49 protein-coding genes, 2 tRNA genes, 1 pseudogene and 1 riboswitch (1 of these 53 only partly in view) are annotated in these 53497 nt (G+C 68.2%); of the genes and pseudogenes, 27 read left to right on the forward strand and 25 right to left on the reverse strand.

What is annotated here, in order from left to right; genetic code table 11:
* The 5 genes from WG898_RS11390 to WG898_RS11410 all read left to right on the forward strand — a co-directional run.
* Positions 1–627: the 3' portion of a helix-turn-helix domain-containing protein gene (locus tag WG898_RS11390; protein ID WP_339602909.1), read on the forward strand. Its footprint begins 336 nt before the window's first position; the window shows 627 of its 963 coding nt (coding positions 337–963); its start codon lies off the left edge, out of view; the stop codon is at positions 625–627.
* Between the two features lie 26 nt (positions 628–653).
* Positions 654–2333, forward strand: a complete 1680-nt coding sequence (locus WG898_RS11395; RefSeq protein WP_339602910.1) for an AMP-binding protein — start codon at positions 654–656, stop codon at positions 2331–2333.
* Between the two features lie 7 nt (positions 2334–2340).
* On the forward strand, positions 2341–3522 hold the full coding sequence (locus WG898_RS11400; protein ID WP_339602911.1) for a helix-turn-helix domain-containing protein: 1182 nt from the start codon (positions 2341–2343) through the stop codon (positions 3520–3522).
* A 324-nt stretch (positions 3523–3846) separates the two neighbouring features.
* Complete coding sequence (locus tag WG898_RS11405) at positions 3847–4152, forward strand: hypothetical protein (protein WP_339602912.1); 306 nt, start codon at positions 3847–3849, stop codon at positions 4150–4152.
* Between the two features lie 289 nt (positions 4153–4441).
* Complete coding sequence (locus tag WG898_RS11410; protein WP_339602913.1) at positions 4442–5950, forward strand: aldehyde dehydrogenase family protein; 1509 nt, start codon at positions 4442–4444, stop codon at positions 5948–5950.
* A gap of 6 nt (positions 5951–5956) precedes the next feature.
* Here the strand turns inward: WG898_RS11410 and WG898_RS11415 are convergent, their stop codons facing one another.
* The 7 genes and pseudogenes from WG898_RS11415 to arsA all read right to left on the reverse strand — a co-directional run bounded on the left by WG898_RS11415 (position 5957) and on the right by arsA (position 15415).
* On the reverse strand, positions 5957–6325 hold the full coding sequence (locus WG898_RS11415; protein WP_339602914.1) for a response regulator: 369 nt from the start codon (positions 6323–6325) through the stop codon (positions 5957–5959).
* Positions 6300–8819: a CHASE3 domain-containing protein gene (locus tag WG898_RS11420; protein ID WP_339602915.1), complete on the reverse strand. Its 2520-nt coding sequence runs from the start codon at positions 8817–8819 to the stop codon at positions 6300–6302. The genes WG898_RS11415 and WG898_RS11420 overlap by 26 nt, the downstream gene beginning before the upstream one ends.
* Before the next feature lie 13 nt (positions 8820–8832).
* Complete coding sequence (locus WG898_RS11425; protein WP_339602916.1) at positions 8833–11160, reverse strand: EAL domain-containing protein; 2328 nt, start codon at positions 11158–11160, stop codon at positions 8833–8835.
* Positions 11147–11575 carry a response regulator gene (locus tag WG898_RS11430; RefSeq protein WP_339602917.1) on the reverse strand — a complete coding sequence of 143 codons (429 nt, stop codon included), beginning with the start codon at positions 11573–11575 and terminating at the stop codon, positions 11147–11149. Before WG898_RS11430 ends, WG898_RS11425 begins: the two co-directional genes overlap by 14 nt.
* Positions 11576–11651: 76 nt before the next feature.
* Positions 11652–13001 (reverse strand): glutamine synthetase family protein, encoded by a 1350-nt coding sequence (locus WG898_RS11435; RefSeq protein WP_339602918.1) that lies wholly within the window; start codon positions 12999–13001, stop codon positions 11652–11654.
* A 57-nt stretch (positions 13002–13058) separates the two neighbouring features.
* A pseudogene (locus WG898_RS11440) lies at positions 13059–13583 on the reverse strand (cytochrome b/b6 domain-containing protein); the annotation flags it as partial.
* Between the two features lie 53 nt (positions 13584–13636).
* Positions 13637–15415: an arsenical pump-driving ATPase gene (arsA, locus tag WG898_RS11445; RefSeq protein WP_339602919.1), complete on the reverse strand. Its 1779-nt coding sequence runs from the start codon at positions 15413–15415 to the stop codon at positions 13637–13639.
* Between the two features lie 77 nt (positions 15416–15492).
* On the opposite strand from arsA, the gene WG898_RS11450 reads away from it, so the two are divergent.
* The 6 genes from WG898_RS11450 (at position 15493) to WG898_RS11475 (ending at position 20145) form a co-directional block, all read left to right on the forward strand.
* Positions 15493–15819, forward strand: coding sequence for an ArsR/SmtB family transcription factor (locus WG898_RS11450; RefSeq protein WP_339602920.1), 327 nt, complete (start codon positions 15493–15495; stop codon positions 15817–15819).
* Positions 15820–15839: 20 nt separating this feature from the next.
* Positions 15840–16352 (forward strand): arsenate reductase ArsC, encoded by a 513-nt coding sequence (locus WG898_RS11455; protein ID WP_339602921.1) that lies wholly within the window; start codon positions 15840–15842, stop codon positions 16350–16352.
* A gap of 2 nt (positions 16353–16354) precedes the next feature.
* The gene (locus WG898_RS11460) at positions 16355–17017 is read left to right on the forward strand and encodes an aquaporin (RefSeq protein WP_339602922.1); all 663 of its coding nucleotides are present in this window, start codon (positions 16355–16357) and stop codon (positions 17015–17017) included.
* Positions 17018–17130: 113 nt separating this feature from the next.
* Positions 17131–17616 carry a MarR family winged helix-turn-helix transcriptional regulator gene (locus WG898_RS11465; RefSeq protein WP_339602923.1) on the forward strand — a complete coding sequence of 162 codons (486 nt, stop codon included), beginning with the start codon at positions 17131–17133 and terminating at the stop codon, positions 17614–17616.
* Positions 17607–18959 (forward strand): NAD(P)-binding domain-containing protein, encoded by a 1353-nt coding sequence (locus tag WG898_RS11470; protein ID WP_339602924.1) that lies wholly within the window; start codon positions 17607–17609, stop codon positions 18957–18959. Before WG898_RS11465 ends, WG898_RS11470 begins: the two co-directional genes overlap by 10 nt.
* On the forward strand, positions 18952–20145 hold the full coding sequence (locus WG898_RS11475) for an MFS transporter (protein WP_339602925.1): 1194 nt from the start codon (positions 18952–18954) through the stop codon (positions 20143–20145). The genes WG898_RS11470 and WG898_RS11475 overlap by 8 nt, the downstream gene beginning before the upstream one ends.
* Here the strand turns inward: WG898_RS11475 and WG898_RS11480 are convergent.
* The 3 genes from WG898_RS11480 to WG898_RS11490 are packed head-to-tail and all read right to left on the reverse strand — an operon-like array spanning position 20111 to position 24461.
* A complete protein-coding gene (locus WG898_RS11480; protein WP_339602926.1) occupies positions 20111–20596 on the reverse strand; it encodes an OsmC family protein in 486 nt (161 codons plus the stop codon). The genes WG898_RS11475 and WG898_RS11480 overlap by 35 nt on opposite strands.
* Positions 20596–21747 (reverse strand): aminotransferase class V-fold PLP-dependent enzyme, encoded by a 1152-nt coding sequence (locus WG898_RS11485; protein ID WP_339602927.1) that lies wholly within the window; start codon positions 21745–21747, stop codon positions 20596–20598. Before WG898_RS11485 ends, WG898_RS11480 begins: the two co-directional genes overlap by 1 nt.
* A gap of 59 nt (positions 21748–21806) precedes the next feature.
* On the reverse strand, positions 21807–24461 hold the full coding sequence (locus WG898_RS11490) for an EAL domain-containing protein (protein WP_339602928.1): 2655 nt from the start codon (positions 24459–24461) through the stop codon (positions 21807–21809).
* A gap of 235 nt (positions 24462–24696) precedes the next feature.
* Here WG898_RS11490 and WG898_RS11495 point away from each other — a divergent pair, with 235 nt between their 5' ends.
* Positions 24697–25905 carry a hypothetical protein gene (locus tag WG898_RS11495; RefSeq protein ID WP_339602929.1) on the forward strand — a complete coding sequence of 403 codons (1209 nt, stop codon included), beginning with the start codon at positions 24697–24699 and terminating at the stop codon, positions 25903–25905.
* 26 nt (positions 25906–25931) lie between these two features.
* On the opposite strand, the gene epsC is transcribed toward WG898_RS11495, so the two are convergent.
* The 3 genes from epsC to WG898_RS11510 all read right to left on the reverse strand — a co-directional run bounded on the left by epsC (position 25932) and on the right by WG898_RS11510 (position 28142).
* On the reverse strand, positions 25932–26882 hold the full coding sequence (epsC, locus tag WG898_RS11500; protein ID WP_339602930.1) for a serine O-acetyltransferase EpsC: 951 nt from the start codon (positions 26880–26882) through the stop codon (positions 25932–25934).
* A 53-nt stretch (positions 26883–26935) separates the two neighbouring features.
* On the reverse strand, positions 26936–27532 hold the full coding sequence (locus tag WG898_RS11505; protein ID WP_339602931.1) for a PEP-CTERM sorting domain-containing protein: 597 nt from the start codon (positions 27530–27532) through the stop codon (positions 26936–26938).
* Positions 27533–27701: 169 nt separating this feature from the next.
* Entirely contained in the window at positions 27702–28142 is a 441-nt protein-coding gene (locus WG898_RS11510; RefSeq protein ID WP_339602932.1) for an Lrp/AsnC family transcriptional regulator, read from the reverse strand.
* 160 nt (positions 28143–28302) lie between these two features.
* Between WG898_RS11510 and WG898_RS11515 the strand changes: the two genes are divergently transcribed.
* The 12 genes from WG898_RS11515 (at position 28303) to WG898_RS11570 (ending at position 39631) form a co-directional block, all read left to right on the forward strand.
* A complete protein-coding gene (locus tag WG898_RS11515; protein WP_339602933.1) occupies positions 28303–29511 on the forward strand; it encodes a KamA family radical SAM protein in 1209 nt (402 codons plus the stop codon).
* 27 nt (positions 29512–29538) lie between these two features.
* On the forward strand, positions 29539–30576 hold the full coding sequence (gene kdd / locus WG898_RS11520; protein WP_339602934.1) for an L-erythro-3,5-diaminohexanoate dehydrogenase: 1038 nt from the start codon (positions 29539–29541) through the stop codon (positions 30574–30576).
* A 13-nt stretch (positions 30577–30589) separates the two neighbouring features.
* Positions 30590–31678 (forward strand): lysine 5,6-aminomutase reactivase subunit KamB, encoded by a 1089-nt coding sequence (gene kamB / locus WG898_RS11525; protein WP_339602935.1) that lies wholly within the window; start codon positions 30590–30592, stop codon positions 31676–31678.
* Positions 31659–33206: a lysine 5,6-aminomutase subunit alpha gene (gene kamD / locus WG898_RS11530; RefSeq protein ID WP_339602936.1), complete on the forward strand. Its 1548-nt coding sequence runs from the start codon at positions 31659–31661 to the stop codon at positions 33204–33206. Before kamB ends, kamD begins: the two co-directional genes overlap by 20 nt.
* A 1-nt stretch (position 33207) precedes the next feature.
* Positions 33208–33972: a lysine 5,6-aminomutase subunit beta gene (gene kamE / locus WG898_RS11535; protein ID WP_339602937.1), complete on the forward strand. Its 765-nt coding sequence runs from the start codon at positions 33208–33210 to the stop codon at positions 33970–33972.
* Positions 33969–34385: a 3-aminobutyryl-CoA ammonia lyase gene (gene kal, locus WG898_RS11540; RefSeq protein ID WP_339602938.1), complete on the forward strand. Its 417-nt coding sequence runs from the start codon at positions 33969–33971 to the stop codon at positions 34383–34385. Before kamE ends, kal begins: the two co-directional genes overlap by 4 nt.
* A 5-nt stretch (positions 34386–34390) precedes the next feature.
* A complete protein-coding gene (gene kce / locus WG898_RS11545) occupies positions 34391–35209 on the forward strand; it encodes a 3-keto-5-aminohexanoate cleavage enzyme (protein ID WP_339602939.1) in 819 nt (272 codons plus the stop codon).
* A 238-nt stretch (positions 35210–35447) separates the two neighbouring features.
* A complete protein-coding gene (locus tag WG898_RS11550) occupies positions 35448–35573 on the forward strand; it encodes a hypothetical protein (protein ID WP_339602940.1) in 126 nt (41 codons plus the stop codon).
* A gap of 276 nt (positions 35574–35849) precedes the next feature.
* Entirely contained in the window at positions 35850–36623 is a 774-nt protein-coding gene (locus WG898_RS11555; protein WP_339602941.1) for an ABC transporter substrate-binding protein, read from the forward strand.
* A gap of 14 nt (positions 36624–36637) precedes the next feature.
* Positions 36638–37396 (forward strand): amino acid ABC transporter permease, encoded by a 759-nt coding sequence (locus WG898_RS11560; RefSeq protein ID WP_339602942.1) that lies wholly within the window; start codon positions 36638–36640, stop codon positions 37394–37396.
* A gap of 10 nt (positions 37397–37406) precedes the next feature.
* A complete protein-coding gene (locus WG898_RS11565) occupies positions 37407–38168 on the forward strand; it encodes an amino acid ABC transporter ATP-binding protein (protein WP_339602943.1) in 762 nt (253 codons plus the stop codon).
* Positions 38169–38221: 53 nt separating this feature from the next.
* Positions 38222–39631 (forward strand): DcaP family trimeric outer membrane transporter, encoded by a 1410-nt coding sequence (locus WG898_RS11570; RefSeq protein WP_339602944.1) that lies wholly within the window; start codon positions 38222–38224, stop codon positions 39629–39631.
* A gap of 88 nt (positions 39632–39719) precedes the next feature.
* On the opposite strand, the gene WG898_RS11575 is transcribed toward WG898_RS11570, so the two are convergent.
* The 5 genes from WG898_RS11575 to modA are packed head-to-tail and all read right to left on the reverse strand — an operon-like array spanning position 39720 to position 43491.
* Positions 39720–40532: a M14 family metallopeptidase gene (locus WG898_RS11575; RefSeq protein WP_339602945.1), complete on the reverse strand. Its 813-nt coding sequence runs from the start codon at positions 40530–40532 to the stop codon at positions 39720–39722.
* Between the two features lie 38 nt (positions 40533–40570).
* Positions 40571–41410 carry a TOBE domain-containing protein gene (locus WG898_RS11580; RefSeq protein WP_339602946.1) on the reverse strand — a complete coding sequence of 280 codons (840 nt, stop codon included), beginning with the start codon at positions 41408–41410 and terminating at the stop codon, positions 40571–40573.
* Positions 41385–42071: an ATP-binding cassette domain-containing protein gene (locus WG898_RS11585; protein WP_339602947.1), complete on the reverse strand. Its 687-nt coding sequence runs from the start codon at positions 42069–42071 to the stop codon at positions 41385–41387. The genes WG898_RS11580 and WG898_RS11585 overlap by 26 nt, the downstream gene beginning before the upstream one ends.
* Positions 42068–42739, reverse strand: a complete 672-nt coding sequence (gene modB / locus WG898_RS11590) for a molybdate ABC transporter permease subunit (protein WP_339602948.1) — start codon at positions 42737–42739, stop codon at positions 42068–42070. Before modB ends, WG898_RS11585 begins: the two co-directional genes overlap by 4 nt.
* Positions 42736–43491, reverse strand: a complete 756-nt coding sequence (gene modA, locus WG898_RS11595; RefSeq protein WP_339602949.1) for a molybdate ABC transporter substrate-binding protein — start codon at positions 43489–43491, stop codon at positions 42736–42738. Before modA ends, modB begins: the two co-directional genes overlap by 4 nt.
* A gap of 94 nt (positions 43492–43585) precedes the next feature.
* Here modA and WG898_RS11600 point away from each other — a divergent pair, with 94 nt between their 5' ends.
* From WG898_RS11600 to WG898_RS11610, 3 genes are all read left to right on the forward strand, one after another.
* Positions 43586–45238, forward strand: a complete 1653-nt coding sequence (locus WG898_RS11600; protein WP_339602950.1) for a diguanylate cyclase domain-containing protein — start codon at positions 43586–43588, stop codon at positions 45236–45238.
* 94 nt (positions 45239–45332) lie between these two features.
* Positions 45333–46379: an extracellular solute-binding protein gene (locus WG898_RS11605; protein WP_339602951.1), complete on the forward strand. Its 1047-nt coding sequence runs from the start codon at positions 45333–45335 to the stop codon at positions 46377–46379.
* The gene (locus WG898_RS11610) at positions 46376–48088 is read left to right on the forward strand and encodes a diguanylate cyclase domain-containing protein (protein WP_339602952.1); all 1713 of its coding nucleotides are present in this window, start codon (positions 46376–46378) and stop codon (positions 48086–48088) included. The genes WG898_RS11605 and WG898_RS11610 overlap by 4 nt, the downstream gene beginning before the upstream one ends.
* Before the next feature lie 11 nt (positions 48089–48099).
* Here the strand turns inward: WG898_RS11610 and WG898_RS11615 are convergent, their stop codons facing one another.
* The 7 genes from WG898_RS11615 to cobA form a co-directional block, all read right to left on the reverse strand.
* Positions 48100–48444, reverse strand: coding sequence for a zinc ribbon domain-containing protein YjdM (locus tag WG898_RS11615; protein WP_339602953.1), 345 nt, complete (start codon positions 48442–48444; stop codon positions 48100–48102).
* 61 nt (positions 48445–48505) lie between these two features.
* Positions 48506–48581, reverse strand: a tRNA-Asn gene (locus WG898_RS11620).
* A gap of 64 nt (positions 48582–48645) precedes the next feature.
* A tRNA-Asn gene (locus WG898_RS11625) sits at positions 48646–48721 on the reverse strand.
* A gap of 36 nt (positions 48722–48757) precedes the next feature.
* A complete protein-coding gene (locus WG898_RS11630) occupies positions 48758–50896 on the reverse strand; it encodes a TonB-dependent siderophore receptor (protein ID WP_339602954.1) in 2139 nt (712 codons plus the stop codon).
* Between the two features lie 62 nt (positions 50897–50958).
* Positions 50959–51061, reverse strand: a riboswitch (TPP riboswitch).
* 74 nt (positions 51062–51135) lie between these two features.
* A complete protein-coding gene (locus WG898_RS11635; RefSeq protein ID WP_339602955.1) occupies positions 51136–52242 on the reverse strand; it encodes an NAD(P)/FAD-dependent oxidoreductase in 1107 nt (368 codons plus the stop codon).
* A 43-nt stretch (positions 52243–52285) separates the two neighbouring features.
* Entirely contained in the window at positions 52286–52609 is a 324-nt protein-coding gene (fdxA, locus tag WG898_RS11640) for a ferredoxin FdxA (protein WP_339602956.1), read from the reverse strand.
* A gap of 70 nt (positions 52610–52679) precedes the next feature.
* Positions 52680–53444 carry a uroporphyrinogen-III C-methyltransferase gene (gene cobA, locus WG898_RS11645; RefSeq protein ID WP_339602964.1) on the reverse strand — a complete coding sequence of 255 codons (765 nt, stop codon included), beginning with the start codon at positions 53442–53444 and terminating at the stop codon, positions 52680–52682.
* Positions 53445–53497 lie beyond the last annotated feature (53 nt).

Raw genomic sequence — 53497 nt, forward strand, 5'->3', positions numbered from 1 at the left:
GGCCTGTGCGTGCACCGCGATCTGCTGGCACGCTGCCTGCCCCAGGCCAAGCAGGGTTGGCTGGAGCAGGCCGAGCGCGAGCGCAATCTGGCCCTGCCGCCCGACGCAGCCGCGGCGATACGCCAACAGCTGCAGACCATCAACGCGCAGGCGACGCAGCAGCATCGGCACGACGCCCAGGCGCGCAGCGACTGGGTCTCGCAGGCGCTCAGCGACACCGTGGCGCTGGCCATGCAGGGCGATGGCCAAGATCCGGCCACCGCGCTGCCGCGCCGCGCCGACACGCGCATGCGCGTGGTCAGGCGCGCGCTGGACTTCATGCGCGCCAATCTGCACAACGACATCGGCATCCCCGAGATTTGCATCGCCGCCTGCACCAGCCGGCGCAGCCTGCAGTACTGTTTTGAGGAATTCCTGCGCACCACCCCGCAAGCCTATCTGCGCGCCTTGCGGCTCAACGAGGCCAGGCGCACGCTCAAGCTCACGGCCGACCAGCCCATCACGGCCGTCGCCACCACCCTGGGCTTCAGCAGCGCCAGCCATTTCACGCGGCATTACCGGCTGATGTTCGACGAGCTGCCCTCGGACACGCTCAGGCTCAACGGCCCCATGCCCGGTTGTCTCTAGGACCCACTCTCTTCTTATCTATGCAGATGCTTTCATCCCGCCCCATCGAGGGCCTGTCACGGGTGCGCGGCGCCAGCGACGTAGCGCTGAGCGAGGACACCGTGTTCCAGCTGCTGGCAGATGCCGCCGCGCGCTGGCCCGAGCGCGAGGCCGTGGTGTTTGTGGAGCAGGGCCTGCGCTGGAGCTGGGCGCAGCTGCTGGAGCAGGTGCAGCATGCCGCCGCCGGCCTGTGGCGCCTGGGCGTGCGCAAGGGCGACCGCGTCGGCATCTGGTCGCCCAACCGCGCCGAGTGGCTCATCACCCAGTTCGCCACCGCGCGCCTCGGCGCCATCCTGGTCAGCATCAACCCGGCCTACCGGCTGTCGGAGCTGGAGTACGCGCTCAACAAGGTGGGCGTGAGCGTGCTGGTCAGCGCCGCCGCCTTCAAGAGCAGCAACTATCTGGGCATGCTGCAGAACCTGGGCGTGGGCTCGCAACAGGGCCAGCCGCGCCTGCCGCATCTGCGCCTGGTGGTGCGCCTGGGCGAGGAACCCACCGCGGCCATGCTCAACTGGGCCACCGTGATCGAGTTGGGCGCGCAGCAGATTGCCGCGCTGCCGGCCGCCAGCACGCTACGCTGCCACGAGCCCATCAATATCCAGTTCACCAGCGGCACCACCGGCGCGCCCAAGGGCGCGACGCTGACGCATCACAACATCGTCAACAACGCCCGCGCCGTGGCCGCCTGCATGCAGCTCGACGAGCGCGACAGCCTGTGCATCCCGGTGCCGCTGTACCACTGCTTCGGCATGGTGCTGTCGGTGCTGGCCTGCGTGAGCCGGGGCGCCAGGATGGTGTTTCCGGGCGAGGGCTTCGAGCCGCGCGCCACCCTGGCCGCGGTGCAGGCCGAGCGCTGCACCGCCCTGCATGGCGTGCCCACCATGTTCATCGCCGCGCTCAACCACCCCGATTTCGGCCAATTCGATCTGCGCTCGCTGCGCACCGGCATCATGGCCGGCGCACCCTGCCCGATCGAGGTGATGCGCAAGGTGCAGACCGATATGAATATGCAGCAGGTCACCATCGCCTATGGCATGACCGAGACCAGCCCGGTGTCCTTCCAGAGCGCGGTGGACGACCCGCTGGACAAGCGCGTTGCCACGGTGGGCCGCGTGCTGCCGCATCTGGAGGTCAAGATCGTGGACTTCGAGGGCCGCATCGTGCCGCTGGGCGCCACCGGCGAGCTGTGCACGCGCGGCTACTCGGTGATGCAGGGCTATTGGGGCGACGAGGAGCGCACCCGCGAGGCGGTGCGCGAGGGCTGGATGCACACCGGCGACCTCGCCACGCTGGACGAGCAGGGCTATTGCAATATCGTCGGCCGGCTCAAGGACATGGTGATACGCGGCGGCGAGAACATCTATCCGCGCGAGATCGAGGAGTTTTTGTTCCGCCACCCCAAGATCGCCGCCGTGCAGGTGTTCGGCGTGCCCGACGAGCGCTACGGCGAGGAGTTATGCGCCTGGATCATCACCCGCCCCGGCATGGCCTGCACCGAGGACGAGGTGCGCGAGTTCTGCCGCGAGCAGATCGCCCATTACAAGCAGCCGCGCTATATCCGCTTCGTGGACGAGCTGCCGGTGACGGTGACCGGCAAGGTGCAGAAGTTCGTGATGCGCGACGCCATGATGCAGGAGCTGGGGCTGAGCCTGGTCGAGAGCGCCTAGCCACCTTATGACGCTGCCGGCGCAACCCTTCTTCGCCACGCCCGCACAGCGCCTGGCCTGGGCGCGGCAGCGCTTCTTCGAGCGCGGCGAGGCGCCCAGCGGCCTGCTCGGCGAGGCGCTGATCCAATCCTGGCAGCGCTGCGTGCGCGCCGGGCGCGAGGGCAGCGAGCGGGTGGCGCTGGAGCCCGTCAGCGCGTTGCGGCTGGACAGCGCGCTGCGCCGCAGCCGCCAGCTCTGCGAGGCCGCGGCCGAGTCCTTCCAGCGTCTGGAGCTGGCCCTGGGCGGCAGCGGCTGCCGCCTCTTGCTGGCCGATGCCGAGGGCATGATCGTGCGCCTCAGCCAGGCCCCCGCCAGCGCCGCCAGGGATGAGGGCGTGCTGCCGCAATTGGCGCGGCTGGGCGTGAACGTTTCGGAGTCGCTGCTGGGCACCAACGCCCCCGGCGTGGTGCTGCGCACCGGCCAGGCCTGCAGCGTCAGCGGGCCCGAGCATTTCTTCGAGCAGGTGGCCGCCATCCACTGCGCCGCCGCACCGATACGCGACACCCAGGGCCGCCTGGCCGGGGTGCTGGACCTGTCCATCGAGGCGCCAAGCGGCTTTGGCTTCGACGCCCAGCCGCTGGTGGGCCTGTATGCCTCGGCCATCGAGAACCGGTTGCTGCGCGCCCAGTCCGAGCAACACCTGGTGGTGGAGCTGCAGGCCAGCCCGGAGCTGCTGGGCACGCCGCTGGCCGGCCTGCTGGGCATTGCGCCCGATGATGGACGACTGGCCTGGATGAACGCCACGGCGGCGCGCCTGCTGGGGGCGCGCGATGATGATGATGGTGAGGGCCGGCATGCCGAGGCGCTGCTGGGCCTGGGGCTGAGCGCCTTGCTGGCCCACAGCCGGCACGCCGAGCTGGCGCTGCTGCACCTGCCCAATGGCCTGACGGTGTGGGCACGCGTGCAGCTGCAGGCGCGCGACGGGCTGCGGGGTGGCGTGGTCGCTGCCGCTGCGCCACAACCGGCTGCGCCGGTGGCCGCTGCGCCGCTGGCCGCCGAGGCGACGAGCGCGCCCAGCCTGGTCGATGCGAGCCGCGAACTGATTGCCACGACGCTGCAGGCCTGCGGCGGCAACGTCAGCGCCGCGGCGCGGCGCCTGGGCGTGTCGCGCGGGCGGGTGTACCGGCAGCTGCGCGAAGGCGCGCGCTGAGCGGCTGAGCGGCTGAGCGGCGAGGCGTTCATCCAAGAGCTTGGGTCAGGCCCGAGCCCGACACTGGATTGACGGATAAGCGGTACGCCGAGGCCACTGCGGGCATCCCCGCAGCTTCCGGGTCGAGCAGCCGCCCATTCATAATGGCCAGCATGCACGCCCCGTATTCGATCCAATCCCCAAGCACCGCCGGCATCGGGCTGGGCGGTTCAATTCAACCCGGTTTATCCACCGCCGGCCGCGCTGGGCTGCGTGCCGAACGCCGTGTGGCGGCGGATGAACGCTGACGGTTAGGCTCCTCGAATACCCCAGAGGGAGACAGAAGTGGCATTCGACATGTTCGCCAATGGCAATCACGAACGCATCGACCATCACGAAGAGTTCCTGTTCGCCCTCGCTGGCGAGAACGAGGCAAGATATCCCGAACTTCTCGCTGTTTGGGAGAGGTTTTACGACGATCCTCACATATCCGCACGACAGGCTGGAGTCTTGGTGCACGAACTCATTGAGCTGCTGACGCAAAACGGCGGTATAGCAAACAAGCCTCTTGCCCAAGTCGCTGCGAGGCTTTTGTCATTCTTCAGTTTGGCGTACAAGTCCAACATAGAGGTGACGTGCAGCAGTGACTGAGGCGCCCAACGAAGCTGTCCAAAAACCCCAATTCCACAGCCGCACCCACCGCTCAGTAGGCATGACTGCCTGCGAATTCGGATTGCCGGGTTCATCGGCGTCGTCGGATTTGTGAGTCGGCCTTTCGGCCTCTGATGGCGATTGCCGGCGACCAGCCATGGCCCCCCACCGGCTGTTCCACGACGGAACAGTTCCACCCCTGGGAAACTCCCAGGCCCCCGCGCTGCGGGGCATTTCCTTAGCCTTGAGTCCGCTTCCTCCCCCCCACTCAACGCCAAAGGATCGCCCCATGAATCTCTCCGACATCAAGCACCTGCTGTCCGCGCCCACCAGCGCCTTTCTGGCCCGCCATGCGCATCGCATGTTCATCAATGGCGAATGGGTCGGCGCGGCCAGTGGCAAGACCTTTGCCAGCGTGAATCCGGCCAGCGAGGAGGTGATCGCCCAGATCGCCAGCGCCGGCCCCGAGGATGTGGACCGTGCGGTGCGCGCCGCCCGCGCCGCCTTTGACGAGGGCCCCTGGGGCAGGATGCGGCCGGTGCAGCGCCAGCGCCTGCTGCTCAAGCTGGCCGATCTGGTGGAGGCCCATGCCCAGACCCTGGCCGAGATCGAGTCCATAGACAACGGCAAATCGGCCGGCATCGCGCAGGCGGTGGACATGGCCCTGGTGGTGGACTTCTTTCGCTATATGGCGGGCTGGGCCACCAAGATCGAGGGCAGCACCTCCGAGCATTCGATTCCCTATGCGCTGCAGGCCGAGTTCGTGACCTACACGCGCCGCGAGGCGGTGGGCGTGGTGGCCGCCATCGTGCCCTGGAACTTCCCGCTGCTGGTGGCGGCCTGGAAGCTGGGCCCGGCGCTGGCCGCCGGCTGCACCGTGGTGCTCAAGCCCGCCGAGCAGACGCCGCTGACGGCGCTCTACCTGGCCGAGCTGATCGCCGAGGCGGGCTTTCCGCCCGGCGTGGTCAACGTCATCACCGGCGACGGCCCCGGCGCCGGCGCGCCGCTGGTAGCACATCCGCTCGTCAACAAGGTCAGCTTCACCGGCTCCACCGAGGTGGGCAAGCTGATCGGCCATGCCTCGGTCGACAATATGACGCGCTTCACGCTGGAGTTAGGCGGCAAGTCGCCGGTGATCGTGCTGGACGATTGCGACCCCGCGGTGGCCGCCGCCGGTGCCGCCAATGCGATCTTCTTCAACCATGGCCAGGTCTGCTGCGCCGGCTCGCGCCTGTTCGTGCAGAAGAAGATGTTCGACCGCGTGGTGGCCGACATCGCCCAGATCGCCAGCGCCATGCCCATGGGCCATGGCCTGGATCCCGCCGCGCAAATGGGCCCCCTGGTCTCGCGCGAGCAGATGGAGCGGGTCTGCAACTACATCGATGTGGGGCGGGCCCAGGGCGCCAGCGTGGTGGCGGGCGGCGGCCGCCAGGGCGAGCGCGGCTTCTTTGTGCGGCCCACCGTGCTGGCCGATGTGGAGCGCACGCACCGCGTGGCGCAGGAAGAGATCTTCGGCCCGGTGCTGGTGGCCATGCCTTATGACGATATCGACCAGGTGGCCGCCTGGGCCAATGATTCGCCCTATGGCCTGGGCGCCAGCATCTGGTCCAACAACCTGTCCAAGGTGCACCGCCTGATTCCCAAGATCAAGGCCGGCACGGTCTGGGTCAACTGCCATAGCGCGCTGGACCCGGCCATGCCCTTCGGCGGCTACAAGCAATCGGGCATAGGCCGCGACATGGGCCGCGCCTCGCTGGACGCCTACCTGGAAACCAAGTCGGTGTTCATGGCGGTTTAAGGCCTGTCAAGGCTTCGCCAAGGCGCGCGCGATGCTTTCCAGCAGCTGCTTGTAGCGCAGCGGCTTCTCGAGATAGCCGTCGAAGCCTTCGGCGAGCAGGCGCTCGCGGTCGCCCTTCATGGCCAGTGCGGTGAGCGCAAACACCTTGAGCCCGGCCGTGGCGGGCTGGGCGCGCAGGCGCTTGAGCGTCTCGATGCCATCCATGCCGGGCATTTGCACGTCCAGCAGTATCAGCTCGGGCGGCTGCGCCAGCGCGAGTTCCAGGGCCTGCAGGCCGCTGCTGGCGGCCCAGGCCTGGTGCCCGCCCAGCGCCAGTACCTCGGTGGCCAGGCGCAGGTTGCGGGCATCGTCATCGACGACCAGGATCGTCGCCATGGCCATCATCCTCATGCAAGCCCGAACTTGAGCCGGAACCGTCCGGCGCGGGCGGGGCGGGGGGCTCAAGGTAGGGCAGCCACACCACGAAACGGCTGCCCTCGCCCGGGCGGCTCGCCACGCCCACGGTGCCGCCGTGCAATTGCGCCAGGCGGTATACCAGCGACAGCCCCAGCCCTGTGCCTGCGTGGCGGCGCGCCAGCGAGCTGTCGACCTGGCTGAAGGGCATGAACAGGCGCGGCAGTTCGGTGGCGGTCATGCCCGCGCCATTGTCCTCCACCGTGATGGCGACGAAGGCCTCGCTGTCGCCCGGCGGCAGCGGCATCAGCCGCGTCGGGCCGCCGGCCGGCAGGGCAAGTTCGGCGCGCGTGCAGCGCTGCGCCCGCAGGCTGACGGCGCCGCCATCCGGGGTGAACTTGATGGCGTTGGAGAGCAGGTTGTAGACGATCTGCTTGAGCTTGCGTTCGTCCGCGAGCAGGTCGCCGAGGTCGTCGGCAAGCTCGGTGCGCAGCTGGATGCGCCGCTCCAGCGCGCGCCCACGCAAGAGCTGGGTGCTGGCATGCAGCAAGGCGGCCAGATCGAGGCGGGCGGGCTCCAGCAGCAGCGTGCCGGCCTCGACCTTGGCCAGGTCCAGGATGTCGTTGATCAGGGCCAGCAGATGGCTGCCGGCGTCGAAGATGTCCACCGCGAAGTCGTGTTGCCTGGGTGTCAGCGCGCCGGCCGCGCCGTCCTTGAGCATCTCCGAAAAGCCGATCACGGCGTTCAGCGGCGTGCGCAGCTCATGCGACATGCTGGCGAGGAAATCCGATTTGGCGCGGCTGGCCTGCTCCAGCTGGCGGGTGCGTTCGGCCACGCGCCGCTCCAGCGTGGCGTTGAGCTCGATGATCTCGCGTTCCGCGCGCTTGCTGGCGCTGATGTCGCGCACCGTGACGATGGCCAAGAGCGCGCGCCCGTCAGCGTCGCGCGCCAGCGTGCCGCCATAGCTGAAAATTCTTTGCCAGCCCGCCTGCAGCTGGCGCACATTCAGCACCCAGTCGCGCAGCGTCTCGCCACGCATGATGCGGGCCAGCGGCCATTGCGGCACCGTCAATAGCGCGCCATCGAGTTCGCGCAGCTCGAAGCTGGTGGCGAACTCCGGCATGCGGCGCAGATAGTCCGCCCGGTCGCTGAAGCCATGCATGGCCATGGCGGCGCGATTGAAGTACAGCACCTCGCCGTCCAGGCTGGAGACCACCACGCCCTCCTCGATGTTCTCCAGCACGGTCAGCAAGCGCGCCTCGCTGTCGCTCAGCTGCGCGGTGCGTTCCTGCACGCGCTGCTCCAGCAGCAGGTTCTGTTCGCGTGCCTGGTGCTCGGCCTGACGTTCCAATGTGGCGTCCCGAAACACCAGCACCACGCCGCTCAGGGCTCCGCCGGCGCCGACGATCGGCGCCGCGCTGTCGGCGATCGGATACTCCCGGCCATCGCGCGCCAGCAGCAGGGTATGGTTGGCCAGCCCTTGCTGCAGGCCGCTGGCGAGCACCTGTGCCACCGGCAGCACCGCGGCCGCGCGCGTGTATTCGTTGACGATGCGGAACACCTCGTCTACCGGCCTGCCCAGCGCCTCGTCCAAGGGCCAGCCGGTGAGGCGTTCGGCCACCGCATTCATGCGCGTGACGCGGCCAGCGGTGTCGGTGGCGAGCACCGCGTCGCCGATCGAGTGCAGGGTGATGGCAAGGCTTTGCTCGCTGTCGCGCAGGGCCGCTTCGGCGCGTCGGCGGCGCTCGAAGTCGCGGCGCAGCACCAGGGCCGCAAGCGCGACGCCGGCGATGGCCAGCAGGGTGCTCGCCGCCAGGGTGGTGTTGAGCCGGTCGACGCTGGCCTGCTCCTGGGCCGCACGCACGGCCAGCTGCTGCGCTTCCTCGGCGTCCATGCGTGCAATCGCGCTGCGCAGCCCATCCATCATCTGCTTGCCCAGGCCGCTGGCAACCAACTTGATGCCGGCCGCGCTGCCCAGCTGGCGGCGCGCGTCCACCACCCGGCGCGCATGCGCGATGCGCTCGCGCGCCAGCTCGTGGAGCTGTGCCAGGCGTGCGCCTTGCTGCGGGCTGCCGGCAAGCAGCTCGGCCAGGGCCGCCACATGCTGGTCGAAGTTGGCGGCACCGCGCTCATAGGGTTCGAGGTACTCGGTCGCCCCGGTGAGGGCATAGCCGCGACTGCCGGTCTCCACATCCTGCAGCTCGGACAGCAGCAGCTGCAGCCGCCGGCGCACCTCCTGGGTTTGCTCGACCCTGGTGTTGCTGGCCTGCGCGTCACGCCCGCTCAGATAGGCCAGCGCGCTAACCACCAGCAAGGCGCACAGGCCCACGGCCAGAACCGCGTAGACCAGGCACTCCACTGTGGCCCCCTGCAAGCGCTGGCGCGCCGTTTGCAGTCGCAGTTGCGACCCGACCGCGAGCGCCAGCGCGCCCAAGGTCAGCAAGGCGAGCGTGGTGGCGATGGGGGCCGAGAGCATGCGGCCTCAGGCCTCAGGCGGCAAAGGCATCCGGGTGCTGAGCCCGCGCCTGCTCCATGCAGGCCTGCAGGCGCCGGTTCTCCACCAGCGTCTCATAACGCTTCAAGGCCTCGCGCACATTGTCCGCGAGTTGCTTGTCGTCCCAGGGCTTGGTGAGTACCTTGTAGACGGTGCCGCGGTTGATGGCCTCGATCACCGATTCGAGCTCGGTATAGCCGGTCAGCAGGATGCGGATGCTGTCGGGATGCAGCTCGCGCACCGCCTCCAGAAAGACCGAACCGCTCACGCCGGGCATGCGCTGGTCGCTGATGATCACGCCCACCGCCGTGGTGGCCAGCAACTCGAAGCCGCCGGCCGCGCTGGTGGCGCTCAGCACCGCGATGCCCTCGCGCCGCAGCAGGCGCTTGAGCGCGCCGATCACGCCCAGGTCGTCATCCACCACCAGCACCGTGGCGCTGGACGCGGCGTCGGCGTCGGAGAGGGGCAGGCGGCGCTCCTCGCGCAGCCATTGGCCCAGCTGCTCGGCCGGCAGCGGGCCGGTGAACAGATAGCCCTGCATTTCCTCGCAGGCGTATTTGCGCAGGTAGCCGAACTGGCTTGCGTCCTCCACACCTTCGGCGATGGTGGCCAGGCCCAGGTTGTGGGCCATCGCCAGGATGGTGCGCGCCAGCACCGCCGCGCTGCCCTGGGTGGCCACGTCGCGCACAAAGCTGCGGTCTATCTTGAGGCGGTCGATCGGGAAGCGTCGCAGATAGCTGAGCGAGGAATAGCCGGTACCGAAGTCGTCCAGCGACAGCGTCACGCCCAGGGCTTTCAGCTCATGCATGATGGCGATGGTGCGTTCGGCGTCCTCCAGGATCAGGCTCTCGGTCAGCTCCAGCTCCAGCCATTCGGCGGCCATGCCGCTGTCGGCGAGCGCGCGCTCCACCGCCTCCACCAGGCCGCTGGAGCGGAACTGCTGGGCCGACAGGTTGACCGCCATGCGCAGCGGCTCCAGCCCCTGGGCGACCCAGCGCTGCTGCTGCATGCAGGCTTCGCGCAGGGCCCAGGCACCCACGCGCGGCATCAGGCCGCAGCTCTCCAGCAGCGGGATGAAGCTGGCCGGCGCCACCGTGCCCTTGACGGGGTGCTGCCAGCGCAGCAGGGCCTCGGCACCGACGATGGCGCCCGAGCGCATATTCAGCTGCGGCTGGTAGTGCAGCATGAACTCGCTGCGCTCGAGCGCGCGGTGCAGGTCGCCCTCCAAGGCCAGTTGCGCGGCGGTGTCGCGTTCCAGCTCGGGCCGGTAAAAGCGGATCTCGGCGTTGGCCGAGGCATCGGTGGCGGCCGCGCGGGCACGCGACAGCAAGCGATCCAGCTGCTTGCCGTCCGAGGGATAGACCGCGACCCCGACGACCGCGTTCAGATAGGCTTCGCCGCCGCTCACCGGCAGCGGCGCCAGCAGCTTGGCGAGCAGCCCGGCGGCGAATGGCTGGATCGCGGCCGGGTCGGCCGAGCTGCCGATGGCGACGGCGAATTCGTCCTGCGAGAGTTGCGCCACCATGCCACGGCCGGCGCAGTAGTCTTCCAGGCGCTGGGCCAGCACGCGCAACATCAGGTCAACGGCCGCCTGCCCATGCACGCGCCCAAACAGGTCCAGGCGCTGCAGGTGGATGTCCAGCAATGCCAGGCTGCCCTGCTCGGCGCAGCTGGCGGAGGCGGCGAGTTGTGGCAGGCGCTGCGCCAGCAGGGCACGGCCGGGCAGGCCGGTTTGCGGGTCGTAATAGGCCAGATAGCGCACCCTGGCCTCGGCCGCCAGGCGCTGCTGCTGCTGCAGCAGATGCTCCAGCGCAAACGAGATGTCGCCGGCCACCTCGTCCAGCAACTCGATGATGTCGGCATCAAAGCAGCCCACCCTGGAGCCATACAACTCCAGCAGACCGATCACCTGCTCGCCTTCGCGCAGCGGGATGCTGGTCATCGCGCGCAAGCCCTGCGCCAGCGCCTGCGCCACCCCGGGGCTGGCCGGCTGGCTGGCGGCGAGCTCATGGCAGACCAGGGGCTGGCCATCGCGCAGCGCGCGCCAGCCCAGCGACTGGCCGGTTTCCCGGCTTGCCTGGCAGATGTGTTCGGCGATGCCCCAGCGGTCGCCACAGCTGGCCATGGGTCGCAGGCGGCCGGTGTCGCGCTCCAGCAAGCCTATCCAGGCCAGCTCGAACAGTCCCGACTCCACCGCCAGCCTGCAGACCTGGTCGTACAGGCGGTCGGGGCTCTCGGCGCGCACCAGCGCGCGGTTGATGCCGCTGAGCAGACGGTACATATCGCCGGCAAGCACGCCCGGCGCGCTGTCATTGGGACGCATGACGCTCCCCCTGCGCGGGATCCAGGCCCGGCAGCGTACTTGCCAGCAGGCGCAGCAGGCACTGGCTCAGCAGCCAGCGATCCACGGGTTTGCCCAGGAAGTCCGCCGCGCCGGCCGCCAGGGCGCGATGGCGCGCCGCCGCATCGTCCAGCGCACTCACCACCACCACCGGCACGCCGGACAGCAGGGCGTCAGCCTTGAGCCGGTGCAGCAGCTCAAAGCCGTCCATGTCGGGCATGATCAGGTCGAGCAGGATCAGGCTGGGCGGCTCCGCCACGGCGCTGCACAAGGCATGCGCGGCGCTGGCGGCATGCCTGGCCTCATAACCTTCGGCCTCGATATAAGCGTCCAGCAAGCGCCGGTTGCGCGGCTCATCATCAATGACCAATACCAATGGCCTGGCAGCTGGTCCCATGCGCCCCCCTTTTTTTTGGCTGAACATGGCTAGCTCGTCAACAGCATACCGCGGCAATGCCGATTGAGCTATCGCGTCAGGCTTGCGGCAACAGATAGCGCAGCTCCCAGGCGCTGATCTCGTTCAGCCAGCTCTCGTGCTCCAGGCTCTTCACCGCCAGAAAGGCCTGCACAAAGGGCGCGCCCAGCAGGCGCGGCGCGGCACTGCTGGCCGCCAGCTGGGCGTGCGCGGCAAGAAAGCTGCGCGCTAGCGTATGGGCCTGTTCGTAGGCATTGCCCGCTATAGGCGCGCTGGGCCTGAGGCGCTCCTGCATGCCCGCCAGACCGGCGGCGAGCGTGGCGGCGATGGCCAGATAGGGGTTGGCGTCGGCACCGGCGATGCGGTTCTCGACCCGCCTGGCCGCGGCGCCGCTGACCGGCACGCGCAGGCCGGTGCTGCGGTTGTCGTGGCCCCACAGCAGATTGATGGGAGCCTGGCTGCCCGCCACATAGCGGCGGTAGGAGTTGATGAAGGGCGCAAACACCAGCATCAGATCGGGCAGATAGGCCTGCAGGCCGGCGATGAACTGCGCGAAGGCCGGGCTGGCGCTGCCGTCGGCCTGGCTGAAGATATTGCGGCCCTGGGCATCGACGACGCTCTGGTGCAGATGCATGGAGCTGCCGGCCTGGCCGGCGATGGGCTTGGCCATGAAGACGGCGTTCAACCCATGCTTGAGCGCGATCTCCTTGGCCGCGTACTTGAAGAGAAAGGCCTGGTCGGCGGCCGCCAGCGCATCGCCATGCTGCAGATTGATCTCGTACTGCGACAGGCCCATCTCGTGGATCCAGGTGTCTGCGCCTATGCCCAGGGTGGCCAGCGCGGCATGGAATTCATCCCAGAAGGGCGCCAGCGCGTTGCGCATATTCAGGCTGAAGGCCGATTGCCCGACCTCGGCGCGCCCGCCACGCCCTACCGGCGCGGCCAGCGGCAGGGCCGGGTCGGTGTTGGCGGCGCAGAGGTAAAACTCGATCTCGGGCGCCACCACCGGGTGCAGCCCCAGCGCGCCGTAGCGCGCCAGCACGGCCTGCAGCACCGAGCGCGGCGCAAAGGCGCAGAGCTCGCCGCTGCTCTCCACGCAATCGTGGATCGCCAGATAGCGCGGCTGGCTGGCCCAGGGCACGGGCCTGAGCGTGGCCGGGTCGGGGCGCAGGCGCACGTCCGGGTCGGAATCCGGAAAGATCGGGTCCGAGGAATAGGCCCCGGTGATGCACTGCATGGGGATGGCCTGGGCGATGCGCAGCTCGGCGCCGCCCGCATAGCCGGCCGCCGGCATGAGCTTGCCGCGCGGATAGCCCGAGACGTCGGGAAAGATGCACTCCACCTCGCGCACGCCCTCGCGCTGGAACTGCTCGGCAAGCTGGCTGGGGCTGGTGGGGTGCTGGATCATGGGGGCGGCTTTCCTTCTTGCGGCTGATTGCGCCGCCCCATTGTCTCAGTCGTCTGCGGGCGCGGCCCGCTTGCGGCCGGTGATCATGGCGGCCACCAGGTTCTCGCGGTGCAGCCAGCTGGAGACGATCACCGCGGCGACATGCAGCCCCACCAGGGCCAGCATCAGATGGGCGATGGCCTCATGCGCCTCTTCCAGCCATGCGCCTCCCAGATCGTTGTAGCTGGCCCAGCCGCTGGCGCTGAGCAGGGCGCCCAGGCCCAAGAGGGCCAGCACCGCCAGCGCGCCGGCCGGGTTGTGGCCCGCATGGTGTTCGGGCCGGCCCTGCAGCAGCGAGCGCAGATAGCGCGCCACGGCGGCCGGGCCGCGCACAAAGCTGGCGAAGCGCGCATGCTTGCTGCCGACCAGACCCCATAGCAGGCGAAAAGCCACCAGGCCCGCCAGGGTGTAGCCCAGGCTCACATGCACCAGGCGCCAGCGCTCGCTCTCGGCCGTGAGGTAGGCGCCGGCAAAGCTCAGCACCATCAGCCAGTGGAACAGCCGGGTGGGGAGATCCCAGATCAGGGGGCGTTGGGTAGACATGGCGCTTTTTCTTTCCTTGCGTTGCTGGATGAGGCCATGCTGCGCGGCGGCGCTTAGCGCCGTCTTAACAACAACTTGCTCAGCCCTTCGGTGCCCACCGGCTCCTCGGCCTGCAGGGGCACGATGGCATGGCGCGCCGCGTGTTGCTGCGCCACCTTGGCGATCTGCGCGCGCTCCTTGAGGGCGCGCTGCTGCAGCAGCGCGGAGTGGCTGGCGGGCGCCGCCGCCACGCTCATATTGATCACCCAGGCCCAGGGCGCTATGCCGGCGCGCTGCAGATCGGCCTGCAGCAGCGCCGCCTCCTGCACCGGCGTGTCCTCGGCCAGGGTGACGATCAGCACCTTGGTGCGCGCCGGGTCCTGCAGCTGCATCATCGGCGTGGTGAAGTGCAGGCCCTGTGCCCGGCCCTGCATCTGGCGCGCAATCTCGCGGTGGTAGGCGCCGGTGGTGTCCAGCAGCAGCAGGGTGTGGCCGGTGGGTGCGGTGTCCATCACCACGAACTGGCGGCCGGCCTCGCGAATGATGCGCGAGAAGGCCTGGAACACCGCAATCTCCTCGGTGCAGGGCGAGCGCAAGTCCTCTTCCAGCAGGGCGCGCCCCGGCGCATCCAGGTGCTTGCCCTTGCTGGCCAGCACCTGCTCGCGGTAGCGCAGCGTCTCGGCCTGCGGGTCGATGCGGCTGACGCGCAGATGCTCGAGCTGGCCGCTGAGTGTTTCCGTCAGGTGGGCGGCCGGGTCCGAGGTGCTCAGATGCACCGGCAGGCCGCGCTGCGCCAGCGCCACCGCCACGGCTGCAGCCAGCGTGGTCTTGCCCACGCCGCCCTTGCCCATCAGCATGATGAGGCCATGGCCGCTGGTGGCCAGCTCGTCCACCAGCGTGGCCAGGTCGGCCGCCTGCAGCGGCGACGCTGGCGGCATTGAGGCAGGGGCCGGCAGCGGCGGATCGGTGCCGAACAGGCCGCGCAAGGCCGCCAGACCCACCAGGTCGTAGGGCTTGAGCGGCAGCTGCTCGCAGGGCAGATCGCGCAGCGCCGCGGGCATGGCGGCGAGCGCCGCCTGTTCGCGCCGCACGATGGCGGCGGCCAGCGCGTCGCCCTGGGCCTCGGCCAGCGGCAGCACGCCGTTGACGACCAGGAACTGGCGCTGCATGCCCACGCGCAGCAGCTCCGCATGCGTGCGCGCCACCTCGCGCAGCGCCGAGGCCTGGGCGCGCGCCACCAGCACCAGGCGCGTGCGCGCCGGGTCGGCCAGCGCCGCCACCGCGGCGGCATATTGGGCGCGCTGCTTCTCCAGCCCGGCCAGCGGCCCCAGGCAGGAGGCGTCGCCCTGGCCGGCCTCCAGAAAGCTGCTCCAGGCGCCCGGCAGCTGCAGCAGGCGGATGGTGTGGCCGGTGGGCGCGGTGTCGAACAGCACATGCTCGAAACGTTCGCCGAGCGCCGGGTCGGTGAGCAGGCCGGTGAACTCGTCGAAGGCGGCGATCTCGGTGGTGCAGGCGCCGGACAGCTGTTCCTCGACGCCCTTCAAGGCCTCGGCGGGCAGCACGCTGCGCACCGGGTTGACGATGCGATCGCGGTAGCCCTGGGCGGCGGCCTGCGGGTCGATCTCGATGGCGCAGAGATTCGGCACCGCCGCGATCGGGGTGATGGTGTTGCCGATGCCGAGCCCGAACACCTGGCCCACATTGGAGGCCGGATCGGTGCTGACCAGCAGCACGCGCTTGCCGGCATCGGCCAGGCGCAGCGCCGCCGCGCAGGCCAGCGAGGTCTTGCCCACGCCGCCCTTGCCGGTGAAGAAGACAAAGCGCGGCAGGTTTTTTTCGTCAAGCATCTGCATGGCCCTTAGTGTCGCCCGGACCGCTGTCGCCGCCTTGTCTTGTGTAAATAGTTCCATAAACATGGAATAATCGAAGCATGGAAGAGCAAATCATCATCCGTGCCCTGGCCGCGCTGGCGCACAGCCACCGGCTCAAGGTATTCCGCCTGCTGGTGGTGGCGGGCCAGGAGGGGCTCACGCCCGGCGCGCTGGCCGAGGCGCTGGCGCTGCCGGGCGCCACTCTGTCCTTCCACCTCAAGGAACTGGCCCATGCCGGCCTGGTGAGTCAGGAGCGCATCGGCCGCAATCTGGTCTACCGGGCGGCCTTCGAGCAGATGAATGGCTTGCTTGCCTACCTGACCGACAACTGCTGCCAGGGCGAGGCCTGCCTCAGCCCCGATGCAAAAAAAACCTGTGCCTGCTGACACTCAATCAATCAAAGCCCATGAGCACCCACGTCCTCATCCTCTGTACCCACAACTCCGCGCGCAGCGTGCTCGCCGAGGGCATGCTCAACCATCTGGCCGCCAAGGCCGGCAAGGATGTGCGTGCGCACAGCGCCGGCAGCGCGCCCAGCGGCCGCCTCAACCCCTTTGCGCTGGAGGCGCTCACGCATGCCGGCGTGGACGTGAGCGGCTATCGCAGCAAGAGCTGGGACAAGTTCAGCGGCCCCGAGGCGCCGCCACTCAGCATCGTCATCACGGTGTGCGACAGCGCCGCGGCCGAGCAATGCCCGGTGTTCTTTGGCGCGAATCGGGATGGAGGTCAGCCGGTCAAGGTGCACTGGGGCTACCCCGACCCCTCGCATGCCGAGGGCGGCGAGGAGGGCAAGCGGCGCGCCTTCGAGCTGACGCGCCAAGCGATCGGCTACCGCATGCTGCAACTGCTGGCCTTGCCGCTGGAGCGCCTGAGCCCGGCCGAGCTGCGCGCCGCACTCGAACAGATCGCGAAGAGCTGAGCATGACGACGACGATTCCAGTTTCTCGAAAGCTGCTGGCCGAAACCCTGGGCACGGCCCTGTTGCTGGCGGTGGTGATCGGCTCGGGCATCATGGCCGAGCGCCTGGCGGGCGGCAATGTGGCGATCGCGCTGCTGGCCAACACCCTGGCCACGGTGGGCGGGCTCTATGTGCTGATCGAGGTTTTCGGCCCCTTGAGCGGCGCGCATTTCAATCCGGCGGTGTCGCTGGTGATGGCCTTGCGCGGTGCGCTGCCGCGCGGCCTGCTGCTGCCCTATGTCGCGGCCCAGCTCTTGGGCGCGCTGCTGGGTGCCTTGCTTGCACATGCGATGTTCGAGCTGCCGATCTGGCAGTTCTCCGCCAAGCTGCGCGGCGGCCAGGGCCAGTGGATCGCCGAGGGCGTGGCCACTTGCGGCCTCCTGCTGGTGATCCTGCGCGCGCCGGCCGAGCGCGTGGCGGCGATGGTGGCCTGCTATATCGGCGCGGCCTATTGGTTTACCGCCTCCACCTCATTCGCCAACCCGGCCGCGGTGTTCGGCCGCCTGTTCAGCGACAGCTTTGCCGGCATCGCCCCGGCCAGCGCGCCGGGCTTCGTGCTGGCGCAACTGGCAGGTGCCGCGCTCGCCATGGGGCTGCATCGCCTGCTGGGGGCACAGCGGGCCTGAGGCGCTCTTGTTGCAACGGGGCCTGGCCCCGTTTCTTTGAGTGAAGTAGTTGCTATTGACAACCTATAAGACGAGGCCTATCGTGCGCCCACATAGTTGCTGTAGACAACCATATGAGCCCCAAGAATGCCGCATCCGGCAGCCTGTTGCGCGAAGTGGCGCGCCTGTACACGCGCGCCCAGCGCGTCGTGGCGGATTGGTGCCGTACCACCAGCACCCAGTGCCATCTGCTCACCGAGCTGGCGCGTTCCGGCCCGCTGCCGCTCTCGGAACTCGGCACCCGCCTGAGCCTGGAGAAGAGCTGGGTGTCGCGTGCGGTGGAGGGCATGGCAGCGCGTGGCTTGGTGAGCAAGGTGCCGAACCCGAGCGACGCAAGGAGCTGGCTCGTCACGCTCACCGCCGACGGCGAACGCACCACGCGTGAACTGAACAAAACCCTCGACACCCATGCCCAGGACCTGCTGAGCGCGCTGGACGAGCGCGAGCGGGCGGCGGTGGAGAGTTCATTGCTATTGCTCTTGAAGGCCCTGCAGGCGGATACCGCAGCCAATTGCTGCCTGCCGCCCAAGGCCAGGAAGGAATCGACATCATGTCCCTGACGACCCAAACGAATGCAGCGCTGCCGGTGGCGGTGCTGGGAGCCGGCCCGGTGGGGCTGGCCGCGGTGGCGCAGCTGATCGCGCGCGGCCTGCCCTTTGTGGCGCTGGAGGCCGCAGCGAGTGTGGGCGCGCATCTGCTGGACTACGGCCATGTGCGCCTGTTCTCGCCCTGGCGCTACAACATCGACGCCCAGATGGCGGCTCAGCTGGCCGCCAGCGGCTGGCAGGCGCTCGAGGCCGAGGCCCTGCCGCTGGCCGGCGAGGTGGTGGAGCGCGTGCTCAAGCCCTTTGCCGCCCTGCCCGAGGTGGCGCGCGGCCTGCACCTCAACACCCGCGCGACGGCGATCAGTCGCGAGGGTTTCGACAAGGTCAAGAGCGCCGGCCGCGAGCGCGCGCCTTTTGTGATCCGCGCCGAGCAGGGCGGCCGGACGCTGGAGTTCCGCGCCCGCGCGGTGCTCGATGCCACGGGCACTTGGGGTCAGCCCAACCCGCTGGGCGCCGGCGGCCTGCCGGCGCTGGGCGAGGCCGCGGCGGCGGCGCAGATCCATTACGGTATTCCCGATGTGCTGGGCGCGCAGCGCGAGCGTTATGCCGGCAAGCGCACCCTGGTGGTAGGGGCCGGGCACTCGGCCGCCAATGCCTTGCTGGCACTGGCCGAGCTGGCGCAGCAGGTGCCGGGCACGCGCCTGGCCTGGGGCGTACGCTCGCCCGCGCTGGAACGGGTGTTCGGCGGCGGTGCGGCCGATGCGCTGCCGGCACGCGGCCAGCTGGGCACGGCGCTGCAGGCGCTGCAGGCCAGCGGCGCCATGGAGTTCATCGGCGGGCTGCGCATCGCGGCGCTGCAAGCGGTGGATGGCAAGCTGAGCGTGCTGGGCAGCCAGGCGCAGGGCGGGGCGCTGCGGCTGGATGGCTTCGACGAGATCATCTGCGCCACCGGGCAGCGCCCCGACCTGAGCCTGGCCAGCGAGTTGCGCGTGAGGCTGGATCCCTGGCTGGAGTCGACCGAGGCCCTGGGGCCGCTGATCGACCCGAACCTGCACAGCTGCGGCACGGTGCGCCCGCATGGGCACCGCGAGCTGGCCCATCCCGAGCCCGGCCTCTACACCCTGGGCGTGAAGAGCTATGGCCGCGCGCCCACCTTTCTGATGGCCACCGGCTTCGAGCAGGCGCGTTCGGTGGTGGCGGCGCTGGCGGGGGATTTGGTGGCCGCCGACCGGGTGGAGCTGGAGCTGCCGGAAACCGGCGTCTGCAGCGCGGGCGAGGCGCCGTCATCGGCAGCAGCAGCGCCGGCGTCCTGCTGCGGGGTTGCGCCCAAGGCCACCACGGCCAGCTGCTGTGGCTGAGCCGTCAGCGGCGGCCCGCAGCGCCACGGTGCTGAGCCTGGGCGCGGCCCAGACCCTGGCCTGGGCCTCGTCCTACTACCTGCCAGCGATGCTGGCCACGCCGATGTCGCGCGCGCTGGGCGTCACGCCGGCGACGGTGTTCGCGGCCTTCTCGCTGGCGCTGGTGGTATCGGCCCTGCTGGGCCCCTGGGCCGGCCGTGCCATCGACCGCCACGGCGGCCGGCCGGTGCTGATGGCCAGCAGCGCTGTGTTCGCCCTGGGTCTGGCGGCGCTGGGGATGGCGCAGGGGCCCGCCAGCCTGCTCGCGGCCTGGTTGCTGCTCGGGCTGGCAATGGGCGGCGGGCTGTACGAGGCGGCCTTTGCGTCCTTGGTGCGTCTGTATGGCCAGGGGGCGCGCAAGGCCATCACCGGCATCACCCTGATCGCCGGCTTTGCCAGCACCCTGGGCTGGCCGCTCAGCACGCTGATGGAGCAGCTGTGGGGCTGGCGCGGTGCCTGCTTTGGTTGGGCGGCCCTGCATCTGCTCATCGGCCTGCCCCTGAATGCCTGGCTGCCCGCGGCGGCGTCGCTGGCGACCGAACAGGGCGCGCGGGCGCAGGGCGCTAGCGCTGCCGCGCCGGCAGTTGCCGGCCTGCGCAGCGCGGCCCTGCTGGCCCTGGTGTTTGCCATCGTCGGTTTCATCAGCACCGCCATGGCCGCGCACCTGCCGCGCTTGTTGCAGGCCAGCGGCAGCACCCTGGCCGCGGCGGTGGCGGTGGGCGCGCTGATCGGCCCGGCCCAGGTGGGCGCAAGGCTGCTGGAATATGGTCTGCTGCGCCGCCTCCATCCGCTATGGGTGGCGCGGCTGGCGGCCGTCCTGCATCCGCTTGGCGCGATCGCGCTGGCCCTCTTCGGTGCGCCGCTGGCGCCACTGTTCGGTCTGCTGCATGGTGGCGGCAACGGCATCCTCACCATCGTCAAGGGCAGCTTGCCGCTGGCGCTGTTCGGGTCGCAGGGCTATGGCCGGCGGCAGGGCCTGCTGATGGCGCCGGCGCGCGTGGCGCAGGCGCTCGCGCCCTGGCTGTTCGGCCTGTGCCTGGACGCCTGGGGCGCGGCCGCGCTGTGGCTCTCGGCCGGCCTGGGCCTGCTGGCCAGCGCGGCGCTGTTGCTGCTCAGGGGCGGTGGCTCCAGCTCCCCGCCACCCTGATCTCGGTGCGCACGGAATTGGCGAGGTAGCAGCTCTCATGCGCCTCGTGGTGCAGGCGCTGCAACTCGGCATCGCTGGGCAGCTTGGCGCCGCTGAAGGCGATGGCGGGCTTGAGCGTCAGCTCGGTCATGACTTCCTGGCCGGCGGCGTTGTGCGCCATCAGGCCCTCGGCGGCGTCGCGGTAGCTGTCCACCACATAGCCGTCGCGCGCCGCCAGGCTGAGGAACCACAGCATATGGCAGCTGGAGAGCGCGGCCACATAGGCTTCCTCGGGGTCGACGGCGCTGGGGTCTGAGAAGGGCAGGCGCACCACCTGGGGCGAGCTGGAGGCGGGCACCACGGCGCCGCCGTCGAAGCTCCAGCGATGCGCGCGCGAATAGCGCTTGTCGCTGAAGCGCGCCTCGTCGGCGCGCTGCCATTCGACCAGGGCGGTGTAGTAGTGATGCGACATCAGGCCGCCTTCTGCTCGGCGGCCCCGAGGATGCGGTCCAGCGCCTGTGCCAGCGTCGCCACGCTGCGCTCGGGCGCGTGCAGCTTGTCGAGGCCGAACAGGCCGATGCGGAAGCTCTTGAAGTCGGGGCCCTCGTCGCATTGCAGCGGCACGCCGGCGGCGCTCTGGATGCCCTCGGCCAGGAAGGCACGGCCGTTGTGCAGGCCGTCCAGCGTGGTGTAGCTCACCACCACGCCGGGAGCCTGGAAGCCCGGCGCGGCGACGCTGGGGAAACCGCGCGATTCGAGCAACTCGCGCACCTGGCGGCCCAGCGCCAGCTGCTCCTGGCGCAGGCGCTCGAAGCCGTAGGCACGCGTCTCCAGCATCACGGCGCGCGTGGCGGTCAGCGCATCGGTGGGCATGGTGGCGTGGTAGGCATGGCCGCCGCCCTCATAGGCCTGCATGATCTGCAGCCATTTCTTCAGGTCCATCGCGAAGCTCGAGCTGCTGCTGGCGGCGATCGCGGCATGGGCACGTTCGCTCAGCATCACGAAGGCGCAGCAGGGCGAGCCGCTCCAGCCCTTTTGCGGCGCGCTGATCAGCAGGTCGACGCCTGTGGCCTGCATGTCGACCCAGAGAGCGCCCGAGGCGATGCAGTCCAGTACGAACAGCGCGCCCACCGCGTGAGCCGCGTCGGCCACCGCGCGCAGATAGTCGTCGGGCAAGAGCATGCCGGCCGCGGTCTCCACATGCGGGGCGAACACCAAGTCCGGCCGCTGGGCCTGGATGCTGGCCACCACCTCCTCGATCGGTGCTGGCGCGAACGGCGCCTGCGCGCCCGGCGCGGCGCGGCGCGCCTTCAGCACCTGCTGCTCGGCCGGGATCTGGCCGGCCTCGAAGATCTGCGTCCAGCGGTAGCTGAACCAGCCATTGCGCAGCACCAGGGTCTTCTTGCCATGCGCGAACTGGCGCGCCACCGCTTCCATGCCGAAGCTGCCGCTGCCCGGCACCACGATGGCCGCGCGGGCCCGGTAGACCTCCTTCAGCACCGCCGAGATGTCGCGCATCACGCCCTGGAATTTCTGCGACATATGGTTGAGCGCGCGGTCGGTGAAGACGACCGAGTATTCGAGCAGGCCGTCGGGGTCGATATCGGGCAGCAAGGCGGGCATGGCGGGTCCTCAGTGGCAAGACGGGGTTGCTGGCCAGCTTAGCATCGACGTTGCCCCGCTCAGGCCGCCGACAGGGTTTGCCAGATGGCGCGCTCCTGCCACTGGCGGCGCCAGGCCGGAAAGTCCGCGGGCGGCATCGGCCGTGCGATGCCATAGCCCTGGGCCAGGCGGCAGCCCAGCCGACGCAGCAGCGCGCCATGCTCGAGGGTCTCGACGCCTTCGGCGATGACCTTGCGCTGGAATACCGCGGCCAGGCGGATCACGCCCTCCACGATGCCCAGGTCGTCGGGGTCGCTGAGCATGTCGCGCACAAAGCTCTGGTCGATCTTGAGCGTGTCGACCGGCAGCTTGCGCAGATAGGTCAGCGATGAATAGCCGGTACCGAAATCGTCCAGCGCGAAATGCACGCCCAGTTCGCGGCAGCGCCGCAGGATGGCGACGGCCTGTTCCATGTCGCCGATCTCGGCGGTTTCCAGCACCTCCAGCTCAAGTTGCGAGGGCGGCAGTTGCGGATGCGCGGCCAGCGCACTGCGCAGATGCTCGAAGAAATCGGGCTGCAGCAGGTGTTTGGCGCTGATGTTGGCGCTGACCTTGACCGCCTCGCCGGCCTGCTGCCAGGCCGCCGCCTGGGCCACCGCGGCGCGCAGCACCCAGGCACCCAGCGCGCCCTCCAGATCGCTGCCATGGATATGCGGCAGGAACTCGGCCGGCGAGACCATGGCCGCGCCCGGCGGCAACCAGCGTATCAGGGCCTCGACGCCGATCACCTCGCCGGTCTGCAGGTCGACCTTGGGCTGGTAGTAGAGCGCGAACTCCCCTTGCAGCAGCGCAGTGCGCAGACGCTCCAGGTGCTCGCGATGGAGCTGCACGCGGCGGTCGCTGACGGGGTCGAAGAACTGGTAGCGGTTCTTGCCGGACTCCTTGGCCTGCAGCATGGTCTGGTCGGCATGGCGCAGCAAGGTGTCGGCGTCGACATTGTCGGCCGGGTAGAGGCTCACGCCGATGCTGGCGCTGGTGCGGATGCGGTGCGGACCGATCTGCACCGGCCTTGCCACCGCCTGCAGCACGCGGTCCAGGATGCGCGTGCATTCCTCGGGCGCGGCGATGCCGGAGAGCAGCAATACGAACTCGTCGCCGCCCAGGCGTGCCAGGGTGTCGTCGGCGCGCATCACGGCGCGCAGCCGGCTCGCCACGCTGATCAGCAGCTGGTCGCCCACGGCATGGCCGAACTGGTCGTTGATGGTCTTGAAGCCGTCCAGGTCGAGAAAGCACACGGCGCTGGACTTGCCGCTGCGCGTGCAATGCTGGATGGCCTGGCGCAGCCGATCGGCCAGCAGGCGGCGATTCGGCGTGCCGGTCAGCGCGTCGTAATGGGCCACGCGGTCCAGCTCGGCCTCATGGGCCTTGAGCCGGCTCAGGTCGGAGAAAGCGCCGATGTAATGCTGCACCTGGCCATGGGCATTGCGCACCACCGAGATCGACAGCAGCTCGGCATAGACCTCGCCGTTCTTGCGCCGGTTCCAGATCTCGCCGTGCCAGCCATCGTGGCGCAGCAGCTGAGTCCAGAGATCGGCGTAGAACGCCGCGTCATGGCGCCCGGAGGCCAGCAGCTTGGGCGTCTGCCCGACCGCTTCCTGCGCGCTGTAGCCGGTGATGCGGCTGAATGCCGGATTGACCTTGGTGATCAGCAGGGCCGGGCTGACCACCATGATGCCCTCGTGGCTGCCCTCGAACACCACCAGCGCCTGCTGCAGATCGGCCTCGCGGCGGTGCTGCTCGGTGATGTCGCGCGCGATACCGAACAGGCCGATCACGGCGCCATCGCGATCGCGCACCGGGCCCTTGGTGACGGCGAAGGTGAGCGCACGGCCGTCCTGTGTGTGCAGCTGCTCCTCCAGGCTGTGTATGGTGCCGGCGCGCATGATCTCGGCATCCGCCTGGCGCAGCCGCGCGGCGGCCTCGGGGGCGAACAGCGCCTGGTCGTCGGCGCCCAGCAACTCGTCCATGCGCTTGCCCACAAAGCCGGCCGCCGCCGCATTGGCCATCAGATAGCGGCCCTGCAGGTCCTTCACGAACACGGCATCCGCGCTGCCGGCCAGCACCGTGTCCAGCAACCTGGCGTTCAGTGCCAGCTTGGCCAGCGAGCGCTGCAGCACCGCGCTCAAGAGGCTCACCAGCACGCCGTTGAGCAGCAAGAACGCCCATTGCAGGCGGTCGTGGGGATTGGCACGGGCACTGTGCAGGGGCAGTGGCGCCAGCAGGTCGGCGCCCACGGCCGCCAGGGCGGTGGCGAGCAGGCCGGGCCCCAGCCCACCCATCAGCGCGCTCAGTATCACCGGCAGCATGTAGAGGATCAGGCCTGGGTGTCGCACTTCGCTGCGCAGGCTGTGCTGCAGCCACAGCATCGCCAGCGTGATGACGCTGGCAAACAGGTAGCGCAGCCAGGGCCGCATGGGCGAGCTCTTGACGCTCTGGGTCAATGTGTCCAGCAGAGTCCCGCCCGGCGGCGCTGCCGAGGCCGGCACGGCGACCAGGCTCAGGTAGACGAAAGCGGCGCTGGCCGCCACAAAGAACATGCCTTTGATGCTGGATATCCAGACCATGCGCTCGGCCGATACCAGCTCGAGCAGCAACTGGTCGGACAGCAGTATCCAGGCCAGCGCCAGCGCGGCATAGCTGAGCGTGGCCAGCAGGATGTAGCGGCCGCGGCTCATCGGCGCTGGCCCCTCAGGATGGCGGGCAGCTGCGGGCTGAGCGGTGCGTGGCTCGACATAAAAAACTCCCTGATCCGGCGCGTGTGCTTGTTGCACATCAATGCCCGTACACCATAGTGTGGTGTCGCTTGCTTACATGCATCTTCGCGGTAGGGCATTGCCGCCGCTGCGGTGGCCCTTAAACTGCGCGGCGGCGCGCCGCCAATCCCAGCCCGATAGCCTCCTGCACCGCTACTTGTCCAGCCTCGCACACCCCAGACCGGCGGCCTGGTTCGCCGGCGACCGCCGGCCCACCCGGCTGCAGCAATGCCTGACCCTGGCGCTGCTGCTGCATGTCTGGCTGGTGCTGCTGGTGGGCAACACGCCCGGCGGCAGCGCCCGCCCGGGCGAAGGCGTGTGGGGGCGCTTGAATGTGTCGCTCGATCTGGGCGGCACACCGGGCGAAACCGGCAGCAGCCCGCAGGCAGCGCCACGGCCCAATGTGGGCGCCGTGGGCGAGGCCAGGCGCGAGCGCTTTGGCGGCGCGGTGCGCAGCGAGGCCGAGGCGGCCGCGGCGCCCGAGCAGCCGGGGGCTGCCAAGCTGGGCATGTGGCAGGCGCAGCCGGCCGAATTGCAGCGCGAGCGGTCCGAGCGCCTGCCGCCCCTGCCGCAGGCCCGCCTGGCCGAGCTGCCCAGCGTGGCCACCGAGCCGCCCGAGGCACCGGCGCCGGTGTTGAAGAGCACCGCCGTGCCCGCACCGGCCTTGACCCGTGCCACGCGCGGCGCGCTGGTGCCGGCCGCCTCGCCCGGCCAGGCCGCCGAGGCCCTGCCCAGATTCGAGCCGCCCAAGCTGCCCGAGGCCGCGCCGCTGGTGACCAAGGCCACGCCCGAACTGGCGCCGCAGCTGAGCCGGCTGCAGCCCGCCGGGGCCGAGCTGCCGCCGGCCAGCCCGGTGCGCTCGGCCGAGAGCCTGCCCAGCTTCGAGGCGCCCGAACTGAAGACGCCCAGCCGCGTCACCAAGACCAACCCGGACGCCGCGCCCCAGCTGACGCGGCCCGACCCGGCCGCGCTGACCGAGGCGCTGCGGCCGCAGAGCAGCGCCGTCGCGAGCGGCGCCGTGCCGCGCTTCGAAGCGCCCAGCCTGCCGATGGCGGGAGCGGGCGTGGGCGCACCGGACGCCGGCGCGCGCCTGGGCCAGGACGTGGCGACGGCGCCGTCCACGCCCGCCAGCGCGCCCAAGCTCGACCTCGAATGGCGGCGCCCGCGCGGCGGCGAGATTTCCCGGCAGGGCTCGCGCGGCGTGCTGGAGCTGCTGGCGCATCCGCCCGAGCGCAAGTCCAAGCTCAGCGAGAGCCTGGAGAACGCCGCCAAGAAGGACTGCCGCGAGGCCTATAGCGGTGCCGGTGTGCTGGCGGCGGTGCCGCTGCTGCTGGACGCGGCGCGCGACAAGGGCTGCCGCTGGTAGCCAGCGGCCCGGCGGCTCGCCGAGGGTCAGGTGTTGCCGCCCTCGCAGACCTGCAGCGAGCTGGCCTGGGTGACGTTGCTGCCCGGGGGGACGCTGCGCGTGACCCAGACGTTGCCGCCTATGGTGGAGCCATGGCCCAGCGTGATGCGGCCCAGGATGGTGGCGCCGGCATAGATCACCACCTCGTCCTCGACGATGGGGTGGCGCGGCTGGCCCTTGCGCACATGGCCATCGGCATCGACCGGGAAGCTGCGCGCGCCCAGGGTCACGGCCTGGTAGATGCGCACGCGCTGGCCGATCACCGCCGTCTCGCCGATCACCACGCCGGTGCCGTGGTCGATGAAGAGGCCGGGGCCGATCTGGGCGCCGGGGTGGATGTCGATGCCGGTGCGGGCATGCGAGAGCTCGGCCACGATGCGCGCCAGCAGCGGCACGCCCAGGCGGTAGAGCTGGTGCGCGATGCGGTGGTGGATCATCGCCGCGATGCCGGGATAGCAGATCAGCACCTCGTCGACGCTGCGGGCCGCGGGGTCGCCATCGAAGGCGGCCTGCACATCGCTGTCGAGCAGGCGGCGGATGGTGGGCAGGCCGTGGGCGAAGGCACGCGTCAGCGCCGCGGCATGGGCGGCCACCGCCGCGGCGGGCTCGCTGGCCTCGCCGCTGCCGGGCTGGCGCGCCGCATGGCGCAGCTCCAGCAGGATCTGGCCGCGCAGCGCCTGCAACTGGGTATGCAGGGTGTGGCCGACGTAGAAGTCCTCGCCGTCCGGGCGCAGTTCGGGCGGGCCCAGGCGCATCGGGAACAAGGCACCGCGCAGACCGTCGACGATGCTGCCCAGCACCTCGGCCGAGGGCAGCTCGCGGCCGCCGGCTTCGTTGAGGCGCTGCTGGCTGGCGCGCCAGTCCTGGCGGGCCTGGCGCAAGGCGCTGACGACGGCGTCGAGCTCGAGATCGGATTCGGGGGTGGGCGTGGCGTTCATCGCGGGGGGCGGTTCAGGACGGATGCCCCAGTCTAGCCCGGCGCCCGGGACGCTCAGGCTTGCTGCTGCTTGGGCCGGCGCCGCCACAGGCTGAGGCTGGTGCCGGTCAGGCCCGCCAGGGCCAGCGCCATCGAGGTCAGCAGCACGCTGCTGGGCTCGGGCACATGGCTGGCCACGCGGCCCTGCGTGAGCAGGTTGTCGCGGCCGAAGGGGCTTTGCTGGCTCACCGCGCCGGAGATGAAGTTGCTGCCATTGCCGGTGCTGATGCTGTCGCCGGCATGCCAGTTGGCCAGATAGGCCGCCTGGCCGCTGTAGCTGAACTCGGCGCTGCTGCCGGCACCGAAGTCCTGGAAGCCGTCCAGCGAGAGCTGGGGCGCATGGGCGCTGGCCAGGTCGCCCAGCGCGGTATTGAACAGATTCAGGTTGAAGCGGGCATGGCCGCTGAAGGGGTGCAGGGCGTCGGCCTGCCAGGTGGCGGTCCAGGCGCCGCTGTCGCTGAACACCAGGTGCACCGCGATCACATCGCCCACCGGCCCGCCGTCGCCGGCCAGATCCTGCCATTGCACGCTGAAGGTATTGGCCTGAGCGGCGGCGCAGAGCAGGGCCAGCATCGCAGTGGCGGCGTAGCGCAGCGCGGGCTTTCTCTTCATGGCAATTCCTTTGTTTTCATGCTGACCCCAGACTAAGCAGGGCCAAGCCATGCGTCAACGGGCAGCTTGACGAGCTTGGGGGGGGGAGGCGGGCCACCGGCGCACGCGCTGCCCGATAGCGTGCGCTACATCACATCCGCCTGACCCAGCGCCGAGGCCGGCGCGCTGCCTACTCGGGCCGATCGAGCTTACAGCTCAGCAGGATGGTCGAGACGGTGTCCACCACGCCGCGGATGCCGCGAATACGGTCCAGCAGCGCATCCAGCTCCTCGGTGGAGTCGGCCGTCACCATGGCGCAATGGTCGAAGCGCCCGCTGACGTTGTAGAGCTTGCGGATCTCGTGGCGCTTGGTGAGTTCCTTGGTGACGTCCAGCTCCAGCTTGGAATCCGCCGAGATCAGCACCATGGCGCGGATGCGCGGGCTGGCCTTGCCGCTGGCCACGCTGATGGTGTAGCCGGTGATATGCCCGCCATCCTCCAGCGCCTTCATGCGCAGTTGCACCGTGCTGCGTGCGCAGCCCAGCGCCTTGGCCAGCTTGACCACCGGCAGGCGGGCATTGACGCGCAGCAATTCCAGCAGCTGCTGGTCGACATGGTCCAGCTCAAGCATAGGGTTTTCCAGGACAAAACATCAAATTGCCTTTGAATCATGCATTGTGACTGAAGTTTGTCGCGCCGTTACGGCAGATTGCCTGTTTGAGCCGGCAGAACTGATTTTTAAAATTTTGCATCCCTCTTGTCTATACAAGAAGCCCATCAGGAGATGCAAGATGCTGCAGAACGTTATCGAGATCCAGACCACCGCCCCGTCCAATGCCCAGAGCAGTGGCAAATTGCTGACGCGCGCCGAGCTGGACGCCTACGATCCGCGCTCGGAATCCTGGCAGAAGCAGTTCTCGCGCCGCTACACCCACCATGCCGAACTCAACGGCGTGTTGAACGGCGTGGAGAACGTGGACGAGACCGTCTACAGCAAGTTCGCCGTGGCGCTGACGCCTTATATGGCCCAGCTGATGGACCGCGACGATCCGAACTGCCCGATCCGCCTGCAATACCTGCCCAGCCACCATGAGCAGACCAAGCCCGGCTTCGCCACCATGCTGGACCAGCTGGGCGAGGAGGGCGACACCATCCCCGGCACCTCCATCGTGCACCGCTATCCGCGCCGCGTGCTCTTCCTGGTGTCCAACACCTGCGCCACGCTGTGCCGCTTCTGCACCCGCAAGCGCATGGTCTCGCAGCCGGCCGGCTCGGTGCACAAGGACGAGATCGAGGCCTCGATCGACTACATCGCCGGCAACAAGGACATCGAGGACGTGCTGCTGTCCGGCGGCGATCCGCTGACCTTCACCGATGAGCGCCTGGACTACATCCTGGGCGAGCTGCGCCGCCGCGCCCCGCATGTGCGCTTCCTGCGCATGGGCTCGCGCATGGTGGTGCAGCTGCCCACCCGCATCACGCCCGAGCTCTGCGCCGTGCTGGAGAAGCATCGCGTGCAGATGATCAATATCCACATCAACCACCCCAAGGAAATCACCCCGCTGCTGCGCGAGCGCGTCAAGCTGATCCAGAAGGCCGGCATCATGATGGGCCTGCAGACGGTGTGCCTGAAGGGCGTGAACGACGATGTGCAGGTGCTGCGTGAGCTCTTCATGCAGACCATCGAGATGGGCGTGCGCCCCTACTATGTGTACTCCACCGATATGGTCGAGGGGGCGCACCACTTCATCGTGCCGCACCAGCGCATGATCGAGCTGTATGAAGGCCTGCGCGGCTGGATCAGCGGCCCGGCCGTGCCGACCTTCATCGTCGACGGCCTGGGCGGCCTGGGCAAGCTGCCCATCATCCCCAGCTATGTGCGCGAGGAAGAGCTGCCCGACGGTTCGGGTACCACGGTGAAGTGCCGCAACTACGCCGGCAAGACGGTGGAGATGCCTGGCCTGGGCCAGAACTACAGCCTGCCCAGCCGCAGCAACTGAGCCTCAACCGTTCCCGAGCACATGCCCATGAAACAAGGTTCCCCCTACGGCATCCACCGCGTCATCGAGCCCCAGGGCGTGCTGCCGCAAGGCGCATGGAAGATCTCCAATGACATGGAGATCTACGACAACGAGATCCTGATCGACGTGTCGTGCCTGAACATCGACGCGGCCAGCTTCACCCAGATCAAGAAGGAAGCCCAGGGTGACTTGGCGCAGGTGGAGCGCATCGTGCGCGGCATCGTCGAGCAGCGCGGCAAGCACCACAACCCGGTGACCGGCTCGGGCGGCATGCTGATCGGCACGGTAGCCCAGATCGGCCCCAAGCTGGCCGGCAAGACCGACCTGCAGGTGGGCGACAAGATCGCCACCCTGGTGTCGCTCTCGCTCACGCCGCTGCGCATCGACGCGATCAAGCGCATCCACCTCGACAAGGACCAGATCGAGATCGAGGGTCGTGCAGTGCTGTTCGAAACCGGCCTCTACGCCAAGCTGCCGGCCGACATTCCCGAGAAGATGGCGCTGGCCATTCTCGACGTGGCCGGCGCCCCGGCGCAGACCGCGCGCCTGGTGCAGTCGGGCCAGACGGTGGTGGTGATAGGCGGCGGCGGCAAGTCGGGCACGCTGTGCGTGTACGAGGCCCGCAAGCGCGTGGGCCCCGCCGGTTGCGTGATCGGCGTCTCGCCCTTCGCCAAGGACTGCGAGCGCATGCGCGCGCTGGGCTGGGTGGATCATGCGCTGCAGGTCGATGCCACCGACGCGGTGGCGCTGATGCATGCGGTGGCCGAGGTCACGGGTGGCCGCATGGCCGATGTGGTGATCAACTGCGTCAACATCCCCAACACCGAGATGGGCAGCATCCTGGCCACGCGCGATGGCGGCAAGATCTACTTCTTCTCCATGGCCACCAGCTTCACCGCCGCGGCCCTGGGCGCCGAGGGCGTGGGCAAGGACATCGAGATGATCGTGGGCAATGGCTACGCCAGGCACCACGACAAGGTGGCCCTGGAGCTACTGCGCGAGAGCCCCAAGCTGCGCCAGCTGTTCGAAGAGCTTTACGTCTGAAGGGGGCGAGGCCATGAAGGCATCGCAACTCTGGCAGCGCATCCAGGCCAGCGGCATAGGCACGCTGGCGGTGATGGGCATGGCCAAGAACACCGGCAAGACGGTGGCGCTCAACCATGTGCTGGCGCAGGCCGCGGCGCAAGACCTGACCCTGGGCGTCACCTCGATCGGGCGTGACGGCGAGGACCGCGACCAGGTCTTTCTGATCCCCAAGCCGCCGGTGCTGATCTGGCCCGGCAGCCTGGTGGCCACCGCGCGCGACACGCTGGCGCGTGCCAAGTTGCGCTGGAAGCTGCTGGGCGGCACCGGCATCGATTCGCCGATGGGCGAGATCCTGATCGTCAAGGCGCTGGAATACGGCGAGATGGAGATTGCCGGCGCCTCGCGCAGCAGCGACCAGCTCAAGGTGATACAGCGCCTCAAGCAATGCGGCTGCGCCCTGGTGGTGCTGGACGGCGCGCTGGGGCGCAGCCACCATGCCTCGCCGGCGATTGCCGACGGTGTGATCCTGGCCACCGGCGCGGCCATCGGCGGCGGCATCCAGGACGTGATCCGCAAGACGCGCGACCGCCTGGCCATCCTGGGCATACCGCGCGTGCCGGCCGAGCTGGGCGCGCGCGTGCAGTCGGTGTTCGCCGATGGCGGCGTGGGCATCTGGGATCGCGCCGGGCGCGAGCTGTTCCGCGCCGAGATCGCCAGCCTCAACGCGGCCGGCGTGCTGATGCAGCATGCCGAGCAGGACATCGCCAGCATCGCGGTCAGCGGTGCGGTGGGCCGCTCGCTCTGGCGGGCGGTGGCCAGCCTGGCGGCCGCCAAGCCCGGGCTGGAACTGGTGGTGGCCGACGGCACCAAGCTCTTCGTCGACCACCTCGAGGTCGAGGCCTTGCGCAAACAGGGCGGGGCGCTCTACGGCTACCGCAGCATCCGCATCCTGGGCCTGACGCTGAACCCCTTTTCGCCGCTGGGCGGCAGCTTCGGCAGCGAGGAATTCCTGGCCGCGGCACTCCATTCATTCCCCGGCTACGACGTCACCGATGTGATGCTGGAGGAACAAGACAAGCAAAGAAAGACAGGAGTCACCGATGACGCAACTGCAACTTGACCAGGGCCAGATCGCCCGTGCCCGCGAGTCGGCACGGCGCATCGCCCGCAGCGTCTACGACGAGATGAACCAGTTCACCACCACCACGGTGGAGCGCGCCACCCTGCGCCTCTTGGGCGTGGACGGCGTGGACGAGAACTATGTGCCGCTGCCGAATCGCCTGGTGAGCCACCTGCAGGAGCAGCAGCTGCTGCAGCATGGCGCGGCCTGGATCGTGGCCGGTGCCATGCAGGAGCAGGGCCTGAGCGCCCAAGAGGTGGCCGAGGCCGTGGTGGCCGGCAAGCTCACACTCGCCCTGCCCAAGGACGGCGAGGCCGCGCGCCGCAGCGCCGAGGCGCATGCCAAGACCATGTGCGAGCACATCGCCGCGCACCGCGCCTACCGCGCCGAGGAAATCAAGACCGTGGGCGAGGCCAAGACGCCCTGGCTCTACCTGATCGTGGCCACCGGCAATATCTACGAGGACGTGACGCAGGCCTGCGCCGCGGCCGAGCAGGGCGCCGACATCATCGCGGTGATACGCTCCACCGGCCAGAGCCTCCTGGACTATGTGCCCTATGGCGCCACCACCGAGGGCTTTGGCGGCACCTACGCAACGCAGGAGAACTTCCGCCTGATGCGCAAGGCGCTCGACGAGGTGGGCAAGAAGATCGGCCGCTACATCCGCCTCACCAACTACTGCTCCGGCCTGTGCATGCCCGAGATCGCCGCCATGGGCGCGATGGAGCGGCTGGACATGATGCTCAACGATTCGATGTACGGCATCATCTTCCGCGACATCAATATGAAGCGGACCTTCATCGACCAGTTCTTCTCGCGCATGGTGAACGCCTACGCCGGCATCATCATCAACACCGGCGAGGACAACTACCTCACCACCGCCGACGCCTATGAGGCGGCCCACACGGTGCTGGCCTCGCAGCTGATCAACGAGCAGTTCGCCTACCTCAGCGGCCTGCAGCCCGAGCAGATGGGCCTGGGCCATGCCTTCGAGATCAACCCCGAGCTGGAGAACGGCTTTCTGTGGGAGCTGGCGCACGCGCAACTGGTGCGTCAGGTCTTCCCCGAGGCCTGCCTGAAGTACATGCCGCCCACCAAGCACATGACCGGCAATATCTTCAAGGGTCATATCCAGGACGGGCTGTTCAATATGGTCAGCACCCTGACCAACCAGAACATCCACCTGCTGGGCATGATGACCGAGGCCATCCACACGCCCTTCATCCAGGATCGCTTCCTCGCCATCCAGAACGCCAAGTATGTGTTCGGCACCATGAAGGACCTGAACTCCGAGATCGAGTTCAAGCGCGGCGGCATGATTGAGCGCCGTGCCCAGGAGGTGCTGGCCGAGACCGAGGGCATACTGGCCGAGATCGAGCAGATCGGCCTGCCCGCGGCGATCAGCAAGGGCACTTTTGCCGAGATCTCGCGCACGCCCACCGGCGGCAAGGGCCTGGACGGTGTGATCACTAAGGCGGCGGACTACTTCAACCCCTTCCCGAACCTGATGTTGCAAGGAGGGCACTGAGATGTCCGAGCAGATGAACGACAAGATTCCCGAGCAGTGGGTCAAGCCCTATGGCGACACGCTGGACGACGGCCGTGTGCAGCTCTCCTTCACCCTGCCGGTGCCGCTGGACGAGACCGCCAAGGAGGGCGCCAAGATGCTGGCCCTACAGATGGGCCTGGACGAGCCCGCGGTGGTGCACGCCGAGGCGATGGGTACGGGCTTCAGCTTCTTCGTGCTCTACGGCCAGTGCAAGCACCGCGTGGACCTCAGCAAGCTCAAGGTCGCCAAGCCCGAGTTCGAGGTGCTGGACAAGGACGGCGTGAACGCGCTGATCGCCGAGAAGATGGGCCGCCGCATGGTGGTGGTGGGCGCCTGCATCGAGACCGACGCGCACACCGTGGGCATCGACGCCATCATGAATATGAAGGGCTACAACGGCCACAAGGGCCTGGAGAGCTACCACGAGATCCGCGCCATCAATATGGGCGCGCAGGTCGACTCGGAGGAGTTGGTCAGCCGCGTGATCGAGGAGAAGGCCGACGTGATCCTGGTCTCGCAGGTGGTGACGCAGAAGAACATCCACCTCGACAACCTCACCAAGCTCTCCGACCTGCTGGAGGCCGAAGGCCTGCGCGACCGGGTGATCCTGATCGTTGGCGGCCCGCGCATCAGCCATGAACTGGCCAAGGAGCTGGGCTACGACGCCGGCTTCGGCACCAAGACCTATGCGGAGGACGTGGCGTCCTTTGCCATTCACGAGTGGATCAAGAGGAAAGCAGCATGAGCCAAGAGAACACCATCACGAGCCTGATCCGCCTGCGCATGAGCGCGCATGACGCGCATTACGCCGGCAATCTGGTGGACGGCTCGCGCATGCTGAACCTGTTCGGCGATGTGGCCACCGAGTTGCTGATCAAGAGCGACGGCGACGAGGGCCTGTTCGTGGCCTACGACCAGGTCGAGTTCCTGGCGCCCGTCTATGCCGGCGACTACATCGAAGCGAGCGGCCGCATCGTCAGCATGGGCAAGTCCTCGCGCAAGATGGTGTTCGAGGCGCGCAAGGTCATCACCGCCGCCAACATTCCCGGCCAGGTCTCGGCCGCCGATGTGCTGGCCGAGCCGGTGCTGGTGTGCCGTGCCTCGGGCACCTGCGTGGTGCCGCTGGCCTGCCAGCGCGGCAATAGCAACAAGGGCTGAGCGCGATGGACAAGCTGATCATCACCGCCGCGCTCACCGGCGCCGAGGTCACGCGCGAGCAGCAGCCCAATCTGCCCATCACGCCCGACGAGATCGCGGCTGCGGCGGCCGAGTGCGCCGCGGCCGGCGCTTCCATCGTGCATGTGCATGCGCGCAATCCAGACGGTAGCTCAACGCAGGACAAAGAGGTCTACCGCCAGATCATCGAGAAGACGCGTGCGCGCTGCGACGTGATCGTGCAGGTGTCCACCGGCGGTGCCGTCGGCATGACGCCCGAGGAGCGCCTGGCCCCGGTGACGCTGCGCCCCGAGATGGCGACGCTCTCGATGGGCACGGTCAACTTCGGCGGCGATGTGTTCATGAACCATCCGGCCGATATGGAGCTGTTCGCCGCGGCGATGCAGCAGCATGGCGTCAAGCCGGAGTTCGAGATCTTCGACAGCGGCATGCTCACGACCACGCTGCGCTGGCTCAAGAAGGGCCTGGTGCAAGGGCCGCTGCATTTCGACTTCGTGCTCGGCATTCCGGGCGGCATGGCCGGCACGCCCGAGGCGCTGATGTATCTGCGCTCGCAGCTGCCGCCGGGCAGCAGCTGGACGGTGGCCGGCATCGGCGCCGCGCAACTGCCCCTGGCCACGCTGGCCATCGTGCTGGGCGGCCATGTGCGCGTCGGCTTCGAGGACAACATCTACTTCCGCAAGGGCGAACTGGCGCATAGCAATGCGCAGCTGGTGCAGCGCATCGCCATGCTCTCCGAGACCTTTGACCGCCCGGTGGCCACGCCCGCCGAGGCGCGCGCCCTGCTGGGCATGTCGGCACACTGAGTCAGGCCGCTGGCCGCGTCGGCCGCGCCGGCGCCGCCGGGCAAGGAAGTTTGCACAATATCCGTGTATTTGCATGTAGGAATGTATCGGGTGTCTAAAGTCATATTTGGAGGCTGTCAATATGCCATTTAGCCTTGCCGATATGACAGAATTGTGCCGATTTCATTGCATTCTGCGGCCTGTTCCTTGGCTTCCGATTTGAGAAGAATCCAAAGCTCAAGAGAGATGGAGGGGAAGTTTGACTACGCAGCAGACCTTGGGCGACTCGCATCGCCCGGCCTGGAAGATAGGTCTGGAAGACGTGCTCGTATGCACGCTCGGCGGCTTCGACGCCGACCTGCCGCTTGCCCGGTCCGCGGCCTGAAGAATGCCGAGAAGGCCATGCAGGCGGCGTCGCATATCCCTGTATCGCAAGGCTGCCGGCTCAAGCCGGAGCTTGGCGCGCCCATCCTCAGCCACCACCGCCCCACTGACTAGCTCCCCTTGCTTCTTGACGAGGCGAGCGCCTCGATTTCCAGTATTCGGGCCCGTCTGACCAAACCCAGCCCGCAATGCATCAGTCCAGCGCGATGCGCGCCAACGGCGCTAGCGCTGATCGGGTTTGGTTGCAGTAGACAAACATGTATTCCAAGGAGACGCTATGCGATTGATGAAACACGGTGCCGGCCTGCTGGCCGCTGCCACGCTGCTGATGGCTGGCACGGTCCAGGCGCGTGACTGGAGCGTGGTCAAAGAATCGGGGACCATGATCGTGGCCACCGAAGGTGCGTTCTATCCCTTCAACTACTTCGAGGGCCCCAAGCTGACGGGTTTCGAAGTGGAGTTGGCCGAGGCCTTGGTGAAGCAACTCGGCCTCAAGCTCGAGTGGCGGGTGGTGTCGTTCGACGCCCAACTGGCCTCGATCCGCCAGGATCGCTTCGACTTCGCGATTGCATCGCATGGCTATACCGAGGAGCGTGCCAAGGCAGTGGACTTCGCCACGCCGCACTACTGCACCGGTGGCCAGATTGCCGCGCACAAGGGCGGCCCGCTGACCGTGGCCGGGCTGAGCGGCAAGCTGGTGGGCGTGCAACTGGGCACCAGCTATCTGGACAACGCCAAGAAGATCGCCGGCATCCAGGAAGTGAAGACCTACAAGGCGGACCCGGAAGCGTTCTCGGCGCTCAAGGCCAACAAGGTGGACGCCTGGATTTCCGACAAGTGGCTGATCAAGTCGACCCTGGAAAAGAACCCTGAGGCCGGCATCGTGGCGGGCGAGCAGGTGTTCGTCGAGAAGGTGTCGATGATCATGCGCAAAAACAACAGCGAACTGAAGGAGCAATTGAACCGTGCACTGGCGGAGGTCGTGAAGAGCGGCACCTACCAGTCCCTGTCGCAAAAGTACTTCAAGACCGACATCTCCTGCCGTAGCTGAGAGGGGTCGAGATCATGAACTGGACCAAGCAACATCCCGCTTGGGCAATGTGCGCAGCCATGTTTGGCCTGCTGGTGTTCCTCTGGGGCGCTGCCATTCCCTTGTCTGCCATGCCCGCGCCCATCGGGCCGGCGGCCCAGCAGTTTGCCGAAGGCTCGCGGGTCACCGTGCTGCTGACGCTGATTGCGGGCACGGCCGGTGTCGTCATCGGGGTGCTGGCTGGGCTTGGCAAGCTCTCGTCGTTCGCCCCCTTGCGCTGGCTTTGCGACTTCTACGTCTGGCTGATCCGCGGCACGCCGCTGCTGTTGCAGATTCTGTTCGTATGGCTTGCCGTACCGCAGTTCCTGCCTGCCTCGCTGCAGATCTCCGACTTCAGCTGCGCCGCGATCGCGCTGGCACTCAATATCGGTGCGTATAACACCGAGTGTGTGCGGGCCGGCATTCTGGCGGTGCCGCATGGCCAGGTGGAGGCGGCACGTGCTCTCGGGCTCTCGCCCGCGCAGACCTTCATGGACGTCGTGCTGCCACAAAGCATGCGCGTCGCCCTGCCTGCGCTGGCCAACAACCTGGCCTCACTGGTCAAGGACTCCTCGCTGGCCTATGCGATCAGCGTGGTGGAACTGACCATGGTGGGCTACCGGGTGCAGGCCGAGAGCTACCAGCCGATCCCGGTGTTCGTCACCGTTGCCACGATCTACCTGATTCTCACCACCGCGTTCACCACACTGACGTCGGCGCTCGAGAACCAGCTGAACGTGGGCCAGAAGCGCTGAGGAGACCGCCATGAGTACAACGCAAACCAGCGCCAAGACCATCATCCAGGCCAGCAATGTGCAGAAGCACTTTGGCAGCTTCCATGCCCTCAAGGGTGTCAACGCGAGCTTCACCGAAGGCACGGTAACGGCCATCATCGGTCCCTCGGGATCGGGCAAGTCGACCTTTCTGCGCACGCTCAACCGGCTGGAGGCGCATGACAGCGGCACCATTCTGGTGGACGGGGTGGAACTGAACGGGGACCTGAAAAACCTCGATCTGATCCGCCGTGAGGTCGGCATGGTGTTCCAGAGCTTCAACCTGTTCTCGCACCTCACCATCCTGCGCAATATCACGCTGGCTCCCATGCGCGTGCGCAAGATGAGCCAGGCCGACGCCGAGGCCAAGGCCCTGCAGTTGCTGGAGCGGGTGGGGCTGAAGGACCAGGCGCACAAGTATCCGGTGCAGCTATCGGGCGGGCAGCAACAGCGCGTCGCGATTGCACGCGCGCTGGCGATGGATCCCAAGGTCATGCTGTTCGATGAGCCGACCTCGGCGCTGGATCCGGAGATGGTGCACGAGGTGCTCAGCGTGATGCGCGAGATGGCACATACCGGCATCACCATGCTGGTGGTGACCCACGAGATGGGCTTCGCCAGGGAAGTGGCCGATCGGGTCATCTTCTTTGACCATGGCGCCATCCTCGAGGACGCAGAGCCAGAGGCCTTCTTCAGCAATCCAGTTCATGAACGCGCCCGCAGCTTCCTGGCGCAGGTCAAGCACGGGTTCTGAGCGCTTCCGATGAAGCAGCTCGCATTCAACACATCAAAGAAACGAGACACGACATGACATTCAAGAAAATTGTTTTGGCTTCGCTGCTCGCCGGCATCGGCGCAGCGCCCCAGGCCTTTGCGGCCACCGACGCCGAGCGCATCGCTCAGCTCGAAGCGCAGCTCAAGCTGATGCAGGCGCAGCTGGCGGAACTGAAGGCGTCCGCCGCCAAGGCCGAGGACGTCAAGGACATCCGCAATCAGATGGAAGCCTCGGTGAAGGAGAACGTGGTGGTGGGCGACATCCCCGGTTCCTTCCGCATCCCCGGCACCGAAACCTCCATCCACCTGTACGGCATTGCCGAACTGAACCTCGTGCGCGAGGGCAAGGGCGACAACGGCGACAGCGACTACGCTACCTTCCTGCCTTACGCGCCGCTGAGCGGCTCGGCGGGCGCGCACCGCTCCGGCCAGACCTATCTGCACGGGCGCACTTCGCGCATCGGCATCGAGGGCTCCACCCCCACCCCCTTTGGCCAGGTGATGGTCAAGGTGGAGGGCGACTTCAACAACGACCCGCGCACCGGCAACGCGCAGGTATCCAGCACCGACAGCCCGAAGAACATCTTCACCCAGCAGGTCACCAACAGCTACAACTTCCGCCTGCGTCATGCCTATGTGCAGGCAGGTCCTTGGCTGGCCGGCCAGACCTGGTCGACCTTCATGGACATCGACAACACGCCCGAGACGGTGGATTTCAACGGCCCCATCGGCAGCACCTTCCTGCGCCAGCCGCAGCTGCGCTACACCTATGCCACGCCGGAATCGGGCAACTTCACGGTGGCGCTGGAGAACCCGGTCAGCTATGTGTACGACAAGACCGGTTCCACCATGCCGGCCGGTTTCTCCAAGCTGCCGGATCTGGTGATGCGCTGGGACAAGCCCTTCACCTGGGGCGCGTTGAGCCTGCGTGGTGTGACGCTGGAGCATCGCCTGAACGATGGCAACGGCATCAACGTGGCGCGCCGTGGCATGGGCCTGGCCGCCAGCGGCCAGATCAAGACGGTTGGAGATGACTTCATCAGCTGGATGGTGACGGGCGGCAGCGGTATCGGCCGCTACTTCAACTACATCGAAGGCGCCGGCTACGACGAAGCGGCCAACAGGATCCGCATGGAGAGGGTCGCGGGTCTGGTACTGGGCTACCAGCGCAAGGTCAGCGATACCTTCCGCATGAACTTCGTCTATGGCCTGCAGAAGAACCGCGCCAACGAGTACACCGACTGGGCCGCGGCCAATGGCCTGGACAGCGGGCGCTACGGCATCAACCGCAAGCTCAGCCAGCTGCATGTGGGTGCGATCTGGAACCCGATCAAGCCGGTGGACCTGGGTGCGGAGTACATCTGGGGCCGGCGCGAAACCCTGGCAGGCGAGACCGGTGGCATGTCGCGTGTGAATCTGCTGGCACGCTACAACCTCAACTGAACGTCAACGTGGGGCCGATTCGGCCCCGCAGCTTGACCAGATGCAGCCCCCGGCCCGACAGGTCCGGGGGCTTTCCGTTTGGTGGCCCTCAGCCGCCGAAGAAGGCCTCGAGCAGCGCGCAGTAGACCGCCACCCGTTCCTGCAGCGGCGGGTCGGTCTGACTGCGCAGCACCAACTCGGTGGTGATGACAGGGCTGCAGGCCTTGCGGCTGGCCAGCAACTCATCGACGGAGCCATCGCCGCTGTTGCGGATCAGCCCCTGGTCCAGGGTCTCGCCAAAGCGCGTGCGGCCCTGCATCACCAGCGGCATGGTGCTGGCCTGCAGGGCCTGGCGGATGCGCAGCGTGATCGGGTGCTCGGCGGCGCCGTCGCCAGCCACATAGACATAGGAGCCCCGGCCCTCGAAGACATAGTCGGGCGCCTCATACACCGGGTCTTCGTGCAGGTCCAGCACCGCCGCGCCCGGCGCGATCGCACTCTGCTCCATCAGGTAGCGGGTGATGGCCTCGGCGTCGGCGCAGGCCGCCTGCTCGGTGCGCCCCAGCCAATGCTCGCTGTCCGACACACTTTGCCCGGAAGGCCCATAGCGCTGGTGGTGCAGATAGCCCCAGGGATTGAGCAAGGGCAGCAGCAGGATGCGGCGATCGTGACCCCAGTCGATCAGGCGGTCGACGCTGCGTGCCAGCGCGACCGCGCCCGCCGGTTCGCGCCCATGGATGCCGGCGATGACGATGTGGTCGGCCGGCCCGCCCTTGCTCCAGGCGTCGATGGGCAGCACCGTCAGATCATCCACCGCCTGCTGCGTCACGCGGTGCTGGCGCCAGCCCGCCTGCCGAAGTGGCGCAAAGGCGGCATACAGGCTGTCGAGCCCGGGGCGACCATCTAGTGCCAGTGATTGCATGTGGATCACCTTTGAGGGGTGGGGAGCTTGGCACCCGTTCAGGCCGCCACCGCCAGTATCACGCTGGAAGCCTTGAACACTGCCGTGGCGGGCATGCCCATCGCCAGCCCAAGGGACTCGGCGCTGGCCTGGGTGACGATGGCGGCCAGCGTGCCGCCGCCGGGCAGGGCCAGCAGCACTTCGCAGTTGACCGCACCGGCGTTGACGCGCAAGACCTGACCCTGCAGCTGGTTGCGCGCCGACAGGCGCAGCGTCGCCGCTGTTCCGGTCATCAGCAGCACCGATGAGGCCTTGATGAGGGCAAAGGCCTTGCTGCCCAGTGTCAGGCCCAGCTCCTCGCGGCTGGCGCGCGTGACGGTGGCCACCAGGGTTTGGCCGCCGATGATGGCCAGTTCGATCTCGTCGTTCACCGCGCCGCCGCGGATCGCGCAGACGGTACCGGCGAACTGATTGCGGGCGCTGGTGCGCAGGGCGATGCTGCCGGCCAGCGCGTAGTCCTGGGCCAGGCCCTGCGACTGGCTGTTCAGCCGCGCCACGAAGCGTTCATGCTCCTGCTGAATCAGGGCCAGATTGCGCAGCAACTGGGCGCCGCGCGCGGTGAGGCGGGTGTAGCCGCCGCCCTTGCCGCCCGGCCGGCGCTCCAGCAGCGGCTCGCCGGCCAGGTTGTTCAGCTGTTCGATCGCGTTCCACGCACCTTTGTAGCTATAGCCCGCGGCCTTGGCGGCCCGCGTCAGCGAGCCCAGCCGGTCGATCTCGGTCAGCAGGGCCAGCTGGCGTGGGCTGGCCAGGGCCTGGCCGGCCTGGCTCAGGTGCAGGCCGGCTTCCAGTCGCAGCGGTGCCGCGGCGGCTTGCTCAGGCGGTTTGCGCGATACGGCCATGGCGCAGCTCCAGGCGCGCTTGTCCAAAGCGCTCCAGGTCCTCGGGATCGTGGGTGATCATCAACATCGGGATTTGCAGCTCCTCCAGCAGGCTCTGCAGCTCTTCGCGCATGCGCTCGCGCAGCACGGGGTCGAGGGCGGCGAAGGGTTCGTCCAGCAGCAGGGCGCGCGGCCGGCTTACCAGCGCGCGCGCCAGCGCGGCACGTTGGCGCTGCCCGCCCGAGAGCTGCTGCGGATGCAGGCCGGCCAGCTCGCTGAGCTCGAAGCGCTGCAGCCAGCGCTCCACCTCCGCATGGTTGCTGCGGGCCCCGGGGTTGAACAGGCCGCGCTGCAGGCCGAAGCCGACGTTCTGGCGCAGGTTCAGGTGCGGGAACAGGGCATAGTCCTGGAACAGGTAGCCAAAGCCGCGCCGGCGCGCCGCCAGCGCGATGCCCGCCTGGCCGTCGAACAGGGTCTGGCCCTGGAAGCGGATATGGCCCCGCTCGGGTTGCAGGAGGCCGGCAATGGCCTGCAGGCTGAGGCTTTTGCCGGCACCGGAGGGTCCGTAGATGACGGTCTGCATGGCAGCGGTCCGGAAGCTGACATCGAGCATGAAGCTGCGCCCCTCGCCCTGCACGCGCCGCTGGATCTGCACGTCGAAGTTGTTGCCGCCGTCACTCATGCGGCACTCCGCTGCGGCGCCAGCCAGCGCGCGCTCAGCAGCACCGTAATGCATGCGAGCGAGGTGATCAGCACCAGCGCGTTGGCGCTGGCGTCCTGGCCCGCCTGCACCGCCTCGTAGACTGCGATCGAGAGCGTCTGCGTCTGCCCCGGGATGCTGCCGGCCACCATCAGGGTGGCACCAAACTCACCGAGTGCGCGTGCGAAGGCCAGCAGCACGCCTGCCAGGATGCCGCGCCAGGCCATCGGCAGGCTCACGCGCATGAACACCGCGACCTCGCCCAGGCCCAGCACGCGCGCGGCGCGTTCCAGCTGAGGGTCGACGTTTTCAAAGGCGGCGCGCGCCGACTTCAGCACCAGCGGAAAGGCCACCACGCTGGCCGCGATGACCGCGCCCTGCCAGCTGAAGATCAGCGTGATGCCAAGCTGCTCATGCAGCCAGCCACCCAGCCAGCCGCGCTTGCCCAGCAGCACCAGCAGGTAGTAGCCCAGCACCGTGGGCGGCAGCACCATCGGCAGGGTGAGCAGGGCGTCCAGCAGCTCGCGGCCGCGGAAGCGCCAGCGCGCCAGCGCAAAGCCCATGGCCGTGCCCAGCAGCAGATTGATGGCCGTGGCCCATGCCGCCACCTTCAGCGAGAGCGCAAGCGCGACCCAGGCCTGCGGATTCATGGCGCCAGGAAGCCATGCCGCGCCAGCACCGCCTGGCCGGTGGGCGAGAGCAGATAGGCGAGGAACTGAGCGGCCGCCGCGGCGTTGGCGCTGCCGGCGATGCCGGCGACCGGGTAGCTGATCGGTGTGGCGGTGGCGACACCGAAGCGGGCCTTGACCTTGTCCTTATACGCGAGCGCGTCGGTGGCGTAGACCAGGCCGGCCTCGACCTCGCCGCGCGCCACATAGTCCAGGGCCTGGCGCACATTCTGCGCATAGACGGCCTTGGGTTCGATCGCCTCCCAGAGCTGAGCTGCCTGCAGCGCAGCCCTCGCATAACGACCCGCCGGCACGCCCTCGGGTTTGCCCAGCGCGATGCGCCGCACCGCCGGCTGGCGCAGCTCGGCCAATGTCGCCAGCGCCAGCCCGCCCTGGGCCGGGGTTACCAGCACCAGGCGGTTGGCGGCGAAGTTGCGGCGGCTGCCCCTTGCCAGCAGGCCCTGGGCCTCGGCGCGGTCCATGCTTTCCTGGTCGGCCGCGGCGAACACGTCCACCGGCGCGCCCTTGGCGATCTGCGCCAGCAAGGCGTCCGAGGCGGCAAAGTTCAGCAGCAGCCGGGTGCCGGGATGGCGGGCCTCAAAGGCGGGTGCGAGTTCCCGGAAGGCGTTGCTCAGGCTGGAGGCGGCCGAGACGGTGAGATCGGCCGCCTGCGCGGCTGGCCCGGCGAGGCCGAGCAGGCTCAGCAGCAAGGTCGCGATGGGATGCTTGGGCATGGTGAGCGAAATATAACGTACTACATAACGGTTGCGATTCTCCACATCGCATAATCCGCAGGGTCCGCTACCCGGTGCAAAGGCATTCGCTCCGATGAGGTCAACGTCGATCCGAACGCAGCTCTTGTTGTTGGTGCTGGCCATGTCGGTGCCGCTGTGCGCACTGGTGGCGGCGGGCATCTATCTGGACATGCAGGCGACGATTGCGCATACGAAGTCGTCGCTGCGCACGCTCGCATACACCATGATCCGCAACACCGGCGCGACGGTGGCGGGCGCGCACGACAGCCTGCAGCGGCTCGCGGCGCGACCGCTCGTCAAGCTGGTGGATGGCGAGCATTGCGATCCCGCGCTGCAGGACTTTCTCACCATGAATCCGGCCTATGCCAATGTCGCCTATGCGCGTCTCGACGGCGAGGTGGTCTGTTCGGCGGTGCCGCAGGCCAATGGACGCGGTCGCAACATCGGCGCGACCCCCTGGTTCCAGGCGTTCTTGCGTGAGCCGCGCGCCCTGGTGGGGCTGCCCCATCGGGGGCTGATCACCGGAAAATGGGTTTCGGTGATTGGCGCCCCGATACGCAACGACAGCCAGGAGGTCGTCGGCGCGATCTATCTGCCGCTCGATCTGGCGGTGTTCGATCCCCATATACCCGACGCGGGCCTGCCGCCAGACAGCCGCTACGGCTTCTTTGCCGCCGATGGCACCATGATCTGGCGCAATCTGGACCCTGAGGGCGTGATCGGCAGCAAGCCCAACGCAGAGGCGGCGCGCCGCATCGTGGCGGTGCGCGACGGCGAGTTCGAAAGCCTGGCCATCGATGGCGTGGTGCGCTACTTCTCGGTCGTGCCCATGCCCGATACCGGCTGGACCGCCTTTGTGGGCGTGCCGGCGTCGGCCGTCTATCAGGCGGCCAAGCAGCGTGCCCTGCTGAGCATGTTGGCCGCGTTGACGGTGATGGGCTTGCTGGCGGTGCTGGCCGCCTGGCTGGCGCATCGCATCATCCGGCCGATCGCGCAACTGGAGCGGGCGGCGCGGCGGGTGCATGACGGTGACTTCGGTGCCCGCGCGGCGATCGCCGGGCCGGGCGAAATCGCCCGGGTCGCGCAGGCCTTCAACGGCATGGCCGACCATATCCAGGCCTCCACGCGCCAGCTCGAAGCGGAAGTTGCCGAACGCCGCGAGATGGAGGAGCAGGTGCGCCAGATGGCCTTCAGGGATGCCCTGACCCAGTTGCCCAACCGGCGCCTGCTGCACGACCGGCTGAGCCAGGCGATGGCCGCAAGCAGGCGCAGTGCCAGCTACGGCGCCGTGATGTACCTGGATCTGGATCATTTCAAGCCGCTCAACGACCGCCATGGGCATGCCGTGGGCGACCTGCTGCTGGTGGACGCGGCGCAACGCCTGCTGGCCTGCGTGCGCGAGGTCGACACGGTGGCGCGCATAGGCGGCGACGAGTTCGTCGTGATGGTCAGCGAGCTGGGTGAGGGGATTGCTCCATCCACCGCTCAGGCCGAGGCGATCGCTCAAAAGATCCGCCAAGCTCTGGCCGAACCGTTTCGGCTCAGCGATCAGCGCGAGGAAGCTGCCGTGCCCGCGTTGGTTGAACATCTGGGCAGCGTCAGCATTGGCGTGGCGATGTTTCGCGACCACGAAACCCAGCAGGATGAATTGATCAAGCAGGCCGACGCTGCCATGTACCAGGCCAAGGCCGCCGGCGGGAACCGGGTCTGCTTCTTCGGCGCCTAGGTGCTGCAAGGGTCGAGGGCGCGCATACACTGGGCCGGTTGGGACAAAGCAGGACTGAGACTTGTTGTTGAGCTTGGCTGCATGGATGCGGATAGTGCTGCCGCGGTGGGGTTTCGGCCTGCTGCTTGGCGCGGCCCTGTCCGCCAGCGCTGCGCCGACGAGCCTGCGCGTGCTGGCCTGGCCCGGCTATGCCGAGCCCGAGGTGCTGCGCGAGTTCGAGCAGCGCAGTGGCGCCAAGGTGGAGCTGACCATCGTCGGCTCTGACGAGGCCCTGTGGCACCGAATCACCGCCCGCGGCGGCGCCGACTTCGACGTCTTTGCCGTCAACACCGCCGAGCTGCAGCGCTATATCCAGGCCGGCCTGGTGCAGTCCATCGACGTGGAGCTGATCGCCAATACCCGCAAGCAACTGCCGCGCTTTCGCGATCTCGCTGCCATCCCGGGCCTGGTGCATGGCCGCGACGGCCGGGCGCAGACCTTTGCCATCCCCTACACCTATGCGGAGATGGGGCTGATCTACGACAAGCGTCAGCTGCCGCTACCGCCCAGCTCGATCACCGCGCTGTGGGACCCGCGCCTGCGCGGCAAGGTGCTGGCCTATGACGGCGGCACGCACAATTTCTCGCTGGCGGCGCAGGCGCTGGGCAGCGCCTCGCCCTTTCGCCTGGCCAGCGCGCAATGGCCGCGTGCGGTGGACAAGCTGATCGAGCTGCGCCGCAATGTGCTGGGCTTCTACAGCCAGCCGGAGGAGTCGGTGCGCTTGTTCCAGCGCCATGGCGCGGCGCTGATGCACGCCAATTACGGCATGCAGCAGGTGCAGTTGCTGAAGGCCGCCGGCGTGGATGTCGGCTATGTGATGCCGCGCGAGGGCGCACTGGCCTGGCTGGACTGCTGGGCCATCACGCGCGGCGCGCGCGACCGCAAGCTGGCCCATCTCTGGATCGACACCCTGCTTGGGGCCAAGGCCAGCGAGCTGCTGGTGACGCGTCAGGGCCTGGCAAATACCGTCAGCGAAGCACTGCCGCGCCAGCCCGGGCAGGCGCCGCTGTGGCTGGAACCGGTGGAGGACGCCGCGCGGCGCGAGGCGCTGTGGCAGCGCATCCGTTCGGGCGACCGCGCGGCCAAGGTGCTGGCGCCATGAAGGCGATGACACCGGGCATTGCCTGGCGCCTGGGGCTGGCGGTGGCGCTGGTGGGTGTGCTGGCGGCGGGGCTGACCGGCTATTACGGCTATGCCACCAGCCGCAGCATGCTGGTGGCGGGGGCCGAGGAGCGTCTACTCACCGCCACGCGCGTGCTGGTGCGCCAGCTCGCGGTCGACTTGGAGAATATTGCCGAAGACGTGCGCATGGTGGCCGAGCATCCACAGGCGGCACGCCTGCTGCTGCGCACCAGCCCCGGCGCGCCGAGCTCCGAGGAGGACAACGCGGCGCTGCTGTTCGAGCGCGTGCTGGCCACCCATGCCGAGTACTTCCAGATGCGCCTGATAGACGTCGCCGATCACGGGCTGGAACGCATCCGCGTGGACCGCGACGAGCGTGGCCTGGTGCGCGTGCGCGGCGACGACCTGCAGGAGAAGGGCCACTACCCCTATGTGGTCGAGACGCTGCGGCTGCCGCCCGGCGCCGTCTATGTCTCCAGCGCCGCCATCAACCATGAGATCGGCGCCCATGCCGGCCTCGACAAGCCGGCGCTGCAGGTGGCCGCGCCGGTGCGCGACGCGCGGGGCCAGGTGCGTGGGCTGGTGGTGATCAACGTCGACCTGAACGGCCTGTTTGCCCAGCTGGCGGGCGATCTGCCGGCAGGCCTGCAGCTCTACCTGAGCAATGGCGCGGGCGACTTCCTGATCCACCCGGACCGCCGGCAGGCCTTTGCCTTCGATCGCGGCCAGACCGCGCGCATGCAGGACAGCTTCCCGGCCACGGCTGCCTTGGTGGCAGGGACGCCGGGGCGCGGCGATCATGTGGTGACCACGGTGGCGCCGCCGGGGCAGGGTGCCGTGGTGGCTGCCTTCGTGCGCCAGCCTCCCTCCGAGCTGCGGCAGGAGGAGGACTTCGTACTCGGCCTGGCCCAGCCGGTGCAGGCGGTGCTGCTGGAAAGCGCGCGGTTGGGCCAGGTCAGCATGCGCATTGTGCTCGGCTTCAGCGCGCTGGCGATGTTGCTGGCGGCGTTGCTGGCGCGCGCCCTGAGCCGGCCGCTTGGCCAGATCGTGCTGGCGGTGCAGCGCTTCGCCACCGGCGAGCCGGACGATGGCAGCCTGCTGCCCACCGCGCGCGGCGACGAGATCGGCCTGCTGGCGCGCAGCGTGGCCGACATGCAGCAGCAGATCCGTGCGCAGTTTGCCAAGCTGGAGCAGAAGCAGCAGGAGCTGGATCGCCTGGCCAGCCATGACAGCCTGACCGGTTTGCACAACCGGCGCGTCTTCCTGGACCGGCTCGACCATGCGCTGGCCCATGCCAAGCGCAATCAGGGCCGGCTGGCGCTGCTCTTCATCGACCTGAACAACTTCAAGCACATCAACGACAGGCTGGGCCATGCCGCCGGCGATGCGGTGTTGTGCATGCTGGCGCAACGGCTGCGCCAACTGGTGCGCGAGGTGGATACGGTGGCCCGCATGGGCGGGGATGAATTCATCATCCTGCTGGACCAGATCGAGGCGAGCGACGCCGTCGAGACGGTGGCGCAGAAGGTGCGCGAGGCGCTGTCGCTGCCGGTGCACTACGGCGGCGCCGAGCTTGCCTCCGGTGCCAGCATCGGCATCAGCCGCTATCCCGAGGATGGCGAGGGCGCCACCGAGCTGATTGCCGCCGCTGACCAGGCCATGTACCGGGCCAAGGGGCGGCCGGGCTGACCCGCGCTGGCTCAGGCCTTCTTGACGAACTCCGACTTCAGCCCCATCGCACCGATGCCGTCGATCTTGCAGTCGATGTCGTGGTCGCCCTCGGCCAGGCGGATGTTCTTGACCTTGGTGCCGACCTTCACCACCAGCGACGAACCCTTGATCTTCAGGTCCTTGATGACGGTAACGGTATCGCCGTCCTTCAACTCGCTGCCGTTGGCGTCGCGCACCACGCGCACCTCGTCGGTAGCGGCCTCGGCGGCGGTTTCCTTGGACCACTCATGGCCGCATTCCGGGCAGACGAACTGACTGCCGTCCTCGTAGGTGAACTCGGACTTGCATTGCGGGCAATTGGGGAGGGTGCTCATGGCTTGACTCGCGTCGGATAAAGAAAAACCCCCAACACCTTGCGACGTTGGGGGCTCTTGTTGGCTCCTCGACCTGGGCTCGAACCAGGGACCTACGGATTAACAGTCCGGCGCTCTACCGACTGAGCTATCGAGGAATTGATCGGTACTTCTGTAATTGGGAAGCCGCTGCACCTTGCGAAGCAGCGGCTTCATTTTCTGTGGCTCCTCGACCTGGGCTCGAACCAGGGACCTACGGATTAACAGTCCGGCGCTCTACCGACTGAGCTATCGAGGAACAGAGCCTTGCATTATAGACTGAATTTTTGGAGCCTTACAAGCTGTATTCCAAACTTGCACGCCAGGTGCGCGGCGCCAGCGGGTAGAGGTAGCTGTGCTCGTACTGGTAGGGCGATTCGCGCCAGGCGCGCTTGTCGGCCAGGTTGTCCACGCCCAGGCGCCAGACGAGCAGTTGGCGCTGGCCGAGGGCCTGCTCGTAGCGCAGGCCGGCGTCCAGGCGCAGCCAGCCGGGGATGCTGATGCTGTTGTCCGGCAGGGCGGCGCGCGGGCCCTCGTAGACGAGACCGGCGTTCACTTGCAGGCCGGGCAGGGCGGCAAACAGTCGCTGGCGAGCGTTGAGCTTGATCGAGGTCTCCGACACATTGGGACGCTTGAGCGCGTCCAGGCCGGCCACCGAGCTGCCCTCGGTGCGTGCCTTGAGCTTCATGGCGCTGGCAAGCAGGCCGCCGCCGGCCCATTTGATGTCGGCCTGGGCTTCGATGCCGCGGTGGTGGGATCTGCCGTCCGCCTGGCGGGTGCAGGTGGCGGTGTCGTCGCAGCCGCCGATGTCGCGCCATTCGGGCTTGCGGATGTCGAACCAGGCGAGCGACCAGTCCACCGTGCTGGAGCCGGCCTTCAGGCCCAGCTCGAACTGGCGGCTGCGCAGCGCCGGCAGGGCCTGGCCCGCATTGGCATAGCGGCTGCGATTGGGCACCACCTCGGACTCGATGCCTTCGCCCCAGCTGCCATAGGCCATCAGCTCGGCGGCCAGGGTGTAGCTCAGGCCCAGCCAGGGCGTGGTGAAGGACTGCTTGTAGTCGGTGGCGCGCGAGCCATCGGTGCGCACCGATTCACGGTGCAGCCGGGTGTGGCGCAGGCCAGCCCAGGCCTGCCAATCGGCGCCCAGCTGCACGGCATCGCGCAGATAGAGCTCGGTGCTGCGCTCGTCGCGCTTGGTGTTCTCGTCGGTCAGGCTGGGGTCGGCTGGCGTGACCACGTCCTGGTAGATATTGCCCACGCCTGACCAGTTGTAGGCCTGGCGCTTGAAGCGTGCCTCATAGCGGCTGAACAGCAGGCCGGTGCTGAGCTCATGGCGGAGGCCGGCGGTGCTGAACTTGCCGGCCAGCGAGAGGTCCAGGGCATCGCTGTTGCGGCGCTCGCCCTCGCTGCGGAAGTCGTAGCGATCGAAGTCGCCGTTGCTGCAATAGCGGTCGTAGTTGTTCTCGTTCGAGCAGCCATAGGCGTAGGCGAGGCGATCGTCGCTCTTGAGCCGCTGGGCACCCCAATGCGCTTGCACACGCCAGTCTGCGTTGAGGCGTTGCTGCCAGCGCAGCGAGGCATGGCTGTTGTCGAACACCACCGGCAGCGTCCAGGGCAGGTCGTTGAGGTTGGTGCGCGGGTCGATGGTCTTGGCATCGGGCAGGCGGTTGCCCAGCAGGCTGAAGCCGGGCTGGCTGGGCTGCGACTGGCGGTTGAGCTCGAATTCGGCTTCCAGCAGGCTGTCGGCGCCGAGGCGCCAGTCGCCCGCCATGGCCAGCAGGCGGCGCTGGCCATGGGCGCTGTAGAGCTCGGGGCGCAGCTCGGCCGCGCTGGCATTCACGCGCAGGCCAAAGGCCTCGCCGCTGCCGAAGCGCTGGCTCCAGTCCAGCGCCGCCTCGGCCGTGCCGCGCTCGCTGACGCCGAGGCTGACATTGAGCAGATTCGCGGTGGGGCGCTTCACCAGCAGGTTCACCAGGCCGCCGGGCGAGCTGGTGCCAGACTGGATGCCGCTGGTGCCCTTGAGCACCTCGATGCCGGCCTTGTTGCCAAGCGCCAGCGCGGTCTCGGCATTGATGGGCAGGCCATCGCGGCGGTAGTTGAAGCGATTGTCCAGGTCGAAGCCGCGGATCTTCAGGTAGGACACATAGCCGGTCGCGTTGTAGGCGTCGCCGATGCTGGCGTCCAGGCTGGTGATGCCGGCCAGGTTGCTGAGACCGGCGTCGGCCAGGCGCTCGGCATTGATGAGGCTGGCCTGCAGCGGCAGGCGCGCCACCGGCGTCTCGCCAAAGCCGCCGATGTTCACGGGTGCATCGGCGTTGCGGCCGCTCACGGTGACGGTGGGCAGGCTGTTGGATGGCTGGGCCAGGCTCAGGCCACAGCTCAGCGCGGCGGCGCTGGCGATTGCGATACGGGAGAAATGAAATGAATGTGCCATCGTCCTACTACTCATTCGATGGCAGGGCGGCAAAACAGACGAGGCACGAAAGATTGACGGGCCCGGTTGCTGGCTTGCTTCCCTGCGCGAGGATTACCTCAGTCAGGTTCAAAGGGTGTACTCTCAGCCGGCTCATGCAATGAGCCAGCACCCCTAGCGAAGAGCCGCATTCTATCGGCCCGTGAACGAAAAAATGCCCGCTGCTTGAGCGGGCCTTGCCTTGGCGCAACAGCCGGTGCTCAGTCGAACACGGGCGTCTCGACGCCCAGCACCTTGTGCAGCTTGGGGCTGGTGGTGGTGTACTGCAGGTGGATGCGCTTCTCGGGGAAGATATAGGGCGCGGCGGCAAAGGCGGCCAGCGCAGCCTCGTGGAAGCCCGAGAGGATCAGCTTCTTCTTGCCCGGATAGGTGTTCACATCACCTACGGCAAAGATGCCCGGGGTGCTGGTCTCGAACTTCTCGGTGTCGACGACGATTTGCTTGCGCTCCAGCGCCAGGCCCCATTCGGCGATCGGGCCCAGCTTGGGGCTGAGGCCGAAGAACACCAGCACCTGGTCGCAGGGCACGACGCGGGTAACGCCGTCACCGCCGGTGACCTTCACGCCCTTGAGCACCTCGTCGCCCTCGTCGATGTCGGTGACCTGGCCGACGATGAACTGCATCTCGTAGTTGTCGCACAGCTCACGCATCTTGGCCACGCTGGCCGGCGCGGCACGGAAGCCGTCGCGGCGGTGCACCAGAATCACGCTCTCGGCCTTGTTGGCGCTGCCGTCCTGATTGCCGGCACAGAAGTTCAGCGCCCAGTCGAGTGCCGAGTCACCGCCACCGACCACCACCAGGTTCTTGCCGGCGAACTGCGCCGGGTTGCGCACGCGGTAGTGCACCTGGCTGCCTTCGTACTTGTCCAGGCCTTCCACCTTCAGCGTGCGCGGCTGGAACGAGCCCACGCCGCCGGCGATGAAGATGGTCTTGGTGAGGAACTGCGTGCCCTTGGAGGTGGCGACGAAGAAACGGCCATCGTCCTGCTTCTCGACGGTGGTGACCTCCTGGCCCAGATGGAAGGTCGCGCCAAAGGGCTCGATCTGCTTCATCAGGTTGTCGGTCAGCTCCTTGCCGGTGCACACGGGCACGGCCGGGATGTCGTAGATGGGCTTGTCGGGGTAGAGCTCGATGCACTGGCCGCCCGGGTAGGCGAGCGAGTCGATGATGTGGGCCTTGATCTCCAGCAGGCCGAGTTCGAACACCTGGAACAGGCCGACGGGGCCCGCGCCAACGATGACGGCATCGGTTTCGATCACGCCGGCGTGGCCGGCATTGGAGGCAGCGTGTGTCACTTGGTTTTCCATGGAGGTCAGGGCCCCGGACAAGGGGGCAGGGGACGATAGGCGTTCAGCGGATCAGCTCGGACAGCTTGTCGGTCCGGTCTTTCCACTCGTCGGCGTCGGGCAGCGAGCCCTTGCGCTTGGTGATGCTGGGCCATTTCTTGGCCAGGTCGGCGTTGATCTTGATCATGTGCTGCTGGTTGCCGGGCACATCTTCCTCGGGGACGATGGCGTTCACCGGGCACTCGGGGATGCAGACCGCGCAGTCGATGCACTCATCCGGGTCGATGCTGAGGAAGTTCGGGCCTTCGCGGAAGCAGTCGACCGGGCAGACATCGACGCAGTCGGTGTACTTGCAGCGGATGCACGATTCGAGGACGACGTGGGTCATGGAGCAGCTCTGATGTTTTAAGGGCCCTGGGACGTCAATGGAACTCCCCATTGACGGCAAAGCGCGGATTTTAATCGTTCAAGCTCTGGTGCTGGCGTTGACGGCGCGCAAGCGAGGGCTTTTGTTCCTTGGGGGCAGCCTGGGGCAGGGCCTTGGCGCCCGCGCCCACCGTCACCACGGTGGGGCGGCCGCGGTGCAGCATGGCCGCGGCGGCAAGCTCGGACACCCGGTGGTCGCTGGCCAGCGCATCGGCGCAACCGGCGCGCGAAACCACCGCCACCGGCGTATCGGCCGGCCAGCCGGCTTCCAGCAGCTTGCGGCCCAGCGCGGCCAGTTGGCGCCCGGCCATGTAGAAGACCTCGGTGTCGGCGCTCTTGAGCGCCTGCAGGTCGCCGTCCTTGGTCATCGCGGTGCTGAGGCTGACGCTGCGGCCCAGGCCGCGGCGCGTCAGCGGGCGCTGCAAGTGTGCGGCGGCGGCGATGGCCGCGGTCACGCCGGGCACCACCTCGCTGGCGATGCCCGCTTCGGCCAAGGCCAGCAGCTCTTCTTCCAGTCGGCCGAAGATGCTGGCATCGCCGCCCTTGAGGCGCACCACCAGGGCGTGCTCCTGCGCCTGCTTCACCAGCGCCGCGTTGATGGCGGTCTGGGCGGTGGAATTGCAAAAGCCGCGCTTGCCGACATCCAGCCACAGGGCTTGCGGAGCGAACTCGCGCAAGGCCGGGTCGGTGAGGGCGTCGAACAACACCACGTCGGCCTGCTGCAGCGCGCGCGCGCCGCGCAGGGTGATGAGGTCGGCCGCCCCCGGGCCGGCGCTGACGAAGATGACCTTGCCCATGGCTGCCAGCTTACCTGACCAGCAAGGCACCACTGGTGCGGTTGCTGGTGGGA

The sequence above is a fragment of the Paucibacter soli genome (genome assembly GCF_037482845.1).
Classification (GTDB): Bacteria; Pseudomonadota; Gammaproteobacteria; order Burkholderiales; family Burkholderiaceae_C; genus Paucibacter_B; species Paucibacter_B soli.

Coding starts and splice junctions, on each gene's coding strand:
- WG898_RS11480 (WP_339602926.1), bottom strand. CDS start 20,596: ATGTCGCATCACTACTACACCGCCCTGGTCGAATGGCAGCGCGCCGAC.
- WG898_RS11465 (WP_339602923.1), top strand. CDS start 17,131: ATGAGCCCCAAGAATGCCGCATCCGGCAGCCTGTTGCGCGAAGTGGCG.
- arsA (WP_339602919.1), bottom strand. CDS start 15,415: ATGCAGATGCTTGACGAAAAAAACCTGCCGCGCTTTGTCTTCTTCACC.
- WG898_RS11470 (WP_339602924.1), top strand. CDS start 17,607: ATGTCCCTGACGACCCAAACGAATGCAGCGCTGCCGGTGGCGGTGCTG.
- kamB (WP_339602935.1), top strand. CDS start 30,590: ATGAAGGCATCGCAACTCTGGCAGCGCATCCAGGCCAGCGGCATAGGC.
- kal (WP_339602938.1), top strand. CDS start 33,969: ATGAGCCAAGAGAACACCATCACGAGCCTGATCCGCCTGCGCATGAGC.
- WG898_RS11600 (WP_339602950.1), top strand. CDS start 43,586: ATGAGGTCAACGTCGATCCGAACGCAGCTCTTGTTGTTGGTGCTGGCC.
- WG898_RS11455 (WP_339602921.1), top strand. CDS start 15,840: ATGAGCACCCACGTCCTCATCCTCTGTACCCACAACTCCGCGCGCAGC.
- WG898_RS11585 (WP_339602947.1), bottom strand. CDS start 42,071: ATGAGTGACGGCGGCAACAACTTCGACGTGCAGATCCAGCGGCGCGTG.
- WG898_RS11570 (WP_339602944.1), top strand. CDS start 38,222: ATGACATTCAAGAAAATTGTTTTGGCTTCGCTGCTCGCCGGCATCGGC.
- WG898_RS11575 (WP_339602945.1), bottom strand. CDS start 40,532: ATGCAATCACTGGCACTAGATGGTCGCCCCGGGCTCGACAGCCTGTAT.
- WG898_RS11485 (WP_339602927.1), bottom strand. CDS start 21,747: ATGCCCGCCTTGCTGCCCGATATCGACCCCGACGGCCTGCTCGAATAC.
- WG898_RS11410 (WP_339602913.1), top strand. CDS start 4,442: ATGAATCTCTCCGACATCAAGCACCTGCTGTCCGCGCCCACCAGCGCC.
- cobA (WP_339602964.1), bottom strand. CDS start 53,444: ATGGGCAAGGTCATCTTCGTCAGCGCCGGCCCGGGGGCGGCCGACCTC.
- WG898_RS11435 (WP_339602918.1), bottom strand. CDS start 13,001: ATGATCCAGCACCCCACCAGCCCCAGCCAGCTTGCCGAGCAGTTCCAG.
- WG898_RS11515 (WP_339602933.1), top strand. CDS start 28,303: ATGCTGCAGAACGTTATCGAGATCCAGACCACCGCCCCGTCCAATGCC.
- kamD (WP_339602936.1), top strand. CDS start 31,659: ATGACGCAACTGCAACTTGACCAGGGCCAGATCGCCCGTGCCCGCGAG.
- WG898_RS11560 (WP_339602942.1), top strand. CDS start 36,638: ATGAACTGGACCAAGCAACATCCCGCTTGGGCAATGTGCGCAGCCATG.
- WG898_RS11460 (WP_339602922.1), top strand. CDS start 16,355: ATGACGACGACGATTCCAGTTTCTCGAAAGCTGCTGGCCGAAACCCTG.
- WG898_RS11565 (WP_339602943.1), top strand. CDS start 37,407: ATGAGTACAACGCAAACCAGCGCCAAGACCATCATCCAGGCCAGCAAT.
- WG898_RS11555 (WP_339602941.1), top strand. CDS start 35,850: ATGCGATTGATGAAACACGGTGCCGGCCTGCTGGCCGCTGCCACGCTG.
- WG898_RS11635 (WP_339602955.1), bottom strand. CDS start 52,242: ATGGAAAACCAAGTGACACACGCTGCCTCCAATGCCGGCCACGCCGGC.
- WG898_RS11415 (WP_339602914.1), bottom strand. CDS start 6,325: ATGGCGACGATCCTGGTCGTCGATGACGATGCCCGCAACCTGCGCCTG.
- WG898_RS11610 (WP_339602952.1), top strand. CDS start 46,376: ATGAAGGCGATGACACCGGGCATTGCCTGGCGCCTGGGGCTGGCGGTG.
- fdxA (WP_339602956.1), bottom strand. CDS start 52,609: ATGACCCACGTCGTCCTCGAATCGTGCATCCGCTGCAAGTACACCGAC.
- kce (WP_339602939.1), top strand. CDS start 34,391: ATGGACAAGCTGATCATCACCGCCGCGCTCACCGGCGCCGAGGTCACG.
- WG898_RS11580 (WP_339602946.1), bottom strand. CDS start 41,410: ATGGCCGTATCGCGCAAACCGCCTGAGCAAGCCGCCGCGGCACCGCTG.
- WG898_RS11510 (WP_339602932.1), bottom strand. CDS start 28,142: ATGCTTGAGCTGGACCATGTCGACCAGCAGCTGCTGGAATTGCTGCGC.
- kamE (WP_339602937.1), top strand. CDS start 33,208: ATGTCCGAGCAGATGAACGACAAGATTCCCGAGCAGTGGGTCAAGCCC.
- WG898_RS11400 (WP_339602911.1), top strand. CDS start 2,341: ATGACGCTGCCGGCGCAACCCTTCTTCGCCACGCCCGCACAGCGCCTG.
- WG898_RS11490 (WP_339602928.1), bottom strand. CDS start 24,461: ATGAGCCGCGGCCGCTACATCCTGCTGGCCACGCTCAGCTATGCCGCG.
- WG898_RS11630 (WP_339602954.1), bottom strand. CDS start 50,896: ATGGCACATTCATTTCATTTCTCCCGTATCGCAATCGCCAGCGCCGCC.
- modB (WP_339602948.1), bottom strand. CDS start 42,739: ATGAATCCGCAGGCCTGGGTCGCGCTTGCGCTCTCGCTGAAGGTGGCG.
- WG898_RS11615 (WP_339602953.1), bottom strand. CDS start 48,444: ATGAGCACCCTCCCCAATTGCCCGCAATGCAAGTCCGAGTTCACCTAC.
- kdd (WP_339602934.1), top strand. CDS start 29,539: ATGAAACAAGGTTCCCCCTACGGCATCCACCGCGTCATCGAGCCCCAG.
- epsC (WP_339602930.1), bottom strand. CDS start 26,882: ATGAACGCCACGCCCACCCCCGAATCCGATCTCGAGCTCGACGCCGTC.
- WG898_RS11395 (WP_339602910.1), top strand. CDS start 654: ATGCTTTCATCCCGCCCCATCGAGGGCCTGTCACGGGTGCGCGGCGCC.
- WG898_RS11450 (WP_339602920.1), top strand. CDS start 15,493: ATGGAAGAGCAAATCATCATCCGTGCCCTGGCCGCGCTGGCGCACAGC.
- WG898_RS11425 (WP_339602916.1), bottom strand. CDS start 11,160: ATGCGTCCCAATGACAGCGCGCCGGGCGTGCTTGCCGGCGATATGTAC.
- modA (WP_339602949.1), bottom strand. CDS start 43,491: ATGCCCAAGCATCCCATCGCGACCTTGCTGCTGAGCCTGCTCGGCCTC.
- WG898_RS11505 (WP_339602931.1), bottom strand. CDS start 27,532: ATGAAGAGAAAGCCCGCGCTGCGCTACGCCGCCACTGCGATGCTGGCC.
- WG898_RS11430 (WP_339602917.1), bottom strand. CDS start 11,575: ATGGGACCAGCTGCCAGGCCATTGGTATTGGTCATTGATGATGAGCCG.
- WG898_RS11420 (WP_339602915.1), bottom strand. CDS start 8,819: ATGCTCTCGGCCCCCATCGCCACCACGCTCGCCTTGCTGACCTTGGGC.